Origin of the sequence: Klebsiella michiganensis (assembly GCA_000963575.1) — a bacterium.
Classification (GTDB): domain Bacteria; phylum Pseudomonadota; class Gammaproteobacteria; order Enterobacterales; family Enterobacteriaceae; genus Cedecea; species Cedecea michiganensis_A.
This window is the reverse complement of the sequence record CP011077.1, coordinates 1,209,297-1,266,967: the sequence shown is the minus strand read 5'-3', so window position 1 is coordinate 1,266,967 and position 57,671 is coordinate 1,209,297. Positions and strand designations below refer to the sequence as shown.

At 54.7% G+C, this 57,671-nt stretch carries 49 protein-coding genes, 7 tRNA genes and 2 pseudogenes (2 of these 58 cut by a window edge); 37 read left to right on the top strand and 21 right to left on the bottom strand.

Annotation, left to right across the window (positions count from 1 at the left end):
* From sucC to sdhC, 7 genes are all read right to left on the bottom strand, one after another.
* Positions 1-39, bottom strand: partial view of a succinyl-CoA synthetase subunit beta gene (sucC, locus tag VW41_06005; protein ID AJZ88614.1) — the 5' portion only. The gene continues 1,128 nt to the left of window position 1, outside the view; only the first 39 of its 1,167 coding nucleotides appear in the window; it begins with the start codon at positions 37-39; the stop codon falls past the left edge of the window.
* A 98-nt stretch (positions 40-137) separates the two neighbouring features.
* Positions 138-1,364, bottom strand: a complete 1,227-nt coding sequence (locus VW41_06000) for a dihydrolipoamide succinyltransferase (GenBank protein ID AJZ88613.1) — start codon at positions 1,362-1,364, stop codon at positions 138-140.
* A 15-nt stretch (positions 1,365-1,379) separates the two neighbouring features.
* On the bottom strand, positions 1,380-4,187 hold the full coding sequence (locus tag VW41_05995) for a 2-oxoglutarate dehydrogenase (protein ID AJZ88612.1): 2,808 nt from the start codon (positions 4,185-4,187) through the stop codon (positions 1,380-1,382).
* A 256-nt stretch (positions 4,188-4,443) separates the two neighbouring features.
* Positions 4,444-5,160 (bottom strand): succinate dehydrogenase, encoded by a 717-nt coding sequence (gene sdhB / locus VW41_05990; protein ID AJZ88611.1) that lies wholly within the window; start codon positions 5,158-5,160, stop codon positions 4,444-4,446.
* 15 nt (positions 5,161-5,175) lie between these two features.
* Positions 5,176-6,942 (bottom strand): succinate dehydrogenase, encoded by a 1,767-nt coding sequence (sdhA, locus tag VW41_05985; protein AJZ88610.1) that lies wholly within the window; start codon positions 6,940-6,942, stop codon positions 5,176-5,178.
* A complete protein-coding gene (gene sdhD / locus VW41_05980; GenBank protein AJZ88609.1) occupies positions 6,942-7,289 on the bottom strand; it encodes a succinate dehydrogenase in 348 nt (115 codons plus the stop codon). Before sdhD ends, sdhA begins: the two co-directional genes overlap by 1 nt.
* Complete coding sequence (gene sdhC, locus VW41_05975; GenBank protein ID AJZ88608.1) at positions 7,283-7,687, bottom strand: succinate dehydrogenase; 405 nt, start codon at positions 7,685-7,687, stop codon at positions 7,283-7,285. Before sdhC ends, sdhD begins: the two co-directional genes overlap by 7 nt.
* A 645-nt stretch (positions 7,688-8,332) precedes the next feature.
* Here sdhC and gltA point away from each other — a divergent pair.
* Entirely contained in the window at positions 8,333-9,619 is a 1,287-nt protein-coding gene (gene gltA / locus VW41_05970) for a type II citrate synthase (GenBank protein AJZ88607.1), read from the top strand.
* Between the two features lie 46 nt (positions 9,620-9,665).
* Here gltA and VW41_05965 read toward each other — a convergent pair whose 3' ends face one another.
* From VW41_05965 to VW41_05940, 6 genes are all read right to left on the bottom strand, one after another.
* Complete coding sequence (locus VW41_05965; protein ID AJZ88606.1) at positions 9,666-10,457, bottom strand: endonuclease VIII; 792 nt, start codon at positions 10,455-10,457, stop codon at positions 9,666-9,668.
* Positions 10,458-10,475: 18 nt separating this feature from the next.
* A complete protein-coding gene (locus VW41_05960) occupies positions 10,476-11,408 on the bottom strand; it encodes a hypothetical protein (GenBank protein ID AJZ88605.1) in 933 nt (310 codons plus the stop codon).
* Positions 11,402-12,058 carry a hypothetical protein gene (locus VW41_05955; GenBank protein ID AJZ88604.1) on the bottom strand — a complete coding sequence of 219 codons (657 nt, stop codon included), beginning with the start codon at positions 12,056-12,058 and terminating at the stop codon, positions 11,402-11,404. Before VW41_05955 ends, VW41_05960 begins: the two co-directional genes overlap by 7 nt.
* A gap of 13 nt (positions 12,059-12,071) precedes the next feature.
* The gene (locus VW41_05950; protein AJZ88603.1) at positions 12,072-12,815 is read right to left on the bottom strand and encodes a metal-binding protein; all 744 of its coding nucleotides are present in this window, start codon (positions 12,813-12,815) and stop codon (positions 12,072-12,074) included.
* Positions 12,816-12,830: 15 nt separating this feature from the next.
* Positions 12,831-14,240 (bottom strand): deoxyribodipyrimidine photolyase, encoded by a 1,410-nt coding sequence (locus VW41_05945; GenBank protein AJZ88602.1) that lies wholly within the window; start codon positions 14,238-14,240, stop codon positions 12,831-12,833.
* 207 nt (positions 14,241-14,447) lie between these two features.
* Complete coding sequence (locus VW41_05940) at positions 14,448-14,654, bottom strand: hypothetical protein (protein ID AJZ88601.1); 207 nt, start codon at positions 14,652-14,654, stop codon at positions 14,448-14,450.
* Between the two features lie 197 nt (positions 14,655-14,851).
* On the opposite strand from VW41_05940, the pseudogene VW41_05935 reads away from it, so the two are divergent.
* From VW41_05935 to VW41_05905, 7 genes and pseudogenes are all read left to right on the top strand, one after another.
* Positions 14,852-15,057: pseudogene (locus VW41_05935) on the top strand (ATPase).
* Positions 15,057-16,742 carry a potassium-transporting ATPase subunit A gene (locus VW41_05930; protein AJZ88600.1) on the top strand — a complete coding sequence of 562 codons (1,686 nt, stop codon included), beginning with the start codon at positions 15,057-15,059 and terminating at the stop codon, positions 16,740-16,742. The pseudogene VW41_05935 and the gene VW41_05930 overlap by 1 nt, the downstream one beginning before the upstream one ends.
* Positions 16,743-16,755: 13 nt before the next feature.
* Entirely contained in the window at positions 16,756-18,804 is a 2,049-nt protein-coding gene (locus tag VW41_05925) for a potassium-transporting ATPase subunit B (GenBank protein ID AJZ88599.1), read from the top strand.
* A gap of 12 nt (positions 18,805-18,816) precedes the next feature.
* Positions 18,817-19,392 (top strand): potassium-transporting ATPase subunit C, encoded by a 576-nt coding sequence (locus VW41_05920; GenBank protein ID AJZ88598.1) that lies wholly within the window; start codon positions 18,817-18,819, stop codon positions 19,390-19,392.
* Between the two features lie 12 nt (positions 19,393-19,404).
* Entirely contained in the window at positions 19,405-22,092 is a 2,688-nt protein-coding gene (locus VW41_05915) for a sensor protein KdpD (GenBank protein ID AJZ88597.1), read from the top strand.
* Entirely contained in the window at positions 22,089-22,766 is a 678-nt protein-coding gene (locus VW41_05910; GenBank protein AJZ88596.1) for a transcriptional regulator, read from the top strand. The genes VW41_05915 and VW41_05910 overlap by 4 nt, the downstream gene beginning before the upstream one ends.
* Positions 22,767-22,802: 36 nt before the next feature.
* Positions 22,803-23,231, top strand: coding sequence for a membrane protein (locus VW41_05905; protein AJZ88595.1), 429 nt, complete (start codon positions 22,803-22,805; stop codon positions 23,229-23,231).
* Positions 23,232-23,265: 34 nt separating this feature from the next.
* Here VW41_05905 and VW41_05900 read toward each other — a convergent pair whose 3' ends face one another.
* Together VW41_05900 and VW41_05895 are read right to left on the bottom strand one after the other, a co-directional pair.
* Positions 23,266-24,909 (bottom strand): phosphoglucomutase, encoded by a 1,644-nt coding sequence (locus VW41_05900; GenBank protein AJZ88594.1) that lies wholly within the window; start codon positions 24,907-24,909, stop codon positions 23,266-23,268.
* 27 nt (positions 24,910-24,936) lie between these two features.
* On the bottom strand, positions 24,937-25,485 hold the full coding sequence (locus VW41_05895) for a replication initiation regulator SeqA (protein ID AJZ88593.1): 549 nt from the start codon (positions 25,483-25,485) through the stop codon (positions 24,937-24,939).
* Between the two features lie 174 nt (positions 25,486-25,659).
* Between VW41_05895 and VW41_05890 the strand changes: the two genes are divergently transcribed.
* The 4 genes from VW41_05890 (at position 25,660) to fur (ending at position 28,283) form a co-directional block, all read left to right on the top strand.
* Entirely contained in the window at positions 25,660-26,436 is a 777-nt protein-coding gene (locus VW41_05890) for an acyl-CoA esterase (GenBank protein AJZ88592.1), read from the top strand.
* A gap of 132 nt (positions 26,437-26,568) precedes the next feature.
* Positions 26,569-26,847 (top strand): LexA regulated protein, encoded by a 279-nt coding sequence (locus tag VW41_05885; protein ID AJZ91876.1) that lies wholly within the window; start codon positions 26,569-26,571, stop codon positions 26,845-26,847.
* A gap of 116 nt (positions 26,848-26,963) precedes the next feature.
* Positions 26,964-27,557 (top strand): flavodoxin FldA, encoded by a 594-nt coding sequence (locus VW41_05880; protein ID AJZ88591.1) that lies wholly within the window; start codon positions 26,964-26,966, stop codon positions 27,555-27,557.
* 279 nt (positions 27,558-27,836) lie between these two features.
* Complete coding sequence (fur, locus tag VW41_05875) at positions 27,837-28,283, top strand: ferric uptake regulator (GenBank protein ID AJZ88590.1); 447 nt, start codon at positions 27,837-27,839, stop codon at positions 28,281-28,283.
* A 94-nt stretch (positions 28,284-28,377) separates the two neighbouring features.
* On the opposite strand, the gene VW41_05870 is transcribed toward fur, so the two are convergent.
* The 4 genes from VW41_05870 to VW41_05855 all read right to left on the bottom strand — a co-directional run bounded on the left by VW41_05870 (position 28,378) and on the right by VW41_05855 (position 34,449).
* Complete coding sequence (locus tag VW41_05870) at positions 28,378-28,704, bottom strand: hypothetical protein (GenBank protein ID AJZ88589.1); 327 nt, start codon at positions 28,702-28,704, stop codon at positions 28,378-28,380.
* Positions 28,705-28,750: 46 nt separating this feature from the next.
* Positions 28,751-30,157 (bottom strand): chitoporin, encoded by a 1,407-nt coding sequence (gene chiP, locus VW41_05865; GenBank protein ID AJZ88588.1) that lies wholly within the window; start codon positions 30,155-30,157, stop codon positions 28,751-28,753.
* A gap of 463 nt (positions 30,158-30,620) precedes the next feature.
* Positions 30,621-32,288 carry a glutamate--tRNA ligase gene (locus tag VW41_05860; protein AJZ88587.1) on the bottom strand — a complete coding sequence of 556 codons (1,668 nt, stop codon included), beginning with the start codon at positions 32,286-32,288 and terminating at the stop codon, positions 30,621-30,623.
* A gap of 178 nt (positions 32,289-32,466) precedes the next feature.
* Complete coding sequence (locus VW41_05855) at positions 32,467-34,449, bottom strand: PTS N-acetyl glucosamine transporter subunits IIABC (GenBank protein AJZ88586.1); 1,983 nt, start codon at positions 34,447-34,449, stop codon at positions 32,467-32,469.
* A gap of 376 nt (positions 34,450-34,825) precedes the next feature.
* On the opposite strand from VW41_05855, the gene nagB reads away from it, so the two are divergent.
* The 12 genes from nagB (at position 34,826) to VW41_05795 (ending at position 41,926) form a co-directional block, all read left to right on the top strand.
* Positions 34,826-35,626: a glucosamine-6-phosphate deaminase gene (gene nagB, locus VW41_05850; GenBank protein ID AJZ88585.1), complete on the top strand. Its 801-nt coding sequence runs from the start codon at positions 34,826-34,828 to the stop codon at positions 35,624-35,626.
* A 174-nt stretch (positions 35,627-35,800) separates the two neighbouring features.
* Positions 35,801-36,949 (top strand): N-acetylglucosamine-6-phosphate deacetylase, encoded by a 1,149-nt coding sequence (gene nagA / locus VW41_05845; GenBank protein ID AJZ88584.1) that lies wholly within the window; start codon positions 35,801-35,803, stop codon positions 36,947-36,949.
* Positions 36,950-36,954: 5 nt separating this feature from the next.
* Positions 36,955-38,175 carry a transcriptional regulator gene (locus tag VW41_05840; GenBank protein ID AJZ88583.1) on the top strand — a complete coding sequence of 407 codons (1,221 nt, stop codon included), beginning with the start codon at positions 36,955-36,957 and terminating at the stop codon, positions 38,173-38,175.
* A 62-nt stretch (positions 38,176-38,237) separates the two neighbouring features.
* Positions 38,238-38,993 carry a UMP phosphatase gene (locus tag VW41_05835; GenBank protein ID AJZ88582.1) on the top strand — a complete coding sequence of 252 codons (756 nt, stop codon included), beginning with the start codon at positions 38,238-38,240 and terminating at the stop codon, positions 38,991-38,993.
* A 310-nt stretch (positions 38,994-39,303) separates the two neighbouring features.
* A complete protein-coding gene (gene asnB / locus VW41_05830) occupies positions 39,304-40,965 on the top strand; it encodes an asparagine synthetase B (protein ID AJZ88581.1) in 1,662 nt (553 codons plus the stop codon).
* Between the two features lie 252 nt (positions 40,966-41,217).
* Positions 41,218-41,294, top strand: a tRNA-Met gene (locus VW41_05825).
* A gap of 10 nt (positions 41,295-41,304) precedes the next feature.
* Positions 41,305-41,389, top strand: a tRNA-Leu gene (locus VW41_05820).
* A gap of 22 nt (positions 41,390-41,411) precedes the next feature.
* Positions 41,412-41,486: transfer RNA gene (locus VW41_05815), tRNA-Gln, on the top strand.
* 37 nt (positions 41,487-41,523) lie between these two features.
* Positions 41,524-41,598, top strand: a tRNA-Gln gene (locus VW41_05810).
* 21 nt (positions 41,599-41,619) lie between these two features.
* A tRNA-Met gene (locus tag VW41_05805) sits at positions 41,620-41,696 on the top strand.
* Positions 41,697-41,741: 45 nt separating this feature from the next.
* Positions 41,742-41,816, top strand: a tRNA-Gln gene (locus VW41_05800).
* Positions 41,817-41,851: 35 nt separating this feature from the next.
* Positions 41,852-41,926, top strand: a tRNA-Gln gene (locus tag VW41_05795).
* Between the two features lie 88 nt (positions 41,927-42,014).
* On the opposite strand, the gene ubiF is transcribed toward VW41_05795, so the two are convergent.
* Complete coding sequence (ubiF, locus tag VW41_05790; GenBank protein ID AJZ88580.1) at positions 42,015-43,190, bottom strand: 2-octaprenyl-3-methyl-6-methoxy-1,4-benzoquinol hydroxylase; 1,176 nt, start codon at positions 43,188-43,190, stop codon at positions 42,015-42,017.
* 123 nt (positions 43,191-43,313) lie between these two features.
* Here ubiF and VW41_05785 point away from each other — a divergent pair, with 123 nt between their 5' ends.
* The 9 genes and pseudogenes from VW41_05785 (at position 43,314) to artP (ending at position 52,632) form a co-directional block, all read left to right on the top strand.
* The gene (locus VW41_05785) at positions 43,314-44,738 is read left to right on the top strand and encodes a (dimethylallyl)adenosine tRNA methylthiotransferase (GenBank protein AJZ88579.1); all 1,425 of its coding nucleotides are present in this window, start codon (positions 43,314-43,316) and stop codon (positions 44,736-44,738) included.
* Between the two features lie 211 nt (positions 44,739-44,949).
* A complete protein-coding gene (locus VW41_05780) occupies positions 44,950-46,011 on the top strand; it encodes a nucleoside triphosphate hydrolase (protein ID AJZ88578.1) in 1,062 nt (353 codons plus the stop codon).
* On the top strand, positions 46,008-46,475 hold the full coding sequence (locus tag VW41_05775; GenBank protein AJZ88577.1) for a metal-binding heat shock protein: 468 nt from the start codon (positions 46,008-46,010) through the stop codon (positions 46,473-46,475). Before VW41_05780 ends, VW41_05775 begins: the two co-directional genes overlap by 4 nt.
* Before the next feature lie 99 nt (positions 46,476-46,574).
* Entirely contained in the window at positions 46,575-47,453 is an 879-nt protein-coding gene (locus VW41_05770; GenBank protein AJZ88576.1) for a magnesium/cobalt efflux protein CorC, read from the top strand.
* 7 nt (positions 47,454-47,460) lie between these two features.
* A complete protein-coding gene (gene lnt / locus VW41_05765; GenBank protein ID AJZ88575.1) occupies positions 47,461-49,002 on the top strand; it encodes an apolipoprotein acyltransferase in 1,542 nt (513 codons plus the stop codon).
* A gap of 384 nt (positions 49,003-49,386) precedes the next feature.
* Positions 49,387-50,292: pseudogene (locus VW41_05760) on the top strand (amino acid transporter).
* 200 nt (positions 50,293-50,492) lie between these two features.
* Entirely contained in the window at positions 50,493-51,233 is a 741-nt protein-coding gene (locus VW41_05755; GenBank protein AJZ88574.1) for an amino acid ABC transporter permease, read from the top strand.
* Positions 51,233-51,907, top strand: a complete 675-nt coding sequence (locus VW41_05750) for an amino acid ABC transporter permease (protein ID AJZ88573.1) — start codon at positions 51,233-51,235, stop codon at positions 51,905-51,907. The genes VW41_05755 and VW41_05750 overlap by 1 nt, the downstream gene beginning before the upstream one ends.
* Entirely contained in the window at positions 51,907-52,632 is a 726-nt protein-coding gene (gene artP, locus VW41_05745) for an arginine transporter ATP-binding subunit (GenBank protein ID AJZ88572.1), read from the top strand. Before VW41_05750 ends, artP begins: the two co-directional genes overlap by 1 nt.
* Positions 52,633-52,683: 51 nt before the next feature.
* On the opposite strand, the gene VW41_05740 is transcribed toward artP, so the two are convergent.
* On the bottom strand, positions 52,684-53,166 hold the full coding sequence (locus VW41_05740; GenBank protein ID AJZ88571.1) for a hypothetical protein: 483 nt from the start codon (positions 53,164-53,166) through the stop codon (positions 52,684-52,686).
* A gap of 264 nt (positions 53,167-53,430) precedes the next feature.
* Here VW41_05740 and leuS point away from each other — a divergent pair, with 264 nt between their 5' ends.
* The 4 genes in view from leuS to VW41_05720 are tightly spaced (at most 14 nt apart) and all read left to right on the top strand, a layout consistent with a single transcriptional unit that may run on beyond the window.
* Positions 53,431-56,013: a leucine--tRNA ligase gene (gene leuS, locus VW41_05735; GenBank protein ID AJZ88570.1), complete on the top strand. Its 2,583-nt coding sequence runs from the start codon at positions 53,431-53,433 to the stop codon at positions 56,011-56,013.
* A 14-nt stretch (positions 56,014-56,027) separates the two neighbouring features.
* Positions 56,028-56,639, top strand: coding sequence for an LPS biosynthesis protein (locus tag VW41_05730; protein ID AJZ88569.1), 612 nt, complete (start codon positions 56,028-56,030; stop codon positions 56,637-56,639).
* Positions 56,636-57,667, top strand: a complete 1,032-nt coding sequence (holA, locus tag VW41_05725) for a DNA polymerase III subunit delta (GenBank protein AJZ88568.1) — start codon at positions 56,636-56,638, stop codon at positions 57,665-57,667. The genes VW41_05730 and holA overlap by 4 nt, the downstream gene beginning before the upstream one ends.
* Positions 57,660-57,671: the start of a nicotinate-nucleotide adenylyltransferase gene (locus VW41_05720; GenBank protein ID AJZ88567.1), read on the top strand. It continues 636 nt past the right edge of the window; only the first 12 of its 648 coding nucleotides appear in the window; the start codon lies at positions 57,660-57,662; its stop codon lies beyond the right edge, outside the window. Before holA ends, VW41_05720 begins: the two co-directional genes overlap by 8 nt.

The window sequence follows — 57,671 nt, the reverse complement described above, 5'->3', positions numbered from 1 at the left end:
AGCAAACAACTGTTTCGCCTGATATTCGTGTAAGTTCATGAGTTCTATCCATCCAGATAAAGAGCATTAATGCTCGGGGTAAGGTTAGATTCGGTTGTAGGGGCGGGTGTCATAGCACCCGCCAGAGTCTTGTTCGACTACACGTCAAGCAGCAGACGAGTTGGATCTTCCAGCAGCTCTTTAATCGCTACCAGGTAACCCACGGACTCGCGGCCATCGATCAGACGGTGATCGTAAGAGAGCGCCAGATACATCATCGGCAGGATCTCTACTTTACCGTCAACCGCCATTGGGCGGTCTTTGATGGCGTGCATACCCAGGATCGCGCTCTGAGGTGGGTTGATGATTGGCGTAGACATCAGAGAACCGAAGACGCCGCCGTTGGTAATGGTGAAGTTACCGCCGGTCAACTCTTCCACGGTCAGCTTGCCGTCACGGCCTTTCACTGCCAGCTCTTTGATACGTTTTTCGATGTCAGCCATGCCCAGGGTATCAACGTCTTTCAGCACAGGCGTCACCAGGCCACGCGGGGTGGACACCGCGATGCTGACATCAAAGTAGTTGTGGTAAACCACGTCTTCGCCGTCGATGGAAGCGTTCACTTCCGGATAGCGTTTCAGCGCTTCAACAACCGCTTTAATGTAGAAGGACATGAAGCCCAGACGCACGCCGTGGCGTTTTTCAAACGCTTCACCGTACTGCTTACGCAGTTCCATGATTGGCTTCATGTTCACTTCGTTGAAAGTAGTGAGCATGGCGGTAGAGTTTTTCGCTTCCAGCAGACGCTCGGCCACGCGCTTGCGCAGACGGGTCATTGGCACGCGTTTTTCGCTGCGCCCAGCCAGTGGCGCAACCGGTGCCTGAGTGGCTTCGGCGGCTTTTGCCTGTGCAGGCTGTTTTGCTTTCGCTTCACTCAGGTGTTTTTCAACATCTTCACGAGTGATACGGCCGCCTACGCCGCTGCCTTTGATGGCGCTGGCGTCGAGGTCGTTTTCTGCGATCAGGCGGCGGATAGCCGGGCTGAGGGCATCATTGCTCTGCTCTTCCAGAGAAGCCTGCTGGCGCTGAGCCGGAGTAGACTCTTTGGCGTCAGCTTTTGCGGAGGTTTCTTTTCCGCCGCTGTTGCCTTCACGCAGGCGGCCCAGAATCTGACGAGAGGTCACGGTTGTGCCTTCATCTTCCAGTACCGCATCCAGAACGCCGTCCGCAGACGCGGGTACTTCCAGTACCACTTTGTCAGTTTCGATTTCAACCAGCACTTCGTCACGTTTGACGCTGTCGCCCGGTTTTTTATGCCAGGTTGCCACTGTCGCGTCGGCTACGGACTCAGGCAGGTCAGGAACTAGAATATCTACGCTACTCATTATTTATCCTTTAATTTATTCGACGTTCAGCGCGTCATTAACCAGATCTTGCTGTTGCTTCTGGTGAACGGACATATACCCTACCGCCGGAGAGGCGGAGGCCGGGCGACCTGCATAACGCAGAGCGGACCCAAACGGAATCACTTCGCGGAAGTGGTGCTGGCTGCAGTACCAGGCGCCCTGGTTCAGCGGCTCTTCCTGGCACCAGACGAAGTCGTGTACGTGTGCGAACGGCTTCAGCGCTTCCTGTACCGCCTGGTGCGGGAACGGATAGAGCTGCTCGATACGCACAATCGCCACATCCTTCTGGTCATTCTTGCGACGCTGCTCCAGCAGGTCGTAGTAAACCTTACCGGAACACAGAACTACGCGCTTAACGCCTTTCGGATCCAGTTCATCAATCTCGCCGATGGCAGGCTGGAAAGCGCCGTTGGCCAGTTCGTCAAGGCTGGAAACCGCCAGCGGGTGGCGCAGCAGAGATTTCGGTGACATCACCACTAGCGGACGGCGCATCCCGCGCAGCGCCTGACGACGCAGCATGTGATAAACCTGAGCTGGAGTTGATGGGACGCAAACCTGCATGTTCTGCTCGGCGCACAGCTGGAGATAACGCTCCAGACGCGCGGAGGAGTGCTCAGGCCCTTGTCCTTCATAGCCGTGCGGCAGCAGCATCACCAGGCCACACATACGGCCCCATTTCTGCTCGCCGGAGCTGATGAACTGGTCAATCACAACCTGAGCGCCGTTGGCGAAGTCGCCGAACTGAGCTTCCCAGATGGTCAGAGTACGAGGTTCTGCCGTCGCATAACCGTATTCAAAGGCCAGAACCGCTTCTTCAGACAGCACGGAATCCCAGACTTTGAAGATACCCTGGCTGTTGTGAACATGCGCCAGCGGCGTGTAGGTAGAACCGTTAGTCTGGTTATGGATAACCGCGTGACGGTGGAAGAAGGTACCACGGCCAGCATCTTCACCGGACAGACGCACGGACACGCCTTCATCTACCAGGGTTGCATAAGCCAGGTTCTCTGCCGCCCCCCAGTCGAACAGCTTGTTGCCGTTCGCCATCTCCTGACGGTCGCTGTAGATTTTCGCCACGCGGGACTGCATTTCTACGGCTTCTGGCACGGTGCTGATGCGCTTAGCCAGTTCCTGCACGCGCTTCATCTCAACCTTGTTCGGATAGCTTTCGTCCCATTCATGGTTAAGGTACGGCGACCAGGTAAAGGAGTGCATGTTCATCGGACGCCATTCGTTGACGACGCATTCGCCCGCATCCAGCGCATCGCGGTACAGATTCACCATTTCGGTGGCATCTTCCAGCGTGGCCAGCTTGTCCTGCTCCAGCTTGTCGGCGTAAATCTTACGCGGGGTCGGATGTTTTTTGATTTTCTGGTACATCACTGGCTGAGTTGCACTTGGCTCATCAGCTTCGTTATGGCCGTGGCGACGGTAGCAAACCAGATCGATAAACACATCGCGTTTGAAGGTGTTACGGAAGTCCAGCGCCAGACGAGTCACAAAGGCAACGGCTTCCGGATCGTCCGCATTAACGTGGAAAATCGGCGCCATCACCATCTTACCGATATCGGTACAGTACGGCGTGGAGCGCGCATCCAGCGGGTTAGAGGTGGTGAAACCAATCTGGTTGTTGATAACGATACGCACGGTACCGCCCACTTCATAGCCACGCGCTTTGGACATGTTCAGGGTTTCCTGAACCACGCCCTGCCCGGCTACCGCGGCATCACCGTGAATGGTGATCGGCAATACCTGGTTGCTGCCTGGCTTGTCCAGACGATCCAGACGCGCACGCACGGAACCAATAACCACCGGGCTAACGATTTCGAGGTGAGACGGGTTAAACGCCAGCGCCAGGTGAACCAGGCCGCCTTCGGTTTCCACGTCGGAGGAGAAGCCCATGTGGTACTTCACGTCACCGGTGCCGAGGTGCTCTTTATGTTTACCGGCAAATTCGTCGAACAGATCCTGCGGTTTTTTACCCAGCACGTTGATCAGCACGTTAAGACGACCGCGGTGCGCCATACCCAGCACCACTTCGCGCGTGCCGCTCTTACCGGCGTGGCGAATCATCTCTTTGAGCATCGGCACCAGCGCATCGCCGCCTTCCAGCGAGAAGCGTTTCGCCCCAGGGAATTTGGCACCCAGGTAACGTTCCAGACCTTCTGCTGCAGTCAACTCGCTCAGGAAGCGTTTTTTCTCTTCCGGCGTAAAGGTTGACTGGCCCACCACAGATTCAATGCGCTGCTGGATCCAGCGTTTCTCTTCTGTGTTGGTAATGTGCATGTACTCGGCGCCAATAGAGCCGCCGTAGGTTTGTTGCAGAGCGTCAATCAGATCCGCAAGCTTCATGGTTTCTTTGCCGCCGGCAAAAGAACCCACGTTAAAGCTCTGCTGCAGATCCTCATCCGTCAGGTTGTGGAAAGCCGGATCCAGATCGGGAACGGATTCTTGCTTCCACAGGCCAAGCGGATCGAGGTTTGCTGCCTGATGCCCGCGGAAACGCCAGGCGTTGATCAGCTGCAGAACCTTAACTTGCTTAACGTCAGTGTCAGGATCGGTAATTGCGGTGGAGTAACGTGAGGCATCCTTCGCCAGACGACGGAAATAATCACGCGTTTTTGAATGGAATTGATCCGGTCTGGCTCCGGTGCCAGGTAACTGCTGGAACATCGTGCGCCAGTGCGCATCAACAGAGTCAGGATCGGTTAAGAAGTCTTCATAGAGCTGCTCTATGTAGGACTGGTTTGCGCCCGCCAGCCAGGAAGAGTCCAGCCAGGGCTTCATCGCGCCGTTCTGCATCGTGATCCCTTAAGCAAATTTATGCTTATTTCGCCGTGGATAACTATAACGCACACCGTAGGGTATACAGGTATACGTTCCAGGGTTCACTTTCTTCGAGCCTGTTGCCGTGGAGGGCGGCCCGCGAAGGAACCTTTAAAAACTGTCTCTATACAGGATCTGTAGGGCAGTTTTTAAAGATTTCCTGCAATCTGTTCCCTCTCCCTACAGAGGAAAGGGAACAGGATGAGGGGAACTGCACTTCCCCTCTTATTACTTAAGCGCTCTTCTGCAACAGCATCGACTTGATATGGCCGATAGCTTTCGTCGGGTTCAGCCCCTTAGGACAGACACTGACGCAGTTCATAATGCTGTGGCAGCGGAATACGCTGAAAGCATCGCTCAGGCCGTCCAGACGGGCGTCCGTTTCGGTGTCACGGCTGTCGATCAGGAAGCGATACGCAGCCAGCAAACCGGCCGGGCCGATAAACTTGTCCGGGTTCCACCAGAACGACGGGCAGGAAGTCGAGCAGCAAGCGCAAAGAATACACTCGTACAGACCATCCAGTTTTTCACGCTGCTCAGGCGACTGTAAATGCTCGCGAGCGGGTGGATTTTGCCCATTATTCAACAGGTAAGGCTTAATCTTCTCATATTGAGCATAGAATTGCCCCATGTCTACCACCAGATCGCGGATCACCGGCAGGCCAGGCAGAGGACGGATGACTATCTTCTGTTTGCCGTTGCCAAGCGCCGAAATTGGCGTGATACAGGCCAGCCCGTTTTTACCGTTCATGTTCAGGCCGTCAGAGCCACAAACGCCTTCACGGCATGAGCGACGGAACGACAGACTAGGATCTTTTTCTTTCAGCTGCATTAAAGCGTCAAGCAGCATCATATCGCGACCATCTTCCGCTTCCAGGGTGTAATCCTGCATGCGCGGAGCGTCGTCTACATCCGGGTTATAACGATAAACTGAGAATTCGAGTTTCATTGTCCTGTCTCCGCATTAATAAGTACGAATCTTCGGCGGGAACGCCGGACGCAGTTTCGGTTCCATATTGACGCTACGACGCGTCATGGATTCCGTCTCTGGCAGATACAGGGAATGGCACAGCCAGTTTTCGTCATCACGCTCCGGGAAGTCGAAGCGGCTATGCGCGCCACGGCTCTCGGTACGGAAGTTTGCCGACACCGCAGTGGCATAAGCGGTTTCCATCAGGTTATCCAGCTCAAGGCACTCAACGCGCTGGGTGTTGAACTCGCTGGAAGTATCGTCCAGACGGGCGTTTTTCAGGCGCTCACGGATCGCTTTCAGTTGCTCAAGCCCTTTGGCCATCGCGTCACCTTCACGGAACACCGAGAAGTTGTGCTGCATACATTCCTGCAGCGCTTTGCGGATCTCCACCGGATCTTCACCATTACGGTTGCCGTTCCAGCGGTTCAGGCGCTCAAGGGAGGCGTCGATTTCAGCTTCAGTTGCGTCAAGCAGATCGCCCTGTTCAGCAATAGATTCCTGCAGGTGCAGACCCACAGCACGCCCGAACACGACCAGGTCAAGCAGGGAGTTGCCGCCCAGGCGGTTCGCACCGTGTACGGAAACACAGGCGATTTCGCCCACTGCGAACAAACCAGGGATAACGACATCTTCGCCCTGTTCGTTCACCGTCAGCGCCTGACCGGTCACTTTGGTTGGAATACCGCCCATCATGTAGTGGCAGGTTGGGATAACCGGAATCGGCTCTTTCACCGGATCGACGTGGGCGAAAGTACGGGACAGCTCCAGAATGCCCGGCAGGCGGGATTCCAGCACCTCTTTACCCAGATGGTCGAGTTTCAGCTTGGCGTGTGGGCCCCACGGGCCATCACAGCCGCGGCCTTCACGGATTTCGATCATGATGGAACGCGCCACCACGTCACGACCCGCAAGGTCTTTCGCATTCGGGGCATAACGCTCCATGAAGCGTTCGCCGTGTTTGTTCAGCAGGTAGCCGCCTTCACCGCGACAGCCTTCTGTGACCAGAACCCCTGCCCCGGCGATGCCGGTTGGGTGGAACTGCCACATTTCCATATCCTGCACCGGCACGCCAGCGCGGATAGCCATGCCAACGCCGTCACCAGTGTTGATATGGGCGTTGGTGGTGGACTGATAGATACGTCCCGCACCGCCGGTCGCCAGCACCGTTGCCCGGGCTTTGAAGTAAACCACTTCCCCGGTTTCAATGCACAGCGCGGTGCAGCCCACGACGGCGCCATCGGCGTTTTTCACCAGGTCCAGCGCATACCACTCGGAGAAGATTGTGGTGTGGTTTTTCAGGTTCTGCTGATACAGCGTGTGCAGCAAGGCGTGACCGGTACGGTCAGCGGCTGCGGCAGTACGTGCCGCCTGCTCGCCGCCGAAGTCTTTCGACTGGCCGCCGAACGGACGTTGATAAATGGTGCCGTTTTCCAGACGGGAGAAAGGCAGGCCCATGTGGTCCAGCTCCAGAATCGCTTCCGGGCCGGTTTTACACATATATTCGATGGCGTCCTGGTCACCGATGTAGTCGGAACCTTTTACCGTGTCATACATGTGCCATTCCCAGTTATCTTCATGGGTATTACCGAGCGCCACGGTGATACCACCCTGAGCAGATACGGTATGGGAACGGGTCGGGAACACTTTAGAAAGCAGCGCACAGGTCTGGCCGCTCTGGGAAATCTGTAGCGCCGCGCGCATACCTGCGCCACCGGCACCAATCACTACAGCATCAAATTCTCTGACTGGCAGTTTCATTACACACCCCACACCACAACGAATCCATAAATGACGTAAACCAACAGCGCGACAACAATCAGCAGCTGTAAAGGAAGGCGAATCGCCAGCGGTTTAACGTAGTCGGTCAACACCTGCCACATGCCAATCCAGGCATGGATCAAAATAGAGAACAGTGCCAGCAGGGTGAAAACTTTGGTGAAGGCAGAGGCAAAGAAGCCGTGCCAGACGTCGTAGGTCAGCTCGCCGGTGAAAGCGAAGAAGCCAATCATGTAGATGATGTACAGGGTGAGTACGATGGCGGTAGCGCGAACCAGCACATAATCGTGCACGCCATTGCGACCCAATGCGGAGGCATTGCTTACCATACGAGGACTCCTGCAAGAATTGAAAGCACGACAGTAATAACAAAGGAGATATGTGCGGATCGTTTGCCCGCTACAAAGGTCTCTTCCAGATAGCCAAAGTCCATCAGCAGATGGCGAATACCGACCACCACGTGATAGGCCAGAGCCGTCAGAATGCCCCACATTATGAATTTAACGATAAAGCTGCTCATCACGGCGGAAGCGGTCAGAAAACCTTCCGGGGAGGAGAGTGACAGTCCCAGCAACCAAAGCAGAATGCCGACCGCCACAAATGTGATCACGCCGGAAACGCGGTGGAGGATGGAAGCGATTGCAGTGACGGGGAACCGGATCGTTTTCAGGTCCAGATTGACAGGTCGTTGTTTTTTCACGTTTCTTATCATGAATAGCGCCCACATGCTCTTCTTATTGTTTCCTTCCTCCGGATCTGCATTCGGGGTCAGACAGCGCTAACTTTCTATAACTGTGCGTCATGCAAAAAACAGCTACATCCAGAGGCCAGAGATCTGGCTACAACGCTGGGTGGCTCCCGGTAGCAGGGTGTTCCGGAGACCTGGCGGCAGTATAGGCTCTTCACAAAATCATTACAATTAACCCACATAATGTTTGAAGGGTTTTGCTCGGAACAGTGAGCAGGATCACGATAACAACATTATTTTAAATTTTAATCATCTGATTTGACAAAAGTTAAACATTATTGTTACAAACAGGGCCAGAAAAGCCGTATAATTCGCAAAAGTTATAGGGTCAGCCTTTCACCTGAGTAATAGTTATGTAACAGTGGATGGGTATTGACCCAAGTGATCAGGACAGTTATTAGTGATATACAGGTTTGAATGATACTGATTGCTAAGACGCTGATTTGCTGTAGTTTCGCCCTCAAAGCGAGTGTTACCTGCAAGCGCCCATCGCTCTGTACCCTGGTTGTACTCCTCTAAACAGAGCCGCGAGCCAATTAAAAAACTGGTAACCAACCATTGTGGGTTCGAATGCAAATCGGACGCCCGGCAGTCTTATGAAATAAGGCGCTAAGGAGACCGTAAATGGCTGATACTAAAGCAAACCTCACCCTAAATGGTGACGATGCTCTCGAACTTGATGTGCTAAAGGGCACGCTAGGTCAGGATGTAATTGATATCCGTAGTCTTGGTTCTAAAGGTGTATTTACTTTTGACCCAGGTTTCACCTCTACCGCATCCTGCGAATCCAAAATCACTTATATCGACGGTGACGAAGGCATTCTTTTGCACCGCGGTTTCCCGATTGACCAACTGGCCACCGAATCCAGCTACCTGGAAGTGTGCTACATCCTGCTGAACGGTGAAAAACCGACTCAGGAGCAGTTCGACGAATTCAAAACCACCGTTACCCGCCACACAATGATTCACGAGCAGATCACCCGTCTGTTCCACGGCTTCCGTCGCGACTCGCATCCGATGGCCGTGCTGTGCGGCGTGACCGGTGCGCTGGCGGCCTTCTACCACGACTCCCTTGACGTGAATAACCCACGTCACCGTGAAATCGCGGCATTCCGCCTGCTCTCCAAAATGCCAACCGTAGCGGCAATGTGTTACAAGTATTCGATTGGTCAGCCGTTCGTTTACCCACGCAACGACCTCTCCTACTCGGCTAACTTCCTGAACATGATGTTCTCCACGCCGTGCGAAGAGTACAAAGTTAACCCAATTCTGGAACGCGCAATGGACAGGATTCTTATCCTGCATGCCGACCACGAGCAGAACGCATCGACGTCAACCGTGCGTACCGCAGGTTCTTCCGGCGCTAACCCATTTGCATGTATCGCGGCGGGTATCGCTTCCCTGTGGGGACCGGCTCACGGCGGCGCGAACGAAGCTGCGCTGAAGATGCTGGAAGAAATCAGCACCGTGGAACACATTCCGGAATTCATCCGTCGCGCCAAAGATAAAAACGACTCGTTCCGCCTGATGGGCTTCGGCCACCGCGTGTACAAAAACTACGACCCGCGTGCCACCGTGATGCGTGAAACCTGTCACGAAGTGCTGAAAGAACTGAACCTGAAGGATAACAACCTGCTGGAAGTGGCGATGGAGCTGGAGCACATCGCGCTGAACGACCCGTACTTCATCGAGAAGAAACTTTACCCGAACGTAGACTTCTACTCCGGTATCATCCTGAAAGCGATGGGCATCCCTTCTTCCATGTTTACCGTTATCTTCGCGATGGCGCGTACCGTGGGCTGGATTGCACACTGGAACGAAATGCACGACGACGGCATCAAAATTGCCCGTCCACGTCAGCTGTATACCGGCTACGACAAACGTGATTTCAAATCCGATCTCAAAAAGTAATATTTTCACTTCTTGAGTAAAAAACGCGCCGTATGGCGCGTTTTTTTTATTTCTGACAGGCAGGACACCAATAAAACGGCCTTGAAGAAAGGTTGGTTCTTTCAATAATTCCTCCGCAGCGCTCGCACTGCTCCCCGGCCCGATGAAACACCCTGAAGCTGAAAACTGCCCCGTGGTGTTTGTTCTCGTCTCCCTGCCCCCGCGTCTGATAAGAAAGCCGTGGAATAGCCAGCAAAGCAGTCGCCAGACGCTCGGCCTGAGCTTCGCTTAAATCCTCCGCGCGGTGCTGCGGCGCCAGCTCCGCCTCCCAAAGGATTTCCACTCGCAGGTAATTCCCCAGACCGGCAAGAAAAGCCTGGTCAAGCAGTAATCCACTGAACTGGCGACGGCGGAAACGCGGCGACAGCAGGCGCGCTTTGACCAGATCTACTGTCAGCGTCTCGTCCAGAACATCCGGCCCCACACGCTGCAGGAAAGGATGTTGCTCAAGCTGACCTTTATCCAGTATTTCGATGTCCGAAGCGCTATAAAGCAGAATGGCCTTTTTGGCCGTTTGTAGCCTGACACGCAGCACACGGTTCGTTTCTGCTATTTTACCTGCATCAGCGACTCGCCATACACCGTACAGCTGGTTATGGCTGTACAAGGTTAAACCGTTGGAAAAATGCGTCAGCATCGCTTTCCCCCGGGTTTCGATACTATCGATGGTTTTCCCCACCAGCATCGCCTCAAACGGCTTTAGCTCTTCAAAAGCAAACCAGGCTTCGGTTAACGGCTCCCCGCCCACGGCGGCTTCAAGTTTGTCCGCCGCGCGGCGAATCTCCGGTCCTTCCGGCATACTAAACTCCCTGAAATGTTACGCGTCCTGCGCCAGTTGCCAGGCGATCTGTTCCAGATAAACCGCCTGTTCGCGGCGAGCTTTTAGCGCCTCTGCCAGCGTACACGGCATAAAATGAATGGGTTCCCCGAGCCTGACCTGAGCCAGATGGTAAAGATCGGCCTCGATCACGCAGGCAATGCGAGGGTAGCCGCCGGTTGTCTGGGCATCGTTCATTAGCACAATCGGCTGGCCGTTGTGCGGCACCTGAATGACGCCCGGCAGCAGGCCATGGGACAACATTTCCCGCTGGGTAGTTCGCTCCAGCTCCGGCCCCTGAAGCCGATAGCCCATGCGGTTACTCTGAGGGCTAATTTTCCACGCCAGCCGCCAGAAACTCTCCTGTGACTCCGGACTGAACTCCTGATATTCCGGCCCGGTTAAAGCGCGAATGCGGTTTCCCCAGAGCAATTGTTTGACGCCTCGCGAGCGCTCAAACTTACGCTGAGGTTTATGCCAGGCTAAACGGTCACCATCCCGCAGCAAACGCCCCTGATGGCCGCCTATTCCGGCTTTAAGATCGGTGCTGTAAGCCCCCATCACCTCCGGAACATCCAGGCCGCCGTCGACCGCAAGGTAGCTACGCATACCGTGCGCAGGTTTTTTCAGCGTCAGCCGTTGGCCTTTTTTGACCGGCAGCCGCCAGCCCGTCCACACGGGTTTGCCATCCAGCTCCGCATGGCAGCCCGCACCGGTAAGCGCAAACCAGCCGCTACGCCCGAACTCAATCACGCACTGTCCAAGCGTGATCTCCAGCGCGGGGGCGCCAGGCGCATTCCCGACCAGCAAATTGGCGACGGAAATGGCGGGCGTGTCGAGCGCGCCGCAGCGACTCACGCCCAGCTGGCGAAGCCCTTCACGGCCCGTATCCTGCACGCTGGTATGTATACCGGCGCGAATAATATTCAGCATATACCTCCCTGCTGCGGCACAAAACGCACGCTGTCGCCGGGCAACAATAATGTGGGTGACGGGTCGTGGGGGGTAAACAAATTGAGCGGAGTTTGGCCGATAATTTGCCAGCCCCCCGGCGTCGCGAGGGGATAGATGCCGGTCTGGCTACCGCCAATCCCTACGGAGCCGGCGGCAACCTGCAGCCGGGGTTCAGCGCGGCGCGGCGTGGCGAGGATTTCGGGCAGTCCACCGAGATAGGCAAACCCTGGCTGAAAGCCAAGGAAATAGACCACGTATTCCGCGCCTGAATGCAGGGCGACCACCTGCTCAGGGGTTAAGCCATTATGGCGAGCCACCACATCAAGATCGGGCCCCATATCACCGCCGTAAACCACCGGAATATCAACCCGGCGTGGCGCGGGTATGACGGCCTCGCTCTCTTCCCACCAGCGCTGGAGCCATTCAATGCCATCCAGCGCCAGCCGCTGAGGATCTTCTAGTACAACGGTGATGTTATTCATGCCCGGAATGGCCTCGCTCACCTCAGCAGAGGCATTCAGGCGCTGCAGCAGCCCCCAAATGCGCTGCTGGCTGTTAAGCCTGACGGGAGGCTCCAGCTCCAGAACCACCGCTTTTTCACCTAATAAATAACAGCGAGCTCGTTGCACAGGCCCTCCGGTATCAGGCTGGATTTGGAATGTCGATAAAGATAACGTCGAGATCGGTTTCGCTGTTTAGCCAGTCGCTGAGCGCCTGAATCCCGCCGCGTTCGGTGGCATGGTGGCCCGCGGCGTAGAAATGGAGCCCCTGTTCCCGGGCGGAATGAATCGTCTGCTCGGAAACCTCACCGGTAATAAACGCATCCACACCAAAGCGCGCCGCGCTATCAATAAAGCCCTGACCGCCACCGGTGCACCAGGCCACACGGCGAATCTGATCCGGCCCGGTGTCGCCACACCACAGCGGCGTGCGCCCTAAGCGCATTTCAATCCAGGAAGCCAGCTCCACGCCGGAAAGCGGTGTCGGGAACTCGCCCCACGGAACCAGAGGCTCAACTTCCCCTTTCGTTTCGATCCCCAGCAGCGCGCCAAGTTGGGCGTTATTCCCCAACTGAGGATGGGCATCAAGCGGCAAATGCCAGCCGTAAAGGTTGATGTCGTTCGCCAGCAGCGTTTTCAGGCGGTTACGCTTCATACCTCGGATCACCGGCGATTCGTTTTTCCAAAAATAACCGTGGTGTACGATCACCGCATCGGCCTGCTGGCGCACGGCCTCGTCCAGCAGCGCCTGGCTGGCGGTTACGCCGGTGACCACCTTGCGGATCGCTTCCCGGCCTTCAACCTGCAGGCCATTCGGGGCGTAATCACTGATTGCCGCGCTGTTCAGCTTGTCATTAATCAGGCGTTCCAGTTCACTGTTTTTCATCGTTATTCTCTTCGGTTATTTTCTTGCAGCTTCATAGGCCGCAAGCGTATTCAGTCGGGCCTGCTTATGGTCGACAATCGGGCGCGGGTAGTCCAGCGTTTGCTTTTGTTTATCGGCCCAGACCCACGGCGTATGGATCTGCTTCCCGGGCACCATTTTCAGCTCGGGCAGCCAGTGGCGAATAAAATCCCCTTCGGCGTCGAAACGCTCGCCCTGAGTGGTCGGGTTAAAAATGCGAAAATAAGGCGCCGCGTCGGTGCCCGTAGAGGCCGCCCACTGCCAGCCGCCGTTGTTCGCAGCCAGATCGCCGTCAATCAACTGCGACATAAAATAGCGCTCACCCTGCCGCCAGTCGATCAGCAAATCCTTCACCAGGAAGCTTGCCACCACCATGCGTAAACGGTTATGCATCCAGCCCGTTTTGTTTAACTGGCGCATCGCCGCATCAACAATCGGGTAGCCGGTTTGGCCCTGCTGCCACGCTTCAAGCCACGCCTCATTCCCGCTCCAGCGAACGTTATCAGTCCAGGCGATAAACGGCCGGTAGCGGCAAAGCTTCGGGTACGCGACCATCAGATGGCGGTAAAATTCACGCCAGATGAGTTCGTTGAGCCAGGTTGCCCCGGCCTCACCCTCCAGCGCCCTGGGGTGCTCTTTTAGCAGGCGGTGCAGGCTCTGGCGCGGAGACAAAACGCCAGTGGCCAGGTAAGGCGACAGCCGGCTGGTGCCTTCTGTCGCCGGGAAATCCCGTTGCTCCGGGTAGTCGGCTGCGGGCTGCAGGCAAAACTTACGCAGCATGCCGATAGCCTCCTGCTCCCCCACCGGGAAAATCGTATGGTCAAACGCTTCCCGGGGCATATCGAACGCAAAGCGTTCATTGAAGCGAGACTCTCCCCGGGCTTTGGGCGCAGGCACGCATTCCGGCAATCCTTCCTGCAGACGCCGAATAAACGCCTTGCTGAACGGGGTAAAAACTTTATACATCTCGTGGTTGCCGGTAGTAACGCTGCCCGGTGCAAGGAGCAGGCTGTCATCAAATCCCTGCACGGTAACGTCCACTTCCAGGGCTTTTTCCAGCGCGGCATCACGGGCACGTTCGTTGACTTCATACTGGTAGTTGTAAAAAAGCGCATCGACTTTTTGTTCAGCGCAAAACTCTTTTATACAGTTTACCGACGCGGCGAAATCCGCGACCTGCCGGATGTGAAGCTCAATCCCACGTCCGGCAAGGGCATGGCCCAGAGCCCGTAAATGCTCAAAGATAAATTCAGCCTGTTTTGGCGCCATCACATGCTGCCGCCACTGTTCGGGCGTCACAACAAACACCCCGATCACTTTTGCATCGGGGTTACGGCAGGCGGCGTGTAAGGCGTAGTTATCGTGAATACGTAGATCGTTGCGAAACCAGACCAGATGGGTGGTCATAACTCTCCCTGGATTAATTACCTGACCGCCGCCCTTGCGCTTCGGCGGTGGTTCAACATTGGAAGTTATTCCGGGCAGCAGAAGAAGGTCAATGCCAGGTTAGGTGACATCGCTAACTGCCCGCGTCTAAGTTGTTAACTAAGTGTAGCAAGACGCAGGCAACAAAAAAGCTACCCGGAGGTAGCTTTCGTCAAATCGATTCAGCTTTTAGTAAAAGTCGAAGGCGCCAGCTTCGGATTGTGCCATCCACACCGGCTTGTCGCTGGTTTTGGACCACACGCGGTGCAGGTAACTGTAAAAACGCGCGCGATCTTTCCAGAACAGCATCACCGGCAGGGCAAGCACGCCGGCAGCCACGGCGAAGGTGCGACGCAGGATGACCTGATGCGCAGGGTATTCTTTGTATAAAGACATAGGCTTCTCCTCATAATGTGTGACCGACACCGCATGTCGGAAAATCAAAACTTGTTATCTGGTCAAAATACTATCTCATTGTTTGAAAGTTTACTACTCCTCCGACCAGATAATTGCACTTTTTTGTGCGCTGCTTATCTTTTCCCATGTAATTAAGTTACAGAATGGTTAAATAAATACTAACCATTAGTTAACTAATGGCTTTTGCCATTTTTATACTTTTTTTACACCCCGCCCCCGGACTTTTACGACATCTTTTCACCCGAAATCCTATTCTGCCGCGAAATGCTTAACGCACCGTTGGAGGTGGATTGTGAGTGCAGGCGTCATAACCGGCATCGTGCTGGTCTTCTTGCTGTTGGGTTACCTGATTTATGCCCTGATTAAAGCGGAGGCGTTTTAATGGCTGCGTCCGGATTTTTACTGATCGCCAGCTTTCTGCTGGTGCTCTTTGTCCTTGCGAAACCGCTGGGAACCGTGCTGGCACGACTGATCGATGGCGAACCGCTGCCGATCGTGGGCCGCATTGAGCCGTTTTTGTGGTCGATGATGGGCAGCAAGGGCGAAGAAATGGGCTGGAAACGCTACCTGATGGCGATTCTGGCGTTTAACGTTTTCGGGCTGATCCTGTTGTTTGCGATGCTGTTGTTCCAGGACAGTCTGCCGCTTAACCCGCAGCATCTGCCTGGCTTGTCCTGGCATCTGGCGCTGAACACTGCCGTCAGCTTTGTCTCCAACACTAACTGGCAGTCTTACGGCGGCGAAAGCACGTTGAGTTACTTCAGCCAAATGGTGGGCCTGACGGTACAAAACTTCGTTTCCGCCGCAACCGGTATTGCCGTGGTCTTTGCGCTGATCCGTGGTTTCTCTCGCCATTCCACCAGCACGCTGGGCAACGCATGGGTCGATTTAACCCGCGTCACGCTGTACATCCTGCTGCCGATCTCACTGGTGATGGCGCTGTTCTTTATTAGCCAGGGCTCGCTGCAGAACTTCTCTGCTTACCAGCCTTACACCACCATTGAAGGCGTTCAGCACCTGCTGCCAATGGGGCCAGTGGCTTCTCAGGAAGCGATAAAAATGCTGGGTACCAACGGCGGGGGCTTCTTCAACGCGAACTCCTCTCACCCGTTTGAGAACCCTACGGCGCTGACTAACTTCGTGCAGATGATTTCCATCTTCCTGATCCCGGCTGCGCTCTGCTTTGCCTTTGGTGAAGCCGTAGGCGACCGTCGTCAGGGGCGCGCGCTGCTTTGGGCGATGACCATTATCTTCGTGGTCTGCGTGGTGGTGGTGATGTGGGCCGAACTGCAGGGTAACCCGCACTTCACCCAGCTGGGCGCTAACAGCAGCATCAATATGGAAGGGAAAGAGAGCCGCTTCGGCATTCTGAACAGCAGCCTGTTCGCGGTCATTACTACCGCCGCATCCTGCGGGGCAGTCAACGCCATGCATGACTCCTTTACGGCGCTGGGCGGCATGGTGCCCATGTGGCTGATGCAGATTGGCGAAGTGGTGTTCGGCGGCGTCGGTGCAGGCCTGTACGGCATGCTGCTGTTCGTGCTGCTGGCGGTGTTCATCGCCGGGCTGATGATTGGCCGTACCCCGGAATACCTGGGTAAGAAAATCGACGTGCCGGAAATGAAAATGACCTCGCTGGCCATTCTTATCACCCCGGCCCTGGTGCTGCTCGGCACCGCCCTGGCGATGATGACGGAGGCGGGCCGCAGTGGGATAGCAAACCCAGGGATTCACGGCTTCAGCGAAGTGCTGTACGCGGTGTCTTCCGCCGCCAACAACAACGGCAGCGCCTTCGCAGGCCTGAGCACCAACACGCCGTTCTGGAACATGCTGCTGGCCGTGTGCATGTGGATTGGCCGCTTCGGGGTGATTATCCCGGTGATGGCGATTGCCGGCTCCCTGGCCGCGAAAAAATCCCAGGCCGTCAGCATCGGTACGCTGCCGACGCATGGCCCGCTGTTTATCGGTTTACTGATTGGGACAGTGCTGCTGGTTGGCGCCCTGACCTTTATCCCCGCCCTCGCTTTAGGCCCGGTTGCGGAACACCTTTCTCTGGTTAATTTCTGATTACGAGGCTTCCATGAGTCGCAAGCAACAGGCGCTGTTTGAACCTGGTCTGATCCGTCAGGCGCTAATTGATTCTTTTAAAAAGCTCGCCCCGCAGGTGCAGTGGCGCAACCCGGTGATGTTTATCGTCTGGGTGGGGAGCATTATCACTACCCTGCTCGGGATAGCGATGTTCACCGGCTTACAGCAGGGGGATGCCCTCTTCACCCTCGCTATCAGCCTGTGGCTGTGGTTTACCGTGCTGTTCGCCAACTTTGCGGAAGCGCTGGCGGAAGGCCGCAGCAAGGCCCAGGCCAACAGCCTGAAAGGGGTGAAAAAAACCAGCTGGGCGCGCAAACTGCGCAGCCCGCAGCACGATGCTCAGGTGGACCATATTCCGGCCGCCGATCTACGTAAAGGCGATGTCGTACTGGTTGAAGCCGGGGATATCATCCCGTGCGATGGCGAAGTCCTCGAAGGCGGCGCGTCGGTGGATGAAAGCGCCATCACCGGGGAGTCCGCCCCGGTTATCCGTGAATCCGGCGGCGACTTTGCCTCGGTAACCGGCGGGACACGCATCCTGTCCGACTGGCTGGTCATCCAGTGCAGCGTTAACCCGGGAGAAACCTTCCTCGACCGCATGATTGCCATGGTGGAAAGCGCCCAGCGTCGTAAAACGCCGAACGAAATCGCCCTGACTATCCTGCTGGTGGCGCTGACGATTGTCCTGCTGCTGGCGACCGCGACCCTGTGGCCGTTCTCTGCCTACGGCGGCCAGGCGGCTAGCGTAACCGTGCTGGTAGCCCTGCTGGTCTGCCTGATCCCAACCACCATCGGCGGCCTGCTTTCCGCCATCGGCGTGGCCGGGATGAGCCGCATGCTGGGCGCGAACGTTATCGCCACCAGCGGTCGGGCGGTAGAAGCCGCCGGGGATATCGATGTCCTGCTGCTGGATAAAACCGGCACCATCACGCTCGGTAACCGCCAGGCTTCGGCCTTCCTCCCTGCCCCTGGGGTGGATGAAAAAGAGCTGGCCGATGCCGCGCAACTGGCCTCGCTGGCGGATGAAACCCCAGAAGGCCGCAGCATCGTGGTGCTGGCAAAACAGCGCTTTAATCTGCGTGAGCGCGACGTGCAGAACCTGCAGGCAACGTTTGTGCCGTTTACCGCGCAAACTCGTATGAGCGGCATCAACATTCAGGACCGCATGATCCGTAAAGGTTCCGTGGATGCCATCCGTCGCCACGTAGAGGTGAACAACGGTCATTTCCCGACGCAGGTAGACACCCTGGTTGAAGGTGTGGCTCGCCAGGGCGGTACGCCGCTGGTGGTGGCCGAAGGCGCTAACGTCCTGGGCGTGATCGCACTCAAAGACATCGTTAAGGGCGGCATTAAAGAGCGCTTTGCACAGCTGCGCCAGATGGGCATCAAAACGGTGATGATTACCGGGGATAACCGCCTGACCGCCGCGGCGATTGCCGCTGAAGCCGGGGTGGATGACTTCCTTTCAGAAGCCACGCCGGAAGCCAAACTGGCGCTGATTCGCCAGTATCAGGCCGAAGGCCGTCTGGTAGCCATGACCGGCGACGGCACCAACGACGCCCCGGCGCTGGCACAGGCGGACGTGGCGGTAGCGATGAACTCCGGGACTCAGGCGGCGAAAGAAGCCGGCAACATGGTTGACCTGGACTCTAACCCGACCAAGCTGATTGAAGTGGTTCACATCGGGAAGCAAATGCTGATGACCCGCGGGTCGCTGACTACCTTCAGTATCGCTAACGACGTGGCGAAATACTTCGCCATTATCCCGGCGGCGTTTGCAGTGACCTATCCACAGCTTAATGCGCTGAACGTGATGCACCTGCACTCCCCTGCCTCGGCCATTCTGAGCGCGGTGATCTTCAATGCGCTGATCATCATCTGCCTCATCCCGCTGGCGCTAAAAGGCATTAGCTATAAGCCGCTGAGCGCTGCCGCGATGCTGCGTCGCAATCTGTGGATCTATGGCCTGGGCGGTATCGTCGTGCCGTTTATTGGTATCAAAGTGATTGACGTTATCCTGACCGTGTTCGGTCTGGTCTAAGAGGAAAAGAACATGGCTACGTTACGCCCCGCCTTATTACTGCTGATTATCCTGACGCTGATTACCGGAGGGGTTTATCCCCTCATTGCCACGCTGCTGGGGCAATGGTGGTTCCCGGCCCAGGCCAACGGCTCCTTGATCGTTGAAGACGGCAAGGTTCGCGGTTCAGAACTGATTGGTCAGGACTTCACGAACGCAAAATATTTCCAGGGCCGCCCTTCTGCCACCTCGGATAGCCCCTATAATCCAATGGCATCCGGCGGCAGCAACCTTGCGGCCAGCAACCCGGAGCTGGACAAAGAGGTTAAGGCTCGTATTAGCGCACTGCGTGCGGCTAATCCGGAGGCAAATCCAGCGGTTCCCGTTGACTTAGTCACCACCTCCGCCAGCGGCCTGGACGGACAGCTTTCTCCTGAAGCGACCGCGTGGCAAATCCCACGGGTGGCTAAAGCCAGAAACCTGCCGGTGGAGCAAATCGCTCGTCTGGTGGCTGAAAACACCACCACGCCGCTGGTGAATTTTATCGGCATGCCGGTAGTGAACATCGTTAAGCTGAACCTGGCGCTGGACCATCTCCAGGCGAAGTAAAAAGGACGCGTTATGACCGAGGAGCCGCTGCGCCCCAACCCCGATAAGCTGCTGGAGAAAGTAAACCGCCAGCCGCGTGGGAAACTGAAAATCTTCTTCGGCGCCTGTGCGGGCGTCGGGAAAACCTACGCGATGCTTCAGGAGGCGCAGCGTCTGCGGGCGCAGGGCCTCGATGTGCTGGTGGGCGTGGTGGAAACCCACGGCCGCCAGGAAACTGCCGAACTATTGAAGGGGCTGACGATTCAGCCCCCTCGGCGTATTCATCACCGGGGGCGTCTGGTTCAGGAATTTGACCTCGATGCCGCCCTCGCCCGCAATCCTGCCCTGATTCTGATGGACGAACTGGCGCACAGTAACGCCCCAGGCTCACGTCACCCCAAGCGCTGGCAGGATGTGGAAGAACTGCTGGAAGCCGGAATCGACGTCCTCACCTCGGTTAACGTTCAGCATCTGGAAAGCCTGAATGATGTGGTGGGCGGCGTGACCGGAATTCAGGTCCGTGAAACCGTCCCCGATCCTATTTTCGACGCCGCCGACGAGGTTGTGCTGGTTGACCTGCCCCCGGACGATCTTCGCCAGCGCCTGCACGAGGGCAAAGTTTACATCTCCGGCCAGGCCGAGCGCGCCATCGAGCACTTCTTCCGCAAAGGTAACCTTATCGCCCTGCGCGAACTGGCGCTCCGGCGCACTGCAGACCGCGTTGACGATCAGATGCGCGCCTGGCGCGACAACCAGGGCCAGGAGAAAGTCTGGCACACGCGTGACGCCATTCTGCTGTGCATCGGCCACAGCAGCGGGAATGAAAAACTGGTTCGCACCGCCGCTCGCCTTGCCGCTAAGCTCGGCAGCGTCTGGCACGCCGTTTACGTTGAAACGCCGCAGCTTCACCGCCTGCCGGAACATCAGCGGCGGACCATTTTAAGCGCTCTGCGGCTCGCTCAGGAGCTGGGGGCGGAAACCGCCACGCTCGCCGATCCTAATGAAGAAAAAGCGGTACTGCGCTACGCCCGAGAGCACAATCTCGGCAAAATCATTATTGGCCGCCATACCACGCGCCGCTGGTGGCACCGCACTTCTTTTGCCGACCGGTTAGCCAAACGCGCGCCGGACCTCGATCTGGTGATTGTCGCGCTGGATGAAAAGCCGCTCCCCTCCCCGGCCAGGGCACCGGACACCAGAACGCTAAGCGAGAAATGGCGTATTCAGCTGCGCGGCTGTGCCGTGGCGGTAGTGCTCTGTGCGTTTATTACCTTTATCGCCAATCAGTGGCTGGTGGCCTTTGATGCCGCCAACCTGGTGATGATCTACCTGCTTGGCGTGGTGATGGTGGCGCTGTTTTATGGCCGCTGGCCGTCCGTCCTTGCGACTGTCATTAACGTTATCAGCTTCGACCTGTTCTTTATTGCGCCGCGAGGCACGCTCGCCGTGTCGGATGTTCAGTACCTGCTAACCTTCGGGGTGATGCTTACCGTGGGGCTGGTGATCGGTAATCTGACCGCCGGTGTGCGCTACCAGGCGCGCATTGCCCGCTACCGCGAACAGCGTACCCGTCATCTGTATGAGATGTCTAAAGCGCTGGCCGATGACCGGACCCCACAGGACGTTGCCGCCACCAGCGTGCAGTTTATCAACAACACCTTCCAGGCCCGCAGCCTGCTGCTGCTCCCGGACGAACACGGGAAGCTCAGCCGCATCGCGGCCGAAGGGGAACCCGCGCAGTGGGACGAAGCCATTGCCCGCTGGAGCTTTGATAAAGGCCAGCCTGCCGGCGCCGGGACGGATACGCTGCCGGGCGTGCCCTACCGCATCCTGCCGCTCAGCACCACGGAAAGAACCCTGGGCCTGCTGGTGGTTGAGCCGGAAAATCTGCGCCAGTTGATGATCCCCGAGCAGCAGCGTCTGCTGGAAACCTTCACTCTGCTGGTGGCTACCGCGCTGGACAGACTGCTGTTAACCGCCAGCGAAGAGCAGGCCCGGCTCTCCAGCGAGCGCGAACAAATTCGCAACTCGCTGCTGGCCGCGCTTTCGCATGACTTACGCACCCCGCTGACAGTGCTGTTCGGCCAGGCAGAAATTCTGACGCTGGATCTGGCCAGCGAAGGGTCAAAACATGCCCCGCAGGCCAACGAAATCCGTCAGCATGTGCTGAACACTACCCGACTGGTGAATAATCTGCTGGATATGGCCCGCATTCAGTCGGGCGGCTTTAACCTTCGCAAAGAATGGCTGACGCTGGAAGAAGTCGTCGGCAGCGCGCTGAAAATGCTTGAGCCGGGCCTCGGCGGCCGCCATATCGCCCTTAATTTGCCCGATCCGCTGATGCTGATTGAAGTCGACGGCCCGCTGTTTGAACGCGTGTTGATCAACCTGCTGGAAAATGCGGTGAAATATGCCGGTTATAAAGCCGAGATTGGTATAAAGGCCACATCGACGGCAGATAAACTGGACCTGGAAGTTTGGGACAGCGGCCCGGGGGTTCCGGCTGGTAAAGAGCTGCTGATTTTTGATAAATTTGCCCGAGGTAACAAAGAATCAGCTATTCCAGGCGTTGGGCTTGGGCTGGCTATCTGCCGGGCGATTGTTGAAGTTCACGGCGGCACAATTTACGCGCTTAACCGCCCGGAAGGCGGTGCCAGCTTCCACGTTGTGCTACCTTTATCGCCTCCCCCCGAACTCCCTGAAATGATTGAGGTGCTGTGACAACGGTTCTGATAATTGAGGATGAAAAAGAGATCCGCCGCTTTCTGCGCACCGCGCTGGAAGATGAATCGTTACGCGTGTTCGATGCCGAAACGCTGCAGCGCGGCCTGATTGAAGCCGCCACCCGCAAGCCGGATCTGGTGATTCTGGATCTCGGCCTGCCGGACGGTGACGGCATCGATTTTATTCGTGACTTCCGCCAGTGGAGCCAGACGCCGGTCATTGTCCTGTCAGCCCGGAGTGACGAACAGGCGAAGATTGCCGCCCTGGATGCCGGGGCGGATGATTTTCTCAGCAAGCCGTTTGGCATCGGCGAGCTGCAGGCCAGGCTTCGGGTTGCCCTGCGCCGCCACGCCAGCATCGTTCAGCCCGATCCGGTGTACCAGTTTTCTGAAATCCGGGTCGACCTCTCTTCGCGCCGCATTACTCGCGGCGAAGAAGAAATTCACCTGACCCCTATCGAGTTTCGCCTGCTGGCGACCCTGCTGAATAACCACGGCAAAGTGCTAACCCAGCGCCAGCTTCTCAATCAGGTCTGGGGCCCAAATGCCGTGGAGCACAGTCACTATCTGCGTATTTATATGGGCCACCTGCGCCAGAAGCTGGAGAGCGACCCCGCCCGCCCTCGCCATCTGCTCACCGAAACCGGGATCGGCTACCGTTTTATGCTCTGAAGGAGTAATCTCTGGCTCGTTCAAGAGGAGCCCGTTATGAGCGCATGGTTAGTCTACGCCCTGTTGTCTGCCGCTACGGCAGCGCTGGTCGCCATTTTTGGTAAGGTTGGTTTGCAGCATCTGGATGCCAATACCGCCACGGCCGTACGTGCCGTGGTCATGGCGTTATTTTTAGTGGGAGTGGTTGTCGTTCAGGGAAAACTGAACCTCATCAGCACGGTCTTTGCCGATAAAAAAGCGCTGCTGTTTATTCTGCTGAGCGGCGTGGCCGGGGCGCTGTCCTGGCTGTTCTATTTTATGGCAATCAAAAACGGGGAAGTGTCGAAGGTCGCCCCTATCGATAAGCTGAGCGTAGTCTTTGCGGTGATTCTGGCGGTGATTCTGTTTGGTGAGAAAGTGTCGCTGATTGCCGGGATAGGCGTGGCGCTTATCACCTGCGGCGCGCTGATGGTGGCTTTGGGTTAAAAGAGAAAGGCTCCCGCAGGAGCCTTTTTACCTATTACTTCGCGTTTTTCAGCACTTCGCTGACAATCTCTACCGCTTCTTTCTCAATCTGTTCGCGGTGCTCTGCGCCCAGGAAGCTTTCACAGTAAATTTTGTAGGCGTCTTCGGTGCCGGACGGACGAGCGGCAAACCAGCCGTTCTCGGTCATTACCTTCAGGCCGCCGATGGAAGCGCCGTTGCCCGGAGCTGCCGTCAGGCGTGCGGTGATCGGGTCACCTGCCAGCGTGTCTGCACTCACCATTTCTGGCGACAGTTTAGACAGCGCGGCCTTCTGTGCGGAGGTCGCCGGCGCCTGAATACGGTTGTAGCTCGGTGCGCCGAAGCGTGCCGCCAGCTCGTCATAATGCTGCTGCGGGTTTTTACCCGTCACGGCGGTGATTTCTGCCGCCAGCAGACACATGATGATGCCGTCTTTGTCGGTCGACCACGGGGTGCCGTTGAAGCGCAGGAACGATGCCCCGGCGCTCTCTTCGCCACCGAAGCCAAAGCTGCCGTCGAACAGGCCGTCAACGAACCACTTAAAGCCAACCGGGACTTCCACCAGCTTGCGGCCCAGGTCTTCTACCACGCGGTCAATCATCGCGGAAGAGACCAGAGTTTTACCGACGGCCACATCTTTGCCCCACTGCGGACGATGCTGGAACAGATAGTTGATAGCCACGGCCAGATAATGGTTTGGGTTCATCAGGCCAGCAGGCGTCACGATGCCGTGGCGGTCGTAATCCGGGTCATTGGCAAACGCCAGATCGAATTTGTCGCGCAGCGCCAGCAGGCCCGCCATCGCACATTCGGAAGAGCAGTCCATACGGATAGCCCCGTCTTTATCGAGGTGCATAAAGCGGAAGGTCTGGTCGACCTGATCGTTAACGATAGTTAAGTCCAGGTTGTAGTGCTTCGCAATACGGTGCCAGTATTCGATCCCGGAGCCGCCGAGTGGGTCAACGCCCAGCTTCAGGCCGGCCTTTTGAATCGCGGCCATGTCCACGATATCCACCAGGCCTTCGATGAACGGCTGAACAAGATCCTGCTCCTGAACGTGGCCGCTTTCCCAGGCTTTATCCAGAGAGATACGCTTCACGCCTTTCAGGCCGTCGGCCAGCAGCGCGTTAGCGCGATCTTCGACAACTTTGGTGACGTTGGTATCAGCCGGGCCACCGTTTGGCGGGTTGTACTTGATCCCGCCGTCGTCCGGTGGGTTATGGGATGGCGTGATAACAATCCCGTCAGCCTGAGCGCCGCCCTTTTGGTTATGCACCAGAATGGCGTTAGAAACCGCCGGCGTTGGAGTGTAGCCGTTATCCTGCTGCACAATGACGTCCACGCCGTTGGCGGCCAGCACTTCCAGCACGGAGATAAACGCAGGTTCGGACAGCGCGTGGGTATCTTTGCCCACATAGCACGGACCGGTAATCCCATTCTTCGCACGCTCTTCAGCAATAGCTTGCGCTATCGCCAGAATATGAGGTTCGTTAAAGCTATGACGTGCCGCACTGCCGCGGTGGCCGGAAGTCCCGAATTTCACCGCGTGTTCACTATTACCCACCACAGGCTTCAGCACGTAATACTGCGCCGTAAGCTGGGCTACGTTAATCAAATCGCTCTGTTGTGCAGGCTGGCCCGCACGATCGTGGTTAGCCATTGGCTCTTCCTTACTGACGCCAGGTTTTTAAATAGTGCCGCAAACCTTTTCAATCAGCTCCGCAGGGAACTGCATTGACTGCATGATGTGTTCGATCATGCTGCATTTACGACCAGTATTCGTATTGGTGATCACCCAGTATGGGGTGCCCGGAACATGTTTCGGCTTGGTTTGGTTCCCGTTCGCCAGCAGCGTTTGTTCGTCGCCAGCAAAATAGACGCGAGTGCGGCCATGCAGGGATTCAGTCGCTTCGCCGAAAGTCTTCGCGTCCAGCTGATACAGGGTGGACAGCACCATCATAAAGCGGTTTACGGCCTTATTCTGAGCGGCATATTCATCGGAAAGCAGCAGCTCACGAACGGCGCGCACGCGGTTGCGGGCGGTGTTCGCAGGCTTTTCTTCAACAACGGGAGCCGCAGCGCGCTCAGGCGCAGCTGGCGTAGGAGTGGCTGCTGGTGTTTGCCCGGCGGTAAATTTAAGCATGCGCCGTAAAATGTCTGACGCGCTCTCACCAATGTGCTTAGTCTGGCTGGCAATGTAGCGGTATAGCTCGTCATCAACTTCGATTGTTTTCATCTTAATCCAGTACGATATCTTTTCTGAATACAAGTCGTTGGGAGTATAGGGTCAAATCCCAACAGCGAACAGGAGGGGCGACTCAAAGTCAGAGTAAACTGAATATTTGCCGCACGCCCGCAGGAATGCCAACATGATACCCTAACCAAACGAACCAAAATAAAGAACTTTGCCATGAAATTAAATGCTCGCCTGCAAACTGCGCAACAATCGAATAGCAATTCCCCTATCGTCCTGATTCACGGCCTGTTTGGCAGCCTGGATAATCTCGGCGTGCTGGCGCGGGATCTGGGTAAAGATCATACCTTGCTGCAAATAGATCTGCGTAACCACGGGCTGTCTCCGCGCAGTGATGACATGAGCTATGCCGCAATGGCCGGCGACGTGCTGGACACGCTGGACGAATACGGCATCGAGAAAGCCACGTTTATTGGCCATTCCATGGGCGGCAAAGTGGTGATGGCGCTGACGGCTCTTGCCCCTCAGCGCATCGATAAGCTGGTGATGATTGATATCGCTCCGGTTAACTATCAGGTTCGCCGTCACGACGAGATTTTCGCGGCGATTCGCGCGGTCACTGAAGCAGGGGTTGAAACTCGCCAGCAGGCGGCGCAAATCATGCGTAAACATGTAGCAGAAGAAGGTGTCATTCAGTTTCTGCTGAAATCCTTCGCTGACGGTGAGTGGAAGTTCAACGTGCCCGTGCTTTGGCAACAATATGAAAGTATCGTCGGCTGGCAGCCTGTACCGGCCTGGCCTCATCCGGCGCTGTTTATCCGCGGGGGGAATTCCCCATATGTTGATGAAAGCCACCGCGAGGCGCTGTTAAGTCAGTTCCCACAGGCCCGTGCTCACGTTATCGCTGGCGCGGGTCATTGGGTTCATGCGGAAAAACCGGACGCTGTTTTACGCGCGATTCACCGATTTATCGATGCCGAGTCGAAAAACTGATTAAAAACAGAACGACCAGCCAGCAGAAGTCGCTAACGCGTTGGCGGGAGTGGCGCGCTGATGTATGATGGCGCGCTTAATTGCACCGGCACCCTGCCCCTGCAGCCAGAATTTCCTGTCAGTATTCTAATCATGGCAAAAGAACAAACGGACCGTACTACATTAGATCTGTTCGCGGACGAGCGTCGCCCCGGGCGGCCGAAAACCAATCCGCTCTCGCGCGATGAGCAATTGCGTATCAATAAACGCAATCAGCTTAAGCGCGACAAAGTGCGTGGTTTGAAGCGGGTCGAGCTAAAACTGAACAATGATGCGGTCGACGCCCTCAACCAGCTTGCTGACGCCCGTAACATCAGCCGCAGCGAACTGATCGAAGAGATGCTGCTCGAGCAGCTTAAAAACCTCGGGTAACACTTTTAGCCGCCCTGCGGGTTATCCGAAATCTCAAAAGGGTGAGCTAAACCATGTTGCAGACTGTGCACCCGGGCGTGATAGCTGTTTCCGCTGCTGGAGCTGTTCTGCTATGATTGCCCTATACGTGGGCATTGAACGGCCAGCATACTATTAAGTTTCAAGAGGTTATTTTACTCATGGCAATCGTAGGCATTTTTTTCGGCAGCGACACCGGTAACACCGAAAATATCGCGAAAATGATTCAAAAACAGCTCGGTAAAGACGTTGCTGAGGTGCATGACATTGCTAAAAGCAGCAAAGAAGATCTCGAAGGTTTCGACATTCTGTTGCTCGGCATCCCGACCTGGTACTACGGTGAAGCCCAGTGCGACTGGGATGATTTCTTCCCTACCCTCGAAGAAGTAGATTTCAACGGCAAGCTGGTGGCGCTGTTCGGCTGCGGCGACCAGGAAGACTATGCGGAATACTTCTGTGATGCGCTGGGCACCATTCGCGACATCATCGAGCCTCGCGGCGCAGCGATCGTCGGCCACTGGCCAACCGCTGGCTACCACTTTGAAGCGTCCAAAGGCCTGGCGGATGACGACAACTTTGTCGGCCTGGCTATCGACGAAGACCGTCAGCCAGAGCTGACCGCTGAACGCGTTGAGAAGTGGGTTAAACAAGTTTCTGAAGAACTGAATCTGGCCGATATCATTAACGCCTGATTTCTCTGGCGCAAATGCGGCATTTGCGCCATCTTGATAGCTTGCGGCAATGAAAATAATTGCTACAAGTTTGTAACTTTCTCGTACATCCCTGTACAATGTCTGCCTGATAGCTTGGCTGATAATTACTGTAAATGGCGACTCCGCCACGATTTTTCAGCCTTATTTTGCACCATACTTGCGGTTTCCATTTAGAAGTAGCAGTTCTATAATGAGACGCATTACTCTTAACGCTCACTGCAGTTTGAGCGAATCGTTAAGCAACAGGACAATTTCCGCATGACTGACAACAATACCGCATTAAAGAAGGCCGGCTTGAAAGTCACGCTTCCGCGATTAAAAATCCTCGAAGTGCTGCAAGAGCCGGTAAATCATCACGTCAGCGCGGAAGACTTATATAAACGTCTGATCGACATGGGCGAAGAAATTGGCCTGGCGACGGTCTACCGCGTACTGAACCAGTTTGATGATGCCGGGATCGTAACCCGCCACAATTTTGAAGGCGGCAAATCCGTTTTCGAGCTGACCCAGCAACATCACCACGATCACCTTATCTGCCTCGACTGCGGAAAAGTCATCGAGTTCAGCGATGATTCTATCGAATCTCGCCAGCGTGAAATTGCCGCGCGCCACGGTATTCGTCTGACCAACCACAGTCTCTATCTGTACGGACACTGTGCCGAAGGTGACTGCCGCGAAGATGACACTGCCCACGATCCTAAATAAGTAATCCGCATTAACAAACGCTGCTTCGGTGGCGTTTAAACGCAAAAACCGGCAGGTTTCCCTTGCCGGTTTTTTTATTAACTGAAAAATGAGATCAGCTGTTATTGGCGCGAATTTCCTGCCAAATCTTATCGCAACGCACCTTCACGGCCTCATCATTTCCGCTCTTTCTTGCCTGAATGCATTTCTGGTAATCCAGCACGTTCACCGTCTCTTTCTCAACAAACGCTTTATGCTGCTTTTCCTGGCGCAGAACGTTCAGCACGCTCTGGCAGGCTTCGATTTTATCCGGATTACCTTCCGCCGTATTGATACAGGCGCTATAGGCCTGCTTCAGGCGTGAATCTTCCGGAGGCGCCGGGGGTTGAACGCAGGCAGACAGCGTGAAAACAGCGGCGGTAACCAGCAGAATCTTTTTCATGTTCGGTTCCTTATAAAAAACGGGCGCTTACGCGCCCGGTTTCGCATCAGAAGATGGTGAACGGAGCAATCACGATGAATTTCACGTCACGCTCATCCTGGAAGATGTTGCCGTAACCACCGCCCCAGCTTGGGATGTCGGAGTGGTTGTCGTACTGAGTGAAGTGCAGTTTGAACAGCGTGCCTTTCGCACGGCCTTCCTGCACGGTATACATGGCATCGAGGCTGTAGGAAGACTCTTTGATCTTGTTGGAAGCGAGATCCTGGCGGTTGCCGGAAGCATCCAGCGCCCATGTGGATGGTTTGGCGTCCCACGCATAGACGTAAGAAGCACCGACAGCCCAACCCGGCAGGTTCCAGTTGCTCAGGTCATACATTGCGCCGAAGAACACGGCTTTTTCGCCGTTGGCGTTGAAGTCGGAGCGGTTATCCCACCACACATCCAGACGACCGTTGGAAGAAGCATAGGTTGGCGTCATACGCTGCAGGAAGTAACCCTGCTGGCCTTCTGCCTTCACCATAGTCCCTTCCAGACGCAGATCAACCTGGCCAATTTTATAGCCAAAGGTCAGCGCCTGAAGCCACGCGGTACCGTCATAGATATCGTTGATGGTGTTATTCGCGGCTTTATCACGAGTACCGTAGAACTGGTAGCTGGTGCTCAGCGGGCTGCCTGCAACGTCGAATTTGTAGCTGGCTTTAGCAAAGTATTGGTCAACAAAGCCCTGGGCCTGGCCGAATGCGGCTTCCAGAATCAGGTCATTTTTAAAGTCATACTTCGCGCCGATGGAGTGCAGGTAGTCAACTTTGGTCTTTTTGTCGTTCTGGTAGAACTTGTCGGTTTCCAGGTGCCATGGCGCTTTGTACTCGTTGGTCCACATGTAGGAGAAGCTCAGCGCACCGGCATCGCCGTAGTCGAATGCAGCACCGGCTTCAGCACCCTGATAGGTACCAGGCATGAAGCTCCAGTGTGGCGCTAACAGCGTTTGGCCTGTTGGCTGAATGTAACCTGCACGCGCCCATACCGGGCCGTACTTGAATTTGGCGGCTGCTTTATAAAGGCTGATGCCGCCTTTATCGCCGGAGTAGTCTTCGTCGTAGGTTTTATTTTTAGAGGAGAAAGCGATTTCGTTCGGGTGGCCACTGGCGCTGTCTTCGGCCATTTCAATGGCGGTGAAGGCGGCAATATCGAAACCAAACATATCGGCCGCATAGCCGGACTGGAAGTCGAGATTGGCGTTCCAGGTTGAGTGCGACAGGTTAGTTTTGTACTTACCGTCGGATACGTCTTTACGGTCACGTTCACGCTGCCAGTAATAAATGCCGCCGGTCAGCGTAGAGTCATCAACAAAGCCCGCGGCGCTAACCTGCGGAGCCACTACAAAGCCAGAAAGAGCGGTAACGCTTGCAATAGCAAGAGCAAGCGCACTACGTTTGCCACTAAACGTACGCATAGTTAAATTCCTCTTTGACGTAAAAATCATCGTCTGACGTGAAAAGCGCCATTGACGAAAAAAGTAAAATTGCCTGACGGCTAAAAGCGGTTTTTGCCTAACACACCCGCATTACTGCTGCTCATAGACTATTTTTCGCGACGCGAATTATCAATGACTTTGTATCAGAGATTTCCTGGAGTATGACAGAGAGCACATAATCTATGTGCATTTGTAACAAAATTGCGCAGCAGATTATTAATCCTGATTAAGACTGATTTTAAGAATAAAATTTCTTTGAGAGCGCTTTCATTATAAGCATCAGGAGATTACGGGGAAGACATTACTGGATGTAAGGGAACTCTCACAAAGATGTAAATGAGAATTAATTCGCATCGCGAATGTGTACGTAAGGTTAATGGTTAGTTAGCAGAAAGAAAAAACGCCGCATTGCGCGGCGCTTTTACCAGGCTGTTAGCGGCAATTATTCGCCGATTTTAGCCCAGGTATCACGCAGGCCAACGGTGCGGTTAAACACCAGTTTTTCTGCCGTCGCATAGCGGCTGTCCAGGCAGAAGTAACCTTCACGCTCGAACTGATATGCCTTACTTTTTTCCGCATTCTGCAGGCTAGGCTCAACGAAGCCCTGGCGGATAACGAGGGAATCTGCGTTGATGGTAGACAGGAAGTCTTCCGCAGCCCCTGGGTTCGCGACGCTAAACAGGCGGTCGTAAAGACGAATTTCAACCGGCAGCGCATGTGCAGCGCTCACCCAGTGAATAACGCCTTTCACCTTGCGACCATCCGCCGGATCTTTGCTCAGGGTTTCCTGATCGTAAGTGCAATACAGTTCGGTGATATTGCCTTCTGAATCTTTTTCTACGCGTTCGGCTTTAATCACATAGGCATTACGCAGGCGAACTTCTTTGCCCAGCACCAGGCGCTTGTACTGCTTGTTTGCTTCTTCGCGGAAGTCAGCCCGATCGATATAGACTTCACGGCTGAACGGCACTTCACGGCTACCCATCTCAGGTTTGTTTGGGTGATTCGGCATGGTGACCGTCTCTTCCTCACCCTCAGGGTAGTTAGTGATAATTACCTTTACCGGATCCAGAACGGCCATTGCACGCGGTGCATTCTCGTTGAGATCGTCACGGATGCAGGATTCCAGCGAAGCCATTTCAACGGTGTTGTCCTGCTTGGTAACGCCAATGCGCTTACAGAACTCGCGAATGGATGCTGCGGTATAGCCGCGGCGACGCAGGCCGGAGATAGTCGGCATACGCGGGTCATCCCAGCCTTCCACAATCTTCTCGGTTACCAGCAGGTTCAGCTTACGCTTGGACATGATGGCGTATTCGAGATTCAGGCGAGAAAACTCGTACTGACGCGGGTGAGCAGGGATCGTGATGTTGTCCAGCACCCAGTCATACAGGCGGCGGTTGTCCTGGAACTCCAGGGTACACAGCGAGTGCGTAATGCCTTCCAGCGCATCAGAAATACAGTGGGTGAAGTCGTACATCGGGTAGATGCACCACTTGCTGCCGGTCTGGTGGTGGTCGGCAAACTTAATGCGGTACAGCACCGGATCGCGCATGACGATAAACGGCGAGGCCATATCGATTTTAGCACGCAGGCAGGCGGTACCTTCGGCGAACTCACCGTTGCGCATTTTCTCGAACAGCGCGAGGTTTTCCTCAACGCTACGATCGCGGAACGGGCTGTTTTTGCCTGGTGCAGTCAGGGAGCCACGGTATTCACGAATTTGTTCCGGGCTCAGCTCATCAACATACGCCAGCCCTTTATTAATCAGCTCAACGGCATAGTTAAACAGCTGATCAAAATAGTCGGACGAATAACGCACGTTGCCGGACCAGTGGAAGCCCAGCCATTCAACGTCGTGTTTGATGGACTCTACGTATTCGATGTCTTCTTTTACCGGGTTTGTGTCATCGAAACGCAGGTTGCACTGTCCCTGGTAATCCTGGGCAATACCAAAGTTCAGGCAAATAGACTTGGCGTGGCCAATATGCAGATAGCCATTCGGCTCAGGCGGAAAACGGGTGCAAATACTGGTGTGCTTACCGTTCGCCAGGTCTTCATCAATAATCTGGCGAATAAAGTTAGTTGGGCGGGCTTCAGCCTCACTCATCGCGGGTTCCTCAAAGCGTATACCTTAGTTAACGGTGCATGATCTAATAAGCAGCCTCGGGAAACAACCTTTAGTTGCATAAATTAGGGTTATCCATATTTGTCTGCTGACCGACAATAAAAAAGCGGCTGACGATATACGCCAGCCGCTCAAGGCACAAATGCTTACTCAGGAGCGATTACTTGCCTTTAATCTCATACAGTGGCGTTTGACCCGCGACCACCTGACCTTTCGCCTGGATAACCAGACCGCTAAAGTCATCGATGTTGCTGCAAACTACCGGACTGATCATGGAGCGAGCGTTGGCGTTCAGGAAATCAAGATCCATTTCCAGAATCGGCTGGCCGGCGACCACGTCAGCCCCCTCTTCCACCAGACGCGTAAAGCCTTTGCCACCCAGAGCAACGGTATCGATGCCCATGTGAACCACAATTTCAGCGCCTTTTTCTGTTTCAAGGCAGAACGCGTGGTTGGTGTTGAAGATTTTTACGATAGTCCCGGCGGCTGGAGAAACCACGGTTTTGTCAGTCGGCTTAACGGCGACGCCATCCCCAACGGCTTTGCTGGCGAAAGCTTCGTCAGGCACCTGGTCCAGCTCAACGACGTCACCGGTTACCGGAGAAACCAGGGCAGCAATAGTCGTACTGGTCGCATTTGGTACAGCCTGTGGTTTAGCGGCTGGGGCCGGGGCTGCACCCGCAACAGGCGCGGCTGCTTCGACAGTACCCGCGGTTTTCATTGCGTTAGCAATTTTTTCTGCAGCGAAGCCAACGATGATCTGCACGCTGGTTTTGTTCAGGCGAATAACGCCCGTCGCACCCAGACGTTTAGCCAGCGCTTCGTTTACTACGGAAGAGTCTTTCACGCTCAGACGCAGACGAGTGATACAGGCATCAATACCGGTCAGGTTGGCAGAGCCACCTACCGCAGAGATGTACTGACGAGCCAGACCTGAAACGTCCTGGTTCGCATCGCCGCTCACATTCACGTCCTGGCCATCAGCTTCGTCACCGGCAACAGCCAGTTCACGGCCTGGGGTCAGCAGGTTGAATTTGGTGATGGTGAAACGGAACACCACGTAGTAAATAACGAAGAACACCAGGCCCTGAGGGATCAGCATGTACCATTTGGTTGCCAATGGGTTACGCACCCAAAGCATCATATCCACCAGACCTGCGCTGAAGCCAAAACCAGATATCCAGTGCATGCTTGCCGCGATAAATACGGAGATACCGGTCAGCACGGCGTGGATCACGTACAGTACCGGCGCAACGAACATGAAGGAGAATTCCAGCGGCTCGGTGATACCGGTGAAGAACGCGGCGAAAGCACCGGCCATCATGATACCCAGAACTTTCGCTTTATTTTCAGGACGTGCACAGTGATAGATGGCCAGCGCTGCACCCGGCAGACCGAACATCATGATCGGGAAGAAGCCCGCCTGGTAACGACCGGTGATACCGACAACCGCTTTACCTGCTTCGATGGACTGAGCGCCACCCAGGAAGTTAGGAATGTCGTTAATACCTGCCACGTCAAACCAGAACACGGAGTTCAGGGCGTGGTGCAGACCAACCGGGATCAGCAGACGGTTGAAGAAGGCATAGATACCTGCGCCTGCAGAACCGAGTTTTTGGATGTGCTCACCGAAGTTAACTAAAGCATCGAAGATCATCGGCCAGACGTACATCAAGATGAAGGCAACGGCAATCATCACGAAGGAGGTCAGGATAGGCACCAGACGACGGCCGCTGAAGAACGACAGCGCTTTCGGCAGCTCAACGCCGCTGAAGCGGTTGTAGAGTTCTGCAGAAATGATACCCACCAGAATACCGACGAACTGGTTTTCAATTTTGCCAAACGCCGCCGGAACCTGGTCCGCCGGAATTTTCTGGATCATCGCAACCGCTGCCGGTGAGCAGAGGGTGGTCAGAACCAGGAAGCCAACAAAGCCGGTCAGTGCAGCGGCACCGTCTTTGTCTTTGGACATGCCGTAAGCGACGCCGATGGCGAACAGCACGGACATGTGATCGATAATGGCGGAACCGGATTTGATCAACAGTGCAGCAAAGGCGTTATCTCCACCCCAACTGACTGGGTCAATCCAGTAACCAACCCCCATTAATATTGCTGCTGCTGGCAGTGTAGCCACTGGCACCATAAGTGCCCGGCCCACGCGCTGTAGATAACCTAGAATACTCACTTTATTCCCCCTATGAGACCCCGTTAAGGCTCGCTCAAGCAGTGTTTTTATTGTCTTACTTACATTGAATACACGGCGACGATTCACATCACACGGTGAAGTGTGAAAAAAATTAATTCGTACCGCAAATTAAACGCACCTTTTTTGTGATATTTATCACCAAATATCGCTTCAACCCTCCCCCTTCACTGGCTATCTCCGAAAACTTATTTTATGATTCAAAAAATCAAGACGGATTGATCCCTGTCGGTTCAGTATAAAAGTGGTTTACCCTTATGCTTATCGAGATCGATTCAGCTAACCCTATTTTTACTCTTAAACTATGAGGTGAATGATGAGACTGATTCCCCTGGCAACCCCGGCACAAGTCGGCAAATGGGCAGCTCGCCATATTGTAAATCGCATTAATGCATTCAAACCTACCGCGGACCGCCCTTTTGTTCTGGGTCTGCCAACCGGCGGCACGCCGCTGGAAGCTTACAAAGCACTGGTTGAGATGCATAAAGCAGGCCAGGTTAGCTTTAAGCACGTCGTTACGTTCAACATGGATGAATATGTCGGTCTGCCGAAGGAACATCCAGAAAGTTATTATACTTTCATGCACCGTAACTTCTTTGATCACGTTGATATCCCAGCAGAAAACATCAACCTGCTGAACGGCAATGCGGAAGATGTTGATGCTGAATGCCGCCGCTACGAAGAGAAAATCCGCTCCTACGGCAAAATTCACCTGTTCATGGGTGGCGTGGGCAACGACGGTCACATCGCGTTCAACGAACCCGCTTCTTCTCTGGCTTCCCGCACCCGTATTAAGACCCTGACCCATGACACCCGCGTGGCAAACTCCCGCTTCTTCGGCGGCGACGTGACTCAGGTGCCTAAATACGCGCTGACCGTTGGCGTAGGCACCCTGCTGGATGCAGAAGAAGTGATGATTCTGGTGCTGGGCGGCGTCAAAGCTCTGGCACTGCAGGCCGCCGTTGAAGGCAACGTTAACCATATGTGGACGATTACCTGCCTGCAGCTGCATCCGAAGGCTGTGATCGTGTGTGATGAGCCGTCCACCATGGAACTGAAAGTGAAAACGTTGAAGTATTTCAACGAGCTGGAAGCAGAAAACATCAAAGGCCTTTAAGGCCTGGCAGACCACTGGCGCGCCTCAAGCGCTAACCGCAAGGGCGTCAGTAGTCCCGGAAAATCAATGTATTGGTTTTCCAGCGTCAGTCATAAAGAGGAAGGTGTTTCGGCTTTTCCTCTTTATTAGCGATCTTACAGTCTTAAAGCACGACGTTACTCCCGGGGGTAGGATATGTATGCATTAATCCACGGTCGGATTTACACCGGCCACGAAATTCTGGATGACCACGCGGTAGTCATTGCCGATGGCCTGATTGAGCGAGTTTGCCCTGTTGATGCACTGCCAGCAGGTATTGAAACGCGCGATGTGGGCGGTGCCGTCATTGCCCCCGGTTTTATTGATGTTCAGCTGAACGGCTGCGGCGGCGTGCAGTTTAACGACACCGCAGAAGCCGTTTCTGTTGAAACGCTGGAAATCATGCAGAAAGCGAACGAACGTTCAGGCTGCACCAGCTACCTGCCAACGCTTATCACCACCAGCGACGAGCTGATGATGCAGGGCGTGAAAGTCATGCGCGAATATCTGGCGAAATACAGCCATCAGGCACTGGGCTTACACCTCGAAGGGCCGTGGCTCAATATCGTGAAGAAAGGGACGCACAACCCAGGTTTCGTCCGCAAGCCGGATGCGAAGCTGGTTGATTTCCTCTGCCAGAATGCCGATGTGATCACCAAAATCACCCTCGCGCCGGAAATGGTTGAGCCAGAAGTGATTCAGAAGCTGGTTGCGGCAGGCATCATCGTCTCGGCAGGCCACTCCAATGCAACGATTAAAGAAGCCAAAATTGGCTTCCGCGCCGGGATCACCTTCGCAACCCACCTTTTCAACGCGATGCCGTATATTACCGGCCGCGAACCGGGCCTTGCGGGCGCAATTTTTGATGAAGCTGACGTTTACTGTGGCATCATTGCTGATGGTCTGCATGTGGATTATGCGAACATCCGCACCGCAAAACGCGTGAAGGGCGATAAACTGTGCCTGGTTACCGACGCAACTGCTCCGGCAGGCGCCAACATCGAGCAGTTCATTTTTGCTGGTAAAACAATATACTACCGCGATGGTCTGTGCGTAGATGAGAACGGCACGCTGAGCGGCTCTGCACTGACAATGATTCAAGGCGTTCGTAATCTGGTAGAACACGCGGCCATCGCGCTGGATGAAGTCCTGCGTATGGCAACGCTTTACCCTGCTCGCGCCATGGGCGTGGATAAACATTTGGGTGCAATCGAAGCCGGTAAAGTGGCTAACCTGACCGTGTTTACCCGCGACTATAAAATTATCAAGACCATCGTTAATGGTAACGAGGTCGTAACTGAGTAAATAGCATGACGACTGGCGGACAAGCCCAAATTGGTAACGTTGACCTGGTAAAACAGCTGAATAGCGCGGCGGTCTACCGCCTGATTGATCAGCACGGTCCTATCTCGCGCATCCAGATTGCCGAACAAAGCCAGCTTGCGCCCGCCAGCGTCACAAAAATTACTCGTCAGCTTATTGAGCGCGGCCTGATCAAAGAAGTCGATCAGCAGGCCTCCACCGGCGGCCGCCGCGCTATATCCATTACCACCGAAACACGTAACTTCCATGCCATTGGCGTGCGACTTGGGCGCCACGACGCCACTATCACCCTGTTCGACCTGAGCGCGAAATCCATCGCCGAAGAACACTATCCGCTGCCGGAACGCACGCAGGAAACGCTCGAGCACGCGCTGCTCAACGCCATCAGCCATTTTATTGAAACCTGGCAGCGTAAGACCCGCGAACTTATCGCTATTTCTGTCATCCTGCCCGGGCTGGTTGACCCCGAAAGTGGCGTGATCCGCTATATGCCGCACATCGCCGTCAATAACTGGGCGCTGGTCGACAGCCTGGAAAAACGTTTCAAGGTGACCTGTTTTGTCGGCCATGATATTCGCAGCCTGGCGTTAGCCGAGCACTACTTCGGTGCAACCCACGACTGCGAAGACTCTATTTTGGTGCGCGTTCACCGCGGCACCGGGGCGGGCATCCTGTCAAACGGGCGGATTTTTATCGGTCGCAACGGGAACGTAGGCGAGATTGGCCACATCCAGGTAGATCCGCTGGGGGAGCGCTGCCACTGCGGCAACTTTGGCTGTCTGGAAACCATTGCCGCGAACGCCGCCATTGAAAAACGCGTGCGCCATCTACTGGAGCAAGGCTACAACAGCCGCCTGACGCTGGAAGATTGCAGTATTCAGGCAATTTGCAAAGCGGCCAATAAAGGCGATGCGCTGGCCTGTGAAGTGCTGGAACACGTAGGCCGCCATCTGGGGAAAGCCATCTCCATAGCCATTAACCTGTTTAATCCGCAAAAAGTCGTGCTGGCCGGCGAAATAATCGAAGCCGAAAAAGTGCTTCTGCCGGCCATCGAGGGCTGCATCAACACCCAGGTATTAAATGCCTTCCGTAAAAACTTGCCCATCGTCTGCTCAAAGCTGGACGATCGCTCGGCCATCGGGGCCTTTGCGCTGGTTAAGCGCTCAATGCTAAACGGCGTCTTACTTCAGCATTTGCTGGAAAGTTAATGCTGCCCAGGCAGCATTTTACGCTATAGTTACCGACTTCATTCCGTGAGCCAGAGTTGTTAATGACCACCATCCAGAACGTAATTTGTGATATCGACGGCGTGCTGATGCACGACAACGTCGCCGTGCCGGGCGCTAATGAATTTCTGGCACGTATTCTTGAAAAAGAAATGCCGCTGGTGCTGCTAACCAACTACCCTTCTCAGACCAGCCAGGATCTTGCCAACCGCTTTGCCTCCGCGGGCATCGACGTGCCGGAGAGCGTGTTTTACACCTCGGCCATGGCCACGGCCGATTTCCTCCGACGCCAGGAAGGTAAGAAAGCCTACGTCGTCGGGGAAGGGGCGCTGATTCACGAGCTCTACAAAGCTGGATTTACCATTACCGACATCAATCCTGACTTTGTTATCGTGGGTGAGACCCGCTCCTTTAACTGGGAAATGATGCATAAAGCCGCTTACTTCGTGGCGAACGGGGCGCGTTTTATTGCCACCAACCCTGACAGCCACGGTCACGGTTTTAGCCCGGCCTGCGGCGCGCTTTGCGCTGGCATTGAGAAAATCTCCGGTCGCGAGCCGTTTTATGTTGGTAAACCAAGTCCGTGGATTATTCGCGCGGCGCTTAACAAAATGCAGGCACATTCCGAGCAAACCGTTATCGTCGGCGATAACCTGCGTACGGACATTCTCGCGGGCTTCCAGGCCGGCCTTGAAACCATCCTTGTTCTGTCCGGCGTCTCCAGCCTGAACAACGTCGATGATATGCCGTTCCGGCCAAGCTGGATTTATCCTTCGGTTGCTGAAATCGATATTTTCTAATTCAGAATGCCGGCCCCGAGCCGGCATTTTTATGTATCGATAAAAAATCGCCGCGTAGACGAAGCAAACTTCAGTCCAAATTGTTAAAAATTGACGATCCGTTAATTTTCACGCCCAAAACATCATCATTTTTCATAAATCAGCAATCCTCACTGCACTATTTATTAGCTGAAAGCTAAAACCCTTGCATTCCCTTCAGCGATTGAGCATTTTCATTACTAAGCAACGCAGCAAAGCCGCAGGAAAAGCAAAACATCGGCAACGCAGCACCACAACTCAAATCGCTCAGGCAAGTGTACGGAGAAGTTATATGTGTTCTATCTTTGGCGTTCTGGATATCAAAACCGATGCAGTTGAATTGCGCAAAAAAGCGCTGGAATTATCACGCCTGATGCGCCACCGTGGCCCGGACTGGTCAGGTGTTTACGCCAGCGATAAAGCAATTCTTGTTCACGAACGTCTGTCCATTGTTGACGTCAACGCGGGCGCTCAGCCGCTGTACAACACTGAAAAAACTCACGCCCTGGCGGTTAACGGCGAAATCTACAACCATCAGGCTCTGCGCGCCGAATACGGCGACCGCTATACCTTCCAGACGGGTTCAGACTGTGAAGTCATCCTGGCGCTCTATCAGGAAAAAGGCCCGGAATTCCTTGATGATCTGCAGGGGATGTTTGCCTTCGCGCTTTACGACAGCGAGAAAGACGCCTACCTGATTGGCCGTGACCATATTGGCATTATCCCGCTGTATATGGGCCACGACGAGCACGGCAACCTGTATGTCGCTTCTGAAATGAAAGCGCTGGTGCCGGTGTGCCGCACCATCAAAGAGTTCCCTGCGGGCAGCTACCTGTGGAGCAAAGACGGCGAAATTCGCAGCTACTACCAGCGTGACTGGTTCAGCTATGAAGAAGTAAAAGACAACGTAACGGATAAAAACGCGCTGCGTCAGGCGCTGGAAGATTCCGTAAAAAGCCATCTGATGTCCGACGTACCTTATGGTGTACTGCTGTCAGGCGGGCTGGACTCTTCCGTTATCTCCGCTATCACCAAGAAGTTTGCCGCGCGCCGCGTAGAAGATGAAGAACGCAGCGAAGCCTGGTGGCCACAGCTGCACTCTTTCGCCGTCGGTCTGGAAGGTTCTCCTGACCTGAAAGCCGCGCAGGAAGTCGCCAACCACCTGGGCACGGTTCACCACGAGATCCACTTCACCGTGCAGGAAGGCCTGGATGCAATCCGCGATGTTATCTATCACATCGAAACTTACGATGTGACAACGATCCGCGCTTCAACACCTATGTACCTGATGTCGCGTAAAATCAAAGCGATGGGGATCAAGATGGTGCTGTCCGGGGAAGGTTCTGATGAGGTATTCGGCGGTTATCTGTACTTCCACAAAGCGCCAAACGCCAAAGAACTGCATGAAGAAACCGTGCGTAAACTGCAGGCCCTGCACATGTTTGACTGCGCCCGCGCCAACAAGGCGATGTCCGCCTGGGGCGTTGAAGCCCGCGTGCCGTTCCTGGATAAAAAGTTCCTCGATGTGGCAATGCGCATTAACCCGCAGGATAAAATGTGCGGCAACGGCAAAATGGAGAAGCATGTCCTGCGTGAGTGCTTCGAATCCTACCTGCCGGCAAGCGTGGCATGGCGCCAGAAAGAGCAGTTCTCCGACGGCGTCGGCTATAGCTGGATCGATACTCTGAAAGAAGTGGCCGCTGAGCAGATTAGCGACCAGCAGTTGGCCACCGCAGCCTACCGTTTCCCGTACAACACGCCGGGCTCTAAAGAGGCGTATTTGTACCGCGAAATCTTCGAAGAGCTGTTCCCGCTGCAGAGCGCGGCTGAATGTGTGCCGGGCGGCCCATCGGTGGCCTGTTCTTCTGCAAAAGCCATCGAATGGGATGAGTCGTTCAAAACCATGAACGATCCTTCAGGACGCGCGGTTGGTGTGCACCAGGCCGCCTATTAATCGCTGATTTAGCTTAAAACAACGGGCCTTATGGCCCGTTGTCGTTTCTGTATTCCTGCCGCAGCTTTATCCCTGTTTTTAACCGGAATTAAAAACAAAAACGTACGTTATTGTCGATATTTCAAGCAAGCTGTTCGCAAGTCATTCAAACGAGCATTCTGAGCGGGTTTTCGGGAAAAAACTAGTTGACGCTGTAGAGTCAACTCAGCATAATGCGCCCCGCAACGCCGATAAGGTAGCGCGTAAAAAGATGGCTACGTAGCTCAGCTGGTTAGAGCACATCACTCATAATGATGGGGTCACAGGTTCGAATCCCGTCGTAGCCACCATCTTTTTTATGCGGGAGTGGCGAAATTGGTAGACGCACCAGATTTAGGTTCTGGCGCCGCAAGGTGTGCGAGTTCAAGTCTCGCCTCCCGCACCATTTATCTCTCGCGTTGCACGGATGGGGTATCGCCAAGCGGTAAGGCACCGGTTTTTGATACCGGCATTCCCTGGTTCGAATCCAGGTACCCCAGCCATTATTTTTCGATACAAGCGGTTTACCGCGACGGTTATTGGGGTATCGCCAAGCGGTAAGGCACCGGTTTTTGATACCGGCATTCCCTGGTTCGAATCCAGGTACCCCAGCCATCGAAGAATATGATAAGGTCTGGCTACGTAGCTCAGCTGGTTAGAGCACATCACTCATAATGATGGGGTCACAGGTTCGAATCCCGTCGTAGCCACCATACAAAGGAATTATTGATTAAATTCGATAAGTCCAAAAAAATTGTTGGGGTATCGCCAAGCGGTAAGGCTCTGGTTTCTGATACCAGCATTCCGAGGTTCGAATCCTCGTACCCCAGCCAATTTTAAAGTCGTTAAGCAGCTTGTTTAACGCAATTGGGGTGTCGCCAAGCGGTAAGGCTCTGGTTTCTGATACCAGCATTCCGGGGTTCGAATCCCTGCACCCCAGCCACACAATGAAAAGCCCGCGCAAGCGGGCTTTTTGCTATCTGCTATTTAGTCAGCATCAGCAGAGCGGTAAACCGCCCTGCGCGTCTTCACTATAATCCGAGGGCGTATTTCAGCGCTTTTCGCTTCAGGCCACCCGCTCTTTCCGCCGCCATCAGTCCGATATTACGCACCACCCGAAGCGGCCCAAGATTATTGCTGAATCCCGCATAGAACAGATCCATTCCGCTCTGCATCAGGAAGTTATCCGCCTGACGGCGCAGCTGATAACGTTTCAGGATAGCCTCACTCGCCCAGACTTCAGCGTGGCTACGGGCATTGATCAGAACCTCAAGCAAAACATCCACGTCGCGATAACCGAGGTTTACGCCCTGCCCCGCCAAAGGGTGAATCGTATGCGCCGCGTCCCCTATCAGCGCCAGCCCTGGCTGGACATACTGCAAAGCGTGTCGGCGAGTCAGTGGAAATGCCCCGCTGGCCACCGGCGTAACCGCCCCGAGGCGCGCAGGGAAAGCTGCCGTAATCGCTTTTTGCAGCTGTGGCATATTCATCCCCTGCAGTTGCCGGATACGCGCCGGGGTGTCATACCAAACGAGCGAGGCCCAGTTATCGAATAATGGCAAGAAAGCGTGCGGCCCGGTCGGGGTGAAATGTTGCCAGGTGCTGTCGCCCGGCTCAAATTCGCATTTCACGGTAATCAACATACAGGCCTGACGATACTGCCAGGCATGCACGCCAATCCCCGCCCATTTTCTGACCTGGGAATTCGCGCCATCTGCGCCAATCACCATTTCAGCATTCAGTATGTCACTCTCATCAAACTCAAGCGCCCAGCCCGTGGGTTGGCGATGGATTTGCCGCAGCCTCGCCGGGCAGCATAGGGTGATATTCTGATGAGCTTCCAGCGCCTCCCAAAGTACGCGCTGCAGCACGTTATTCTCTACCATGAAACCCAGCTCGGGTAAGCCCAGCTCTGCGGCATCAAAACCAACGTGCGCGCTCTCCCATTCCCAGGTTTCCAGCCGCCGATAAGGATGCGCCCGCATCGCCAGCACCCTGTCCCAGACGCCAAGAGACTTGAGCAATCCAACCGATGCGCTGCTAATGGCAGAAATGCGGACATCCGGCTGGCTGTCGGGAACGAAGGCCTCAGGCGCGTGATGTTCAATCACCGTCACGCGAAAACCGTGCTGCGCCAGCCCCAGCGCTGCCGCCGCGCCGACCATACCACCGCCGACAACGGCTACTTCAATTGGTTGATTTGCCATAAGTCTCTTTCCTTCATTCATCTTTGCCAATTCTACTGGCTTTTCCCAGGCTGGTCACATCCATAGCAAAGCATTACACTATCCGGCTTAATTCCTGACTTCACCTTGAGCAATGGCAAGTCGATGACAAAAAAACTCCATATAAAAACCTGGGGCTGCCAGATGAACGAATACGATTCATCCAAGATGGCCGACCTGCTGGACAGCACCCACGGCTTTACGCTGACCGATAACGCGAATGAGGCGGACGTTCTGCTGCTGAACACTTGTTCGATTCGCGAAAAAGCACAGGAAAAGGTGTTTCACCTGCTGGGGCGCTGGAAGCATATCAAAGCTAAACGTCCGGACGTGATCATTGGCGTCGGCGGCTGCGTTGCCTCTCAGGAAGGGAAAAAGATCCGCCAGCGGGCGCACTATGTGGACATCGTTTTTGGCCCGCAAACCCTGCACCGCCTGCCAGAAATGATCAACCAGGTTCGCGGCACCCGCAGTCCGGTGGTGGACGTCAGCTTCCCGGAAATCGAAAAATTTGACCGCCTGCCTGAACCGAAAGCCGAAGGTCCGACCGCCTTCGTCTCCATCATGGAAGGCTGCAACAAATACTGCACTTATTGCGTGGTGCCGTACACGCGAGGGGAAGAAGTTAGCCGCCCTTGCGACGATATTCTGTTTGAAATCGCTCAGTTGGCGGAACAGGGCGTGCGTGAAGTTAACCTGCTGGGCCAAAACGTTAACGCATACCGCGGCGCGGCTTATGACGGCGGGATCTGCTCATTTGCCGAGCTTCTGCGCCTGGTCGCGGCGATTGACGGCATCGACCGCATTCGCTTCACCACCAGCCACCCGATTGAATTTACCGATGACATTATCGAAGTGTATCGCGATACCCCAGAGTTGGTCAGCTTCCTGCATTTGCCTATTCAAAGCGGTGCCGACCGGGTGCTGAATATGATGGGCCGCACGCATACCGCCCTCGAGTATAAATCGACTATTCGCAAGCTGCGCGCTGCGCGCCCGGACATCCAGATCAGCTCAGACTTTATCGTGGGCTTCCCGGGTGAAACGAGCCAGGACTTCGAGCAGACCATGAAGCTGATTGCCGATGTCAACTTTGACACCAGCTTTAGCTTTATCTTCTCTGCTCGTCCAGGCACCCCGGCGGCGGATATGGTAGATGACGTCCCGGAAGATGAGAAAAAGCAGCGCCTTTATATCCTGCAGGATCGAATTAACCAGCAGGTAATGGAATGGAGCCGTAAAATGCTGGGCACGGTGCAGCGCATTCTGGTAGAAGGCACTTCGCGTAAAAGCATTATGCAGCTGTCCGGCCGCACCGAGAATAACCGCGTGGTGAACTTCGAAGGGACGCCGGATATGGTGGGGAAATTCGTGGATGTTGAAATCACCGAAGTCCTGACCAATTCCCTGCGGGCGAAGCTGGTGCGCACGGAAAGCGAAATGGGCCTGCGTATTGCTGAAACCCCGGCATCCGTCATTGCTCGTACCCGCAAAGAGAATGACATTGGAGTAGGGACCTACCAGCCTTAATCTTCTTCACTACCTGCCGGAATGCGACTTTCAGGTTCCGGCAGGCAGTCTCATTGTTTGCCCTTGCATTATGAAGACATCACCCAAATATCAATGCCGACGCTTGCGCCATCGCGCTGCGGGATAAATAATTTCCCTGTAGCCGCGCCGTATTTTCGGCTATGCGAGACTGTTTTACTCTAACTGGCCCCGAGTGACCCAGAGGATAAGTTTGAATATCGAAACACATGAATTAACGCTTGAACCGGCGGATAACGCCCGTCTGCTTAGTCTGTGCGGCCCTTTTGATGACAATATCAAACAGCTGGAGCGCCGACTGGGGATTGAAATCAACCGTCGTGACAATCACTTCCGGCTCACCGGTCGTGAGCTTTCCGTTAACGCCGCTGCGGATATTCTGCGCCATCTGTACGTAGACACCGCGCCAATGCGTGGCCAAAGCCAGGATATCGATCCGGAGCAAATTCATCTGGCTATTAAAGAAAGCCGGGTGCTGGAGCAAACGGCCGACAGCGTGCCGGATTACGGTAAAGCTATCCATATCAAAACTAAGCGCGGCGTGATTAAGCCACGCACGCCTAATCAGGCGCAGTACATCGCGAATATTCTCGACCACGACATCACCTTCGGCATTGGGCCTGCAGGAACGGGGAAAACCTATCTTGCCGTTGCCGCCGCGGTTGATGCGCTGGAGCGCCAGGAGATCCGCCGTATTCTGCTGACCCGCCCGGCGGTTGAAGCCGGTGAAAAATTAGGCTTCCTGCCGGGGGATTTGAGCCAGAAGGTTGACCCTTACCTGCGCCCTCTTTACGACGCACTTTTTGAAATGCTGGGCTTTGAGAAAGTCGAAAAGCTGATTGAGCGCAACGTTATCGAAGTGGCGCCGCTTGCCTACATGCGCGGCCGTACCCTGAACGATGCCTTTGTCATTCTCGATGAAAGCCAGAACACCACCACAGAACAGATGAAAATGTTCCTGACCCGCATTGGCTTCAACTCCAAAGCGGTTATCACCGGCGACGTGACGCAAATTGACCTGCCGCGTAACCTCAAATCCGGCTTACGTCATGCCATCGACGTCTTGTCCGAGGTGGATGAAATCAGCTTCAACTTCCTTAACAGTGAAGACGTGGTGCGCCACCCGGTTGTGGCTCGTATCGTTAACGCCTATGAAGCCTGGGAAACCGCCGATCAAAAACGCAAAGATGAGCTTGCCGCCGAGCGTAAACGCGAAGCCCTTGCCCTGCAGGCCAGCGCTCAGGAGAGCAAATGAGTCAGGTTATTCTAGATTTACAGGTTGCCTGCGAGGCAGAAAGCGGCCTGCCGGATGAAGCACAAATTCAGCGCTGGCTGGATGCGGTGATTCCTCAGTTTCAGCCAGAGTCAGAGGTCACCGTTCGTCTGGTGGATGAAGCCGAAAGCCACAACCTGAACCTGACCTATCGCGGTAAAGATAAACCCACCAATGTGCTCTCTTTTCCCTTTGAAGCCCCGCCGGGAATTGAGCTCCCGCTGCTGGGTGACCTGATCATCTGCCGTCAGGTGGTTGAACAGGAAGCCAAAGAACAAGAGAAGCCGCTGGACGCCCACTGGGCACATATGGTTGTACACGGTAGCCTGCATCTGCTTGGCTACGACCACATCGAAGACGATGAGGCCGAAGAGATGGAAGCGCTGGAAACAGAGATAATGCTTGCTCTTGGGTATGCCGATCCGTACATTGCCGAGAAAGAGTAGTCGGCCCGGGGCTTTCCCTTTGCCGCCCTCACGCGCAGGCAGCGCACCACAAAGCTGCCTGTTAGTATTTGATTTATATGAGGCCTAAAACCTAACGCCATGAGCGACGACAATTCACAGAATAGTGACACGCCGGAAGCCAAAAAGGGATTCTTCTCCCTCATTCTCAACCAGCTGTTTCACGGTGAACCGAAAAACCGTGACGATCTGCTGACGCTTATTCGTGATTCTGAGCAAAACTCTCTGATAGACCAGGACACCCGCGACATGCTCGAAGGGGTGATGGATATTGCCGACCAACGTGTCCGCGACATCATGATCCCTCGTTCGCAGATGGTCACGCTCAAACACAACCAGACGCTGGACGAGTGCCTCGACGTTATTATCGATTCCGCTCACTCCCGCTTCCCGGTCATAAGCGAAGACAAAGATCACATCGAAGGGATTCTGATGGCGAAAGATCTGCTGCCGTTTATGCGCAGCGACTCTGAGCCTTTCAGCATGGAAAAAGTGTTACGTCAGGTGGTTGTCGTGCCTGAAAGCAAGCGGGTCGACCGCATGCTGAAAGAGTTTCGTCAGCAGCGCTATCATATGGCGATTGTGATTGATGAATTTGGCGGTGTTTCAGGTCTCGTGACTATCGAAGATATTCTCGAACTGATTGTCGGGGAAATCGAAGACGAATACGACGACGAGGAAGACGGCGATTTCCGTCAGCTGAGCCGTCATACGTGGACGGTCCGCGCCCTCGCCTCTATTGAAGACTTCAACGATACCTTCGACACGCACTTTAGTGATGAAGAAGTCGACACCATCGGCGGCCTGGTGATGCAAGCCTTTGGGCATCTGCCGGCCCGGGGCGAAACCATTGAAATAGATGGTTACCAGTTCAAAGTCGCCATGGCCGATAGCCGTCGTATTATTCAGGTTCATGTCAGAATTCCGGACGACTCGCCGCAACCTAAACTGGACGAATAACTCAGCTATGGCTATAGCTCAACTTCTTCAACGCCAGCGCATTCGCCTGCTGCTGGCGCTTTTCTTTGGGGCCTGCGGAACGCTGGCTTTTTCCCCTTATGATTTTTGGCCCGCGGCCATTGTCTCGCTGGCTGGTTTACAGGGGCTAACGCTAAACCGTCGCTCGGTGCAAAGCGCCGCGATTGGCTTCTTCTGGGGTCTTGGGCTGTTCGGCAGCGGCGTTAACTGGGTCTACGTGAGCATTGCACAGTTTGGCGGTATGCCGGGCCCGGTGAACGTATTCCTGGTCGTACTGCTGGCCGCTTATCTGTCGCTCTATACCGGTCTGTTCGCCGGCGTACTCAGTAAGCTTTGGCCGAAAACAACCTGGTGGCGCGTGGCCATTGCCGCTCCGGTCGTCTGGCAAATTACCGAATTCCTGCGCGGCTGGGTGCTGACCGGCTTCCCGTGGCTGCAGTTTGGCTACAGCCAGATAGATGGCCCATTGAAAGGCATTGCGCCGATTTTTGGGGTCGACACCATCACCTTCCTGCTGATGATCATCAGTGGCCTTCTGGTTTATGCCTTGCAGGCGCGGAAGTGGGTGCCCGCCGCGGTATCCGCCGCGTTGCTGCTTCTGCCCTGGCCGCTGCGCAGCATCCAGTGGTTCCAGCCACAGGCAGAGCGTTCCGTTGACGTGGCAATGGTACAAGGCAACATTCCTCAGTCCCTGAAATGGAATGAAAGCCAGCTGCTGGACACGCTGAAAATTTATCTGGATAAAACAGAACCGGAGATGGGCAAAGCGAAGCTTATCATCTGGCCGGAATCGGCTATCTCCGATCTGGAAATTAATCAGCAGCAGTTCCTGACCATGATGGACGATCTGCTGCGGGCCAAACACAGCTCGTTAATTACCGGTATCGTTGATGCCCGCCTTAACAAGCAAAACCGGTACGACACCTACAACACCATTATCACGCTCGGGGAGGGTAGCCCTTACAGCTACACCAGCCGTAATCGCTACAACAAAAATCACCTTGTGCCATTCGGTGAGTTTGTGCCGCTTGAATCGATTCTGCGCCCACTGGCACCGTTCTTCGATCTGCCCATGTCATCGTTCAGCCGTGGGCCGTATGTTCAGCCGCAGCTGCTCTCAAACGGCGTTAAGCTGACGGCAGCAATCTGCTACGAGATAATCCTGGGTGAACAGGTTCGGGACAATTTCCGGCCGGATACGGACTTCCTGCTGACTATCTCCAACGATGCCTGGTTCGGTAAATCTATCGGCCCATGGCAACACCTGCAGATGGCGCGTATGCGTTCGCTGGAGCTGGGGCGCCCTCTGCTACGCAGCACCAACAACGGCGTAACCGCGGTGGTCAACGCCGAAGGTGATATCACTAATATTATTCCGCAGTTCACTCGCGAAGTGCTGGAGGCGAAAGTCACGCCAACCACTGGCTTAACGCCTTATGCACGCTTCGGCTTCTGGCCGCTGTGGCTGATTACCGCGTTATTCGGCTTCACCGCTCTGGTGATGAGCCTGCGTAACCGCCACAAAAAGTAACACGCCCTTCTCGCCCATAAAGGCCGGCAAATTTGCTGGCCTTTTTCATTTCTGGCACAAGCTTTGCTAGAGATTAATAGTAGAAATCAAATAGCTGGCGAAAAGCCGCCCTGCGGCCTGCCCGTATCGGGCAGTAAAAAATGCATGCACCAAAAAGCGACACGGCAAGCACCAATATAGTGCACGGGCATATCTTTGCCTTTAAACGGTGCGGCGCGCTTCGCAAAAATAAACATCTTATTAGCAATTTCTTTACATTCAGCTAGGTTAGATGCTAACAAAAGAGCATGACATGACGCTTTTCGCAGCATGAAAAAACAACAAAACACAACACTCACATCGGATACCGGTGCCTCCTCTGGCACTAAGATTAAGGAGTTGGATATGCAATTACGTAAACTGGCCACGGCAATGCTGGTGATGGGCATGAGCGCAACAATGGTTCATGCAGAAGACGCTAAGCCTCAGCAGTCAACGCTGGATAAAATCAAAGCCAACGGCGTTATCGTGGTCGGCCACCGTGAATCATCTGTACCTTTCTCTTACTACGACAACCAGCAGAAAGTGGTTGGTTACTCCCAGGACTACTCTAACGCCATCGTAGAAGCGGTGAAAAAGCAGCTGAATAAGCCTGACCTGCAGGTGAAACTGATCCCAATCACCTCTCAGAACCGTATTCCGCTGCTGCAAAACGGCACTTTCGATTTTGAATGTGGTTCCACCACCAACAACGTGGAACGTCAAAAACAAGCCGCGTTCTCCGACACAATCTTCGTTGTCGGCACCCGCTTGCTGGTGAAAAAAGGTGGCCCAATTAAGGACTTCCCTGATCTGAAAGGGAAAACCGTTGTTGTTACCTCCGGCACAACTTCCGAAATTCTGCTCAACAAGCTGAACGACGAGCAGAAAATGGGCATGCGTATTATCAGCGCCAAAGACCACGGGGACTCCTTCCGTACCCTGGAAAGCGGTCGTGCCGTTGCCTTTATGATGGATGATGCTCTGCTGGCCGGTGAACGCGCGAAAGCCAAACAGCCGGATAACTGGGAGATCGTCGGCAAGCCGCAGTCTCAGTAAGCTTACGGCTGTATGCTGCGTAAAGATGATTCAGAGTTTAAAAAGCTGATGGATACCACCATCGCTCAGGCACAAACTTCCGGTGAAGCCGCGAAATGGTTTGATAAATGGTTCAAACAACCAATTCCACCGAAGAACCTCAACATGAACTTCGATCTTTCTGACGAAATGAAAGCGCTGTTCAAGGAACCAAACGACAAAGCTCTCAACTAATTAGAAACACAGGGGCCGGAAAAATCCGCCCTCCCGATTGACGAACTGAAGCCAGGACAGACTATGCGTTGGTGGGTCGTTCCCCCACCGGCGTGAAGGTGCCAAAAAACGCAGGCAAAGATCTGCTTCAAGGCACCGGCTTCTCATCAATCTTCGAGGGTAGCCTGCGCTACCCTCTTTTTTTTATCTCGGAGTAAGTTATGTCTATAGACTGGAACTGGGGAATCTTTTTACAGCCCGCCCCGTTCGGCAACACAACCTATCTGGGCTGGATTTGGAATGGCTTCCAGGTCACCGTCGCCCTGTCAATAACCGCATGGATCATTGCTTTTTTGGTAGGGTCTCTGTTTGGTATTTTGCGTACGGTCCCTAACAAATTCCTGTCCGGGCTAGGTACGCTTTACGTTGAACTGTTTCGCAACGTTCCCCTGATAGTCCAATTCTTTACCTGGTATCTGGTGGTGCCTGAACTGCTGCCGGAAAGCATCGGCATGTGGTTTAAGTCCGAGCTGGATCCCAATATTCAGTTTTTCCTCTCGTCAATGATTTGTCTGGGGCTGTTTACCGCCGCTCGCGTCTGCGAACAGGTGCGTGCCGCAATTCAATCCCTGCCTCGTGGGCAGAAGAACGCGGCCCTGGCAATGGGGCTAACGCTGCCGCAGGCCTATCGCTATGTGCTGCTGCCTAACGCCTATCGCGTCATCGTGCCGCCAATGACGTCCGAAATGATGAACCTGGTGAAAAACTCGGCCATCGCTTCAACCATTGGTCTGGTGGATATGGCTGCACAGGCAGGCAAGCTGCTGGATTACTCGGCGCACGCCTATGAATCCTTCACGGCGATTACCCTGGCTTACGTGCTTATCAACGCCATCATCATGGGCGTGATGTATGTGGTAGAACGTAAAATTCGCCTGCCGGGCAATATGGGAGGCAAATAATGCACGATTTTGACTGGAGTTCGATTCTGCCTGCCCTGCCTTTCTTAATGCAAGGGCTGGTTATTACCCTCAAAATCACCGTTACGGCGGTGGTGATCGGCATTCTTTGGGGCACACTGCTGGCGGTCATGCGCCTGTCGAGCTTCAAGCCGATTGCATGGTTTGCCACCGTCTACGTGAACGTATTCCGTTCCGTGCCGCTGGTGATGGTGCTGCTGTGGTTCTACCTCGTCGTGCCGGGTTTCCTGCAGTCGGTACTTGGCCTGTCGCCGAAAACCGATATTCGCCTGATTTCCGCGATGGTCGCCTTCTCTATGTTTGAAGCCGCCTACTATTCAGAAATCATTCGCGCCGGTATTCAGAGTATTTCCAGAGGGCAGTCAAATGCCGCCCTGGCGCTGGGTATGACCCACTGGCAGTCGATGAAACTCATCATCTTGCCGCAGGCCTTCCGCGCCATGGTGCCCCTGCTGTTAACCCAGGGTATCGTTTTGTTCCAGGATACCTCGCTGGTGTACGTTTTAAGCCTGGCAGACTTCTTCCGCACCGCCTCCACCATCGGCGAGCGTGACGGTACACAGGTCGAGATGATCCTGTTTGCCGGCCTGGTCTATTTTGTGATTAGCCTCAGTGCATCGCTGTTGGTCAGCTACTTGAAGAAAAGGACTGTGTAATGATTACCCTGAAAAATGTTTCTAAATGGTATGGTCACTTTCAGGTGCTGACCGAGTGCTCCACCGAAGTGAAGAAAGGCGAAGTTGTCGTCGTTTGCGGCCCTTCCGGCTCCGGCAAATCCACGCTGATTAAAACCGTCAACGGCCTCGAGCCGGTGCAAAAAGGTGAAATCCTTGTAAACGGTACTCAGGTGAACGATAAGAAAACCAATCTGGCGCAGCTCCGCTCCCACGTTGGTATGGTGTTCCAGCACTTTGAGCTGTTTCCTCACCTGTCGATCATCGAAAACCTGACGCTTGCCCAGGTCAAAGTGCTGAAGCGTGATAAAGCCGCCTCCCGCGCCAAAGGGTTAAAATTACTCGAGCGCGTAGGGCTCGCAGCCCATGCCGATAAATATCCGGCACAGCTTTCTGGCGGCCAGCAGCAACGCGTCGCGATTGCCCGCGCCCTGTGCATGGATCCTATCGCAATGCTGTTTGATGAGCCGACCTCTGCACTCGATCCGGAAATGATCAACGAAGTACTGGACGTGATGGTTGAGCTGGCCAATGAAGGCATGACCATGATGGTGGTAACCCACGAAATGGGCTTTGCCCGTAAAGTGGCTAACCGCGTGATCTTTATGGATGAAGGCAAGATTGTCGAAGACTCAAACAAAGATGATTTCTTCAATAATCCTCAGTCAGAACGCGCCAAAGACTTCCTGGCGAAGATCCTGCATTAAACGAACCGCACAATAAAAGTAAAAGGCCTTCCCGTTTGGGAAGGCCTTTTTTTAAGGCTCAAACGGCCGCCGATGAAACTGATTATGGCCGCATTTCGGGCAAACCGGCAGCACGTCAGGCGTGTAAATCGCAATATGATGATGGCAATTTTCGCACACCAGGTTTCCAAGCCCTACCACTTCACCGCTGTGATACACCCCGTGATGGCTGAGATCTTTAAACACCTCCCGCCACTCAAGCTGCGTTCTGTCGGTAATGTCCGCCAGTTCTTGCCATAAACTCTCTTTAATCACCCGCATAAACACGCTGTCGGTAAACTCATCCTGACTTTCACCGTAGCTACGAGCAAACTCTTCAAGGTCACGGCGCACCGCACGCGTTACCTCCTCTATCTCCGTTCTGGTCAGCTCGCCGGTGTCATTCATCTGCTTACGGGCGCTTGCGACCAACGCGTCAATATCGCGCTCCCCCTTGCGCAGCCGTTCACTCAGCGATTCAACCAGTTCCCGATAAAATTGAGCAACCTTGTTCATCGTTAGCCTGCCTCCTTGAAGGATTCCCGCATTTGCGGCGTGGTAACTGATTCTAATAATAGACGTTAATCCGCCCGCGCTTTGTTAGATTAACCACACCCTGGGTAAAAAACTGCAAGGGTTACAGAACGGTGAAATGGCCACTGAGGGCGTCGAAAGGCTGTTTTGCCGCTGTCGAATCGGCTATGCTATGGCGATCTAAACTCGAATTCATTAAAGGCTACGTTTCGTAGCCGTCTTTCATTAACAGGACTACTGGCTGCCATGCAAGAGCAATACCGCCCGGAAGAGATAGAATCCAACGTCCAGCAACACTGGCAAGAGAACCGTACTTTTGAAGTGACCGAAGACGAAGGCAAAGAGAAATACTACTGCCTCTCCATGCTGCCCTATCCTTCCGGCCGACTACATATGGGCCACGTCCGTAACTACACCATCGGCGACGTTATCGCACGCTACCAGCGTATGCTGGGTAAAAACGTCCTGCAGCCGATTGGCTGGGATGCCTTCGGCCTGCCGGCTGAAGGCGCCGCGGTGAAAAACAACACCGCGCCAGCTCCGTGGACCTACGACAACATCAATTACATGAAGAACCAGCTGAAGACGCTGGGCTTTGGCTACGACTGGAGCCGTGAGCTGGCTACCTGTACGCCTGAATACTACCGTTGGGAACAGCAGTTCTTCACTCAGCTGTACAACAAAGGCCTGGTTTACAAAAAAACCTCGGCGGTTAACTGGTGCCCGAACGATCAGACCGTGCTGGCGAACGAGCAGGTTATCGACGGCTGCTGCTGGCGCTGTGATACCAAAGTTGAGCGTAAAGAGATCCCGCAGTGGTTTATCAAAATCACCGCCTACGCTGACGAACTGCTGAACGACCTGGACACGCTGGATCACTGGCCGGATCAGGTTAAAACCATGCAGCGCAACTGGATTGGCCGCTCCGAAGGCGTGGAAATCACCTTCGACGTGGAAAACAGCGCCGAGAAGCTGACCGTTTATACTACCCGGCCAGATACCTTCATGGGTGTAACTTACCTGGCCGTTGCTGCCGGTCACCCTCTGGCACAGCAGGCGGCGGTAAATAACCCTACCCTTGCCGAATTCATTGAAGAATGCCGCAACACCAAAGTGGCCGAAGCCGACATGGCAACCATGGAGAAGAAAGGCGTCGCCACCGGCATTAACGCCATTCATCCGCTGACCGGTGAAAGCGTTCCGGTTTGGGTGGCCAACTTCGTGCTGATGGAATACGGCACCGGTGCCGTGATGGCCGTTCCAGGCCACGATCAGCGTGACTGGGAATTCGCCACAAAATACAGCCTGCAAATCAAGCCAGTAATCCTGAACGCCGACGGTAGCGAGCCGGATCTTTCCGCCTCCGCAATGACCGAAAAAGGCGCGCTGTTTAACTCTGGCGAGTTTGACGGACTGGACTTCCAGCAGGCGTTTAACGCCATTGCCGATAAGCTGGCCGCGAAAGGCGTGGGCGAGCGTAAAGTGAACTTCCGTCTGCGCGACTGGGGCGTTTCCCGTCAGCGTTACTGGGGCGCACCAATCCCAATGGTTACCCTGGAAGACGGCACCGTGATGCCAACCCCGGAAGATCAGCTGCCGGTTATTCTGCCGGAAGACGTGGTTATGGACGGCATCACCAGCCCAATTAAAGCCGATCCTGAGTGGGCAAAAACCACCGTAAACGGGATGCCTGCGCTGCGTGAAACCGACACCTTTGACACCTTTATGGAGTCCTCCTGGTACTACGCGCGCTATACCTGCCCGCAGTACGACAAAGGCATGCTGGACTCTAAAGCCGCCAACTACTGGCTGCCGGTAGATATCTACATCGGCGGGATTGAACACGCCATCATGCACCTGCTCTACTTCCGCTTCTTCCACAAGCTGATGCGCGATGCGGGCATGGTAACCTCCGACGAGCCGGCCAAACAGCTGCTTTGTCAGGGCATGGTGCTGGCGGACGCCTTCTATTACACCGGCGTTAACGGTGAGCGTAACTGGGTTTCTCCGGTAGACGCTATCGTTGAGCGCGATGATAAAGGCCGCATCGTCAAAGCCCGTGACGCAGAAGGCCGTGAACTGGTCTATGCTGGCATGAGCAAAATGTCGAAGTCGAAAAACAACGGCATCGACCCGCAGGTTATGGTTGAGCGCTACGGCGCGGATACCGTTCGTCTGTTTATGATGTTTGCTTCACCGGCAGATATGACGCTTGAGTGGCAAGAATCAGGCGTAGAAGGCGCCAACCGCTTCCTGAAACGCGTCTGGAAACTGGTCTACGAACACACCAACCGTGGCGGGGCACCAGCGCTGGACGTTGCCGCCCTGAGCGAAGATCAAAAAGCGCTGCGTCGTGATGTTCATAAAACAATTGCTAAAGTGACCGACGATATCGGCCGCCGTCAGACCTTTAACACCGCCATCGCTGCCATCATGGAGCTGATGAACAAACTGGCAAAAGCTCCGCAGGACGGCGAGCAGGATCGTGCGCTGCTGAACGAAGCGCTGCTGGCCGTTGTACGCATGCTGTATCCGTTCACCCCGCACGTTTGCTTCGATATGTGGCAGTCGCTGGGCGGTGAAGGTGATGTGGATAACGCACCGTGGCCACAGGCTGACGAGCAGGCAATGGTCGAAGACTCTCGCCTGGTCGTGGTTCAGGTTAACGGTAAAGTACGCGGTAAAGTCACCGTGCCTGCCGATGCCACTGAAGAACAAGTGCGCGAGCGCGCCGGTCAGGAACATTTGGTCGCGAAATATCTTGAGGGTGTAACCGTACGTAAAGTGATTTACGTCCCGGGTAAACTGCTCAACCTGGTAGTGGGCTAAGCGCAGGAGGAAGCGTGCGACATCCCTTTGTCACCCTGTTAGTAACCCTGGCGGTGCTTGTCACCGCAGGATGTGGTTTTCACCTGCGTGGCAACACGCAGGTTCCTTCAGAGATGAAGACGCTGATCCTCAACTCTGGCGATCCTAACGGTCCGCTAACGCGTGAAATTCGTAAACAGCTGCGCTTAAACGGCGTAACGATTGTTGACGATACCGGCACGGGCGTACGTAAGGATATCCCGTCCCTGCGCGTGGGCGCTTTAGGCCTCAGCCAGGACACGGCTTCAGTGTTCCAGAACGGCCAGACAGCAGAATATCAGATGGTCATGACCGTCAACGCTCAGGTACTGATCCCGGGGCACGATATTTACCCAATCAGTGCGAAGACATACCGTTCATTCTTTGATAACCCGCTGACTGCCCTGGCGAAAGATGCCGAGCAGGATCTGATCATCAAAGAGATGTACACCAACGTGGCCCAACAGCTGATTCGCAAGCTACTCGCCGTGCATACAGCCGACCTCGAAGCAACAAAAGACGAGGAAAAACCGGTTAACGCGGTGAAACCAGCCGAAGCCGCAGGCCGGGTGTCCACCACTCTGCCAGCAACGTCTGGTAGCCAATGATCCGACTGTATCCGGAGCAACTCCACGCGCAGCTCAATGAAGGGCTGCGCGCGGCGTATCTGCTGTTAGGTAACGATCCCCTCTTATTACAGGAAAGCCAGGATGCGGTGCGTAAACACGCCCAGCAAAACGGCTTTGAAGAACATCACACCGTTCAGATAGAAGCCTCCACGGACTGGCAGGCGCTGTTTTCAATTTGCCAGGCCCTCAGTCTTTTTGCCAGCCGCCAGACGCTGCTCTTACTGCTGCCGGAAAACGGTCCTAACGCCGCGATAAATGCTCAACTGGAGACGCTGGTTAGCCTGCTTCACGACGATATTCTGTTACTGGTTCGCGGTAATAAGCTGACCAAAGCGCAGGAAAATGCCACCTGGTTTACCCAACTGGCAAACCGCGCCGTGCTGGTTACCTGCCAGACGCCAGAACAGGCCAATCTGCCGCGCTGGGTGTCTCAGCGCGCAAAACAGATGAATCTGACGCTGGACGACGCCGCCAATCAGCTGCTTTGCTACTGCTATGAGGGCAATCTGCTGGCGCTTTCTCAGGCGCTGGAAAGGCTGTCGTTAATCTGGACGGACGGGAAATTGACGCTGCCGCGCGTTGAGCAAGCCGTGAATGATGCCGCCCATTTTACGCCTTTTCACTGGGTGGATGCGCTGCTCGCAGGTAAGAGCAAACGCGCGCTGCATATATTGCAGCAGCTTCGCCTGGAAGCCAGCGAGCCGGTCATTTTGCTGCGAACCCTGCAGCGTGAGCTTCTGCAACTGGTCAATCTCAAACGCCAGTCGGCAACGACGCCCTTACGGATGCTGTTCGATCAGCAACGCGTGTGGCAAAACCGTCGCCAGCTGGTCACTGAAGCGCTCAATCGTGTTTCTTCGGAACAGCTTTATCAGGCCGTTCGTTTACTGACGCGCATCGAACTGACGCTGAAACAGGACTACGGGCAGTCGGTCTGGGACGATCTCGAAGGTCTTTCCCTGCTTATCTGCCATAAAGCCCTACCGGAAATCTTTATTGATGTCTGATTCA

Excerpts from the sequence above, each read along its gene's own strand:
- VW41_06000 (AJZ88613.1), bottom strand. The coding sequence starts at position 1,364 with ATGAGTAGCGTAGATATTCTAGTTCCTGACCTGCCTGAGTCCGTAGCC.
- VW41_05995 (AJZ88612.1), bottom strand. The coding sequence starts at position 4,187 with ATGCAGAACGGCGCGATGAAGCCCTGGCTGGACTCTTCCTGGCTGGCG.
- sdhB (AJZ88611.1), bottom strand. The coding sequence starts at position 5,160 with ATGAAACTCGAATTCTCAGTTTATCGTTATAACCCGGATGTAGACGAC.
- sdhA (AJZ88610.1), bottom strand. The coding sequence starts at position 6,942 with ATGAAACTGCCAGTCAGAGAATTTGATGCTGTAGTGATTGGTGCCGGT.
- sdhD (AJZ88609.1), bottom strand. The coding sequence starts at position 7,289 with ATGGTAAGCAATGCCTCCGCATTGGGTCGCAATGGCGTGCACGATTAT.
- sdhC (AJZ88608.1), bottom strand. The coding sequence starts at position 7,687 with ATGTGGGCGCTATTCATGATAAGAAACGTGAAAAAACAACGACCTGTC.
- gltA (AJZ88607.1), top strand. The coding sequence starts at position 8,333 with ATGGCTGATACTAAAGCAAACCTCACCCTAAATGGTGACGATGCTCTC.
- VW41_05965 (AJZ88606.1), bottom strand. The coding sequence starts at position 10,457 with ATGCCGGAAGGACCGGAGATTCGCCGCGCGGCGGACAAACTTGAAGCC.
- VW41_05960 (AJZ88605.1), bottom strand. The coding sequence starts at position 11,408 with ATGCTGAATATTATTCGCGCCGGTATACATACCAGCGTGCAGGATACG.
- VW41_05950 (AJZ88603.1), bottom strand. The coding sequence starts at position 12,815 with ATGAAAAACAGTGAACTGGAACGCCTGATTAATGACAAGCTGAACAGC.
- VW41_05945 (AJZ88602.1), bottom strand. The coding sequence starts at position 14,240 with ATGACCACCCATCTGGTCTGGTTTCGCAACGATCTACGTATTCACGAT.
- VW41_05940 (AJZ88601.1), bottom strand. The coding sequence starts at position 14,654 with ATGTCTTTATACAAAGAATACCCTGCGCATCAGGTCATCCTGCGTCGC.
- VW41_05930 (AJZ88600.1), top strand. The coding sequence starts at position 15,057 with ATGGCTGCGTCCGGATTTTTACTGATCGCCAGCTTTCTGCTGGTGCTC.
- VW41_05925 (AJZ88599.1), top strand. The coding sequence starts at position 16,756 with ATGAGTCGCAAGCAACAGGCGCTGTTTGAACCTGGTCTGATCCGTCAG.
- VW41_05920 (AJZ88598.1), top strand. The coding sequence starts at position 18,817 with ATGGCTACGTTACGCCCCGCCTTATTACTGCTGATTATCCTGACGCTG.
- VW41_05915 (AJZ88597.1), top strand. The coding sequence starts at position 19,405 with ATGACCGAGGAGCCGCTGCGCCCCAACCCCGATAAGCTGCTGGAGAAA.
- VW41_05905 (AJZ88595.1), top strand. The coding sequence starts at position 22,803 with ATGAGCGCATGGTTAGTCTACGCCCTGTTGTCTGCCGCTACGGCAGCG.
- VW41_05900 (AJZ88594.1), bottom strand. The coding sequence starts at position 24,909 with ATGGCTAACCACGATCGTGCGGGCCAGCCTGCACAACAGAGCGATTTG.
- VW41_05895 (AJZ88593.1), bottom strand. The coding sequence starts at position 25,485 with ATGAAAACAATCGAAGTTGATGACGAGCTATACCGCTACATTGCCAGC.
- VW41_05890 (AJZ88592.1), top strand. The coding sequence starts at position 25,660 with ATGAAATTAAATGCTCGCCTGCAAACTGCGCAACAATCGAATAGCAAT.
- VW41_05885 (AJZ91876.1), top strand. The coding sequence starts at position 26,569 with ATGGCAAAAGAACAAACGGACCGTACTACATTAGATCTGTTCGCGGAC.
- fur (AJZ88590.1), top strand. The coding sequence starts at position 27,837 with ATGACTGACAACAATACCGCATTAAAGAAGGCCGGCTTGAAAGTCACG.
- VW41_05870 (AJZ88589.1), bottom strand. The coding sequence starts at position 28,704 with ATGAAAAAGATTCTGCTGGTTACCGCCGCTGTTTTCACGCTGTCTGCC.
- chiP (AJZ88588.1), bottom strand. The coding sequence starts at position 30,157 with ATGCGTACGTTTAGTGGCAAACGTAGTGCGCTTGCTCTTGCTATTGCA.
- VW41_05860 (AJZ88587.1), bottom strand. The coding sequence starts at position 32,288 with ATGAGTGAGGCTGAAGCCCGCCCAACTAACTTTATTCGCCAGATTATT.
- VW41_05855 (AJZ88586.1), bottom strand. The coding sequence starts at position 34,449 with ATGGTGCCAGTGGCTACACTGCCAGCAGCAGCAATATTAATGGGGGTT.
- nagB (AJZ88585.1), top strand. The coding sequence starts at position 34,826 with ATGAGACTGATTCCCCTGGCAACCCCGGCACAAGTCGGCAAATGGGCA.
- nagA (AJZ88584.1), top strand. The coding sequence starts at position 35,801 with ATGTATGCATTAATCCACGGTCGGATTTACACCGGCCACGAAATTCTG.
- VW41_05840 (AJZ88583.1), top strand. The coding sequence starts at position 36,955 with ATGACGACTGGCGGACAAGCCCAAATTGGTAACGTTGACCTGGTAAAA.
- VW41_05835 (AJZ88582.1), top strand. The coding sequence starts at position 38,238 with ATGACCACCATCCAGAACGTAATTTGTGATATCGACGGCGTGCTGATG.
- asnB (AJZ88581.1), top strand. The coding sequence starts at position 39,304 with ATGTGTTCTATCTTTGGCGTTCTGGATATCAAAACCGATGCAGTTGAA.
- ubiF (AJZ88580.1), bottom strand. The coding sequence starts at position 43,190 with ATGGCAAATCAACCAATTGAAGTAGCCGTTGTCGGCGGTGGTATGGTC.
- VW41_05785 (AJZ88579.1), top strand. The coding sequence starts at position 43,314 with ATGACAAAAAAACTCCATATAAAAACCTGGGGCTGCCAGATGAACGAA.
- VW41_05775 (AJZ88577.1), top strand. The coding sequence starts at position 46,008 with ATGAGTCAGGTTATTCTAGATTTACAGGTTGCCTGCGAGGCAGAAAGC.
- VW41_05770 (AJZ88576.1), top strand. The coding sequence starts at position 46,575 with ATGAGCGACGACAATTCACAGAATAGTGACACGCCGGAAGCCAAAAAG.
- lnt (AJZ88575.1), top strand. The coding sequence starts at position 47,461 with ATGGCTATAGCTCAACTTCTTCAACGCCAGCGCATTCGCCTGCTGCTG.
- VW41_05755 (AJZ88574.1), top strand. The coding sequence starts at position 50,493 with ATGTCTATAGACTGGAACTGGGGAATCTTTTTACAGCCCGCCCCGTTC.
- VW41_05750 (AJZ88573.1), top strand. The coding sequence starts at position 51,233 with ATGCACGATTTTGACTGGAGTTCGATTCTGCCTGCCCTGCCTTTCTTA.
- artP (AJZ88572.1), top strand. The coding sequence starts at position 51,907 with ATGATTACCCTGAAAAATGTTTCTAAATGGTATGGTCACTTTCAGGTG.
- VW41_05740 (AJZ88571.1), bottom strand. The coding sequence starts at position 53,166 with ATGAACAAGGTTGCTCAATTTTATCGGGAACTGGTTGAATCGCTGAGT.
- leuS (AJZ88570.1), top strand. The coding sequence starts at position 53,431 with ATGCAAGAGCAATACCGCCCGGAAGAGATAGAATCCAACGTCCAGCAA.
- holA (AJZ88568.1), top strand. The coding sequence starts at position 56,636 with ATGATCCGACTGTATCCGGAGCAACTCCACGCGCAGCTCAATGAAGGG.